A 57,671-nucleotide genomic window follows, 5' to 3' on the forward strand; every position below is an offset into this window, starting at 1 on the left:
CACATCAGGTTCGTCGAGAACAGCGCGATGGCGACCGCGAACGGCGCGTCGGGCACCGTCGGGGTGGGCGCCGCGGCCATCGACGAGAACGAGAAGCCGGGCACGTACGAGCCGGACCCGAAGTGCAGTGACACCGGCATCTGCGCATCCGAGCAGACCCGCCACAGGCCGTCCCAGTGGTCGGAGTGAAACGACGGCAGACCCATCGGGACGGGACTGTCCGGAAACGACACCGTGCGCGCGCCCTTGGCCGCGACGCGTTCGGCCTCGGCGACGGTGGCGTCGATGTCCCACACCGGCAGGATGCCCAGCGGCACATAGCGATCGGGGGCGGTTGCGCACCACTCGTCGATGTAGAAGTCGTTCCACGCCTGCACGCACAGCAGCGCGAGCTCCTTGTCCTTGCCGCGGAAGAACGTGCTACCGCCGAATCCGGGGAACGACGGGAAGCACAGCGCGGCCTGCACCCCGTCGAGGTCCATGTCGGCGATCCGCGCGACGGGGTCGTAGCAGCCGGGGATCATCTCCTCGTAGCGCACCGGGTCGGTGCCCCACTCCTGCGGCGGCTTGCCGGCGACGGCGTTGAGCCCGATGGTCGGGAAGATCTCCCCGTCGTAGCTCCACAGATGGCTGCCGTCGCGTTCGACGATGCGCGGCCCGTTTCCCTTGAACTTCTCCGGCAGGCGGTCCTGCCACACCCGGGGGTGTTCGATGAGATGGTCGTCGACGGAGACGATCTGGTGGTGGTCCTGCAGAGGCATGAGTGACTCCTAACGCTGATGGGTAGCCTGAGCGGTATGACGAACGATGCTTCGCAACAGGATTCGACTGCGGCGCGCACCAGGATGAACGAGGACGACCACGACCTTCTGACGTTCGGCGAGGCCGGTGAGCGGCTGCGGCTGGAGATCGCCGACACCCGCGCGCAGGTCGCCGAGCTCACCGACCCCGCGGCGCTGCAGAAGGCACGTGCCCGGCTCGCCGGACTCGAAGCCGCCGCGCAGCGCTACCGCGAACGGGCGCTCACCGACGCCAACTTCGAGAAGTTCTTCGGCTACTCCCCGACCGGTGACGGGAGCTGACCGCGTGACCGTAGCCGAGATGGTCGATCAGTCCTTCCACCGCAACTGAAGCGAGTCGAGTCCGAACACCTGCCCGGCGTGCTCGACGGGTTCTTCGGTGACCCGGTACTCGGGGATGCGCCGGTGCCACTCTTCGAGCATCACGGCCATCTCCTGCCGCGCCAGATGCGAACCGAGGCAGCGGTGCGGTCCGGCGCCGAACGAGATGTGCCGGGTCACACCGCGATCGAGGTCGACGCGGCGCGCGTCGTCGAACATCTGCTCGTCGCGGCCCGCGGCGGCCAGCGGGAACGACGCCATGTCGCCGGCCTTGACCGGGCAGCCGTGAAAATCCATGTCCTGCGTGGCTTTCCGGGCGGTCTGCACAATCGGATAGGCGCGCAGCAGCTCCTCGACCGCGTGCGGAATGATGTCGGGTTCGGCGACGAGGCGGGCCCGGTCCTGCGGGTGGGTGGCCAGGTGCAGCATCGCGTACGACAGCTGGCTGGCGACGGTGTCGAGGCCGGCCATGAACAGCAGCAGAAGGCAGTTGAGCAGGTCGCCGTCGGAGACCGGTTCGCCGTCGATGGTCCAGCCGATCGCCGCGCTGACGATGTCCTGGGCCTCGGGGTCGCGCTCGGCGCGGCGTTGATCGATCAGCGTCTGGAAGTAGGCCACCACCTGCTGCATGCCCTCGAGCCGGATCGCCATCACCTCGTCACCCACACCGGTCTGGTGCAGCATCTTGTCTTCCCACTCGAGGAACTCGTCGAGGCGTTCGACCGGCATGCCCATGATGTTGAGGAAGATGTGCGACGGGAAAACCCGCGCCACCTGCTTGACGAAATCGCATGACCCCTCGGCAGCGATTCGCTCCACCAGATCGGCTGCGAGCCTGCGGTGTTCGTCGCGCAGCCCCTTGACCCGGCCGGGCGAGAAGTACTCGGCCAGCACCTGCCGCCACTTGGCGTGCTGCGGCGGGTCGACCATCACCGGGATCCACTGGTACGGCGGGTTGGGATCGGTCGGCACGATCACGCTGCTCGACCACCACTCCGGATGCTGCAGGCCCTCGAGGATCGCGGCGTAGTCGGTGAACATCCAGTAGCCGTCGGCTTCGGTGTTGCGGAACACCGGACGCATCTCGTCCTGGAGGGCGTCGATGGCGGCGAACCCGGTCAGCGCCAGCCCCGCCAGACTGGTCAACTCGATGGTGCCCACCGGGCACTGCGTCACCCGCGGATCAGCGGTCACGATTGATGTCCTTTCTCCAACTGCTCGGTCAGTCGTTGCGCGGCCGCCGTCGCCGCCGCGGCCGCGGCCTGTAGTTCCCGCGCCTGGGCGAGCACGTCGCCCCCTACCCCGTGGCGCGCTTCGATCGCGGGCACCACGAACCGGCGGAACCGCCGTTTCACTGCGTCCTCGGACCGGTCCACGGCCTCGGCGGCCAGATAGGTCTGCTCGACCAGGAAGTCGACGATGTCGTCGATCTCGATGTCGTCGCGAATCTCGCCGCGGCGCCGCCCTTCTCGGATGACGTCGCCCATGGCGCCGACCGCGGCCTGGTGCACGCGGGCGTCGTTGGCGCTGGTGGAGTGCTGGGCGATCAGCGCCGCGATCGACGCGTCGGTGGGCAGTTCACGCGCGGTGTAGATCAGCGCGGCCTCGATCTTCGCGAACACCTCCGACTCCGTAGCCATCAACTCCTGCACCGCGGCGATGTGGCGCCGGGCGCGCCGCATCGCGACCTGCACGACGACCTCGGAGATGCTGCCCAGCCGACGGAAGGCGGTGGCCCGCGACACTCCAGCCCGTTTGGCGATCGCCTCCATCTGCACTGTGCCCGCCTCGTTTTCGGCGAACTCGTGTTCGGCGGCGGTGATCAGCCGGCTGCGGACGAAGTCGTCGTCCTCGTCGGCGGTGTCGAAGATGCTGACGGTCATGTGATCGCCCCGGCGAACTTCAGCTCGGTCAGCGTCTCATCGTCGAGTCCCAGTTCGCGCAGCACCTCGTCGGTGTGTTCGGCGAATTTCGGCGCGCGGTGCAGGCTGAGCTCGCCGTCGTCGAATTTCACCGGGTTGGCGACCAACTTCTGGGCCTGTCCGCGACAGTCCCGCACCTCGACGATGCGGCCGTTGGCGACCAGCGCCTCGTCGTTGCCGACCTCCCAGCTGTCCTGCACGACGGCCCACGGCCCGGTGCCGTAGTCGAGGAGCCTGGCGCATTCGGCGAGCGGGCGCGAACCGATCGCGGTCTCCACGATTTCGACTGCGGCATCGATGTTCTCGGTGAGGCCCTCCAGCGTCGTGAACCGCTCGTCGAACGCGTACTCGGCGCAACCCATCAGCCGGCAGAACTCCGGCCAGTGCCGGGTCGGCTGGAGCATCGCCAGTTGGATGTAGCGGCCGTCGGCGGTGCGGTAGCTGCCGGTGAGCGGATTGCAGGGCGCCTGGGTCTTGCATTCGAACTTGGGCAACGGGCCGCCGGCCTGCAGCGCCATGTTGACGCTGTACTGGGTGGCCCAGGCGCCGACCGCCAGCAGCGAGATGTCCAGTACCGACGGCTCACCGGTGGTGCGGCGGCCGTAGAGCGCCGCGGCCACGCCGCCGGCGATCGCCATCCCGCCGATGTTGTCGCCGTACCCGCCGGCCGGCATGTAGGCCGACTGTTCGGCACACGACGGGGTCACCCCGTCGGCGCTGCCGCCGCGGGCCCAGAACGCGGTCGCGTCGTAGGCACCGGATTCGCGGTCGGGGCCGGTGGTGCCGAAGCCGCTTCCGGTGACGTAGATGATGTCGGGGTTGATCCGGCGCACCTCGTCGAGATCGATGTGCAGCTTGGCCCGCGCGGTGGGCAGGTAATTGGTCAGGAACACGTCGCTGCGGCGGATCAGTTCGTCGAGTACCGGGCGGGCCTGGGCGACGCCGAGCTCGAGCCCGATGCTGCGTTTACCACGGTTGGGACCCTCGATGACGGGTGCGAACACCGCGCTGTCGACGCCGGTGCCGTGGCCGAGGACGGTGGCCAGCCCGCGCTGACCGTCGCCGGTGATCGGGTTCTCGATCTTGATGACCTCGGCGCCCCAGTCCGCGAGCACGGCGCCCGCCGAGGGAACGAACGTGAACTGCGCGACCTCAAGTACGCGAACTCCAGCCAGTGGACGGTCCATCGCTCGCGAGCACCTCCCAGTCCCATGTGACGCGGTCCACAGTATGCAACTGCGTGGCTGCCAGCGTATCAAAATGAGACGGCAAGTCGAGACCTGGATCACAAGGTCAGGTCACCGCTGCCCCGATCAGACTGCCGACCAGATAGGTGGCCGCGACCGCCACCACGCCGAACGCGAGTTGGCGTAGCGCCGCGAACCAGATCGGCTTCTTGGTGAACCGGGACCCGACGGCGCCGGCCACCAGCAGGCCCAGCCCGCCGCACAGCAGACCCAGCCACAGCAGTTCGGCGCCCAGCAGGAACGGGATCAGCGGGATCACCGCGCCGATCGCGAACGTGACGAACGAGGAACCGGCCGCGACGTACGGCGACGGTTTCTCCCGCGGGTCGATGCCGATCTCCTGGACGAGGTGGAAGTGCAGCGCCTGGTCCGCGTCGCGGTGGATCTCCTGGGCGGCTTGGCGGGCCGTCTCCGGGCGCATCCCCATCTGGATCATCGCGTCGGTGAGTTCGGCTTCCTCGGCCTGGGGATACCGGCTCAGCGCGCGGCGTTCGACGCGGACCTCGGACTCGATCTGTTCGTTGGCCGTCTGCACCGAGGCGAATTCACCCAATGCCATCGAGAACGCCCCGGCGACCAGCCCGGCGAACCCGCCGATCAGCACCGCCTGCGAATCACCCGCGGCGCCGACCCCGGCCACCAGTGCGGTGTTGGACACCAGCCCGTCCATCGCCCCGAACGTGGCCGCCCGCAGCCAGCCGCCGCTGACGTCGCCGTGCCGGTGGTCGAAGTCGTGCGGGCGCCGCGGGTCCGGTTGCGTTCTCATGGCTGCATTCAACTCCCGCCCGGCGCGGCCCGGTCGATAAGGATCGCCTGGGTTTGTGACATCACAGTTTGCGGAGCACCGCCGAGGGTTACCGTCAAACTCATGACCACCACTGCGGAACATCTGCGCAATGCGCTCGACGGCCGTTGGCGCGACGTGAAGAACCGGATGCGAGAAGAACTCTCCAGCGATATCTTTCGACCGCACTACACCCCCAACACCGTCATCGCCCGCACCAAAGTGGCCGAACAGCTCAAGATCATGGCCGCCATGGGCGCCGCCGAGGACGGCTTCGCGAAAGAGCACGGCGGCAACGGCGACGTCGGCGCGGCCGTCACCCAGATCGAGATGCTGGCGATGAGCGACCTGTCGCTGATGGTTAAAGCCGGTGTGCAGTGGGGGCTGTTCGGCGGGGCCATCGAGAACCTCGGCACCGAACGCCACCACCAGAAGTACGTCAAACCCGTCATCGACTGCGAGCTTCTCGGCTGCTACGCGATGACCGAGACCGGCCACGGCAGCAACGTGCAGGCGCTGGAGACCACCGCCACCTACGACCCGGCGACCGAAGAGTTCGTCATCGACTCCCCGACGCCGACCGCGCGCAAGGACTACATCGGCGGGGCCGCCGAAACCGCCCGCATCGCCGCGGTTTTCGCGCAGCTGATCACCCCCGACGGTGAGGGGCACGGCGTGCACTGCGTGCTGGTGCCGATCCGCGACGAGGAGGGCAACGACCTGCCCGGGGTGACGACGTCGGACTGCCACTACAAGGGCGGGCTGCCCGGCGTCGACAACGGCCGGATCCAGTTCGACAAGGTCCGCGTGCCGCGCGAGAACCTGCTCAACAGGTACGGCGACGTCGCCCCCGACGGGACCTACAGCTCACCGATCGAGAGCCCCGGCCGCCGGTTCTTCACCATGCTCGGCACCCTGGTCCGCGGCCGGGTCACCGTCGGCGGCAGCGCGGCGGCCGCGGCTCGCGTGGCACTCGACATCGCGACGCGATATGGCCTGCAGCGCAGGCAGTTCGAGGCACCGGGCGAGGACCGCGAAGTCGTCATCATGGACTACCTCGTGCACCAGCGCCGGTTGCTGCCGCTGATCGCCGAATCGTATGCGCTGCAGTTCGCGCAGAACGAACTCGTCGCCAAGTGCCACGATCTGCAGAGCGCCGAGGATCCCGACCCCGAGGAGCAGCGCGAACTCGAGGCCCGCGCGGCGGGTCTGAAGGCCGCCAACACCTGGCACGCCACCCGCGCGATCCAGGAGGCGCGCGAGGCGTGCGGCGGCGCGGGCTACATGGCCGAGAACCGGCTGATCGCGCTGAAGGCCGACACCGACGTGTTCACCACGTTCGAGGGCGACAACCACGTGCTGACGCAGTTGGTGGCCAAGCAGTTGCTGACCGCCTACGCCGACGACGTCAAGAGCATGAGCCCGGTGGAGTGGGTGCGGTTCGCGGCCAACTTCGCCGGCGAGCGGGTGCTCAAACGCACTGCGGCCGAGACGATCATCCAGACGATCCTCGACACCCGCCAGGACAACGAGGAGGAGGGCAGCCTCTTCAACCGCGGCACCCAGGTCCAGATGTTCGAGGACCGCGAAGAGTACATGCTTTCCACGGTGGCGCGCCGGTTGCAGGGCAAGTCGAAGGAGATGAGCGAGTTCGACGCGTTCAACGCGGTGCAGGACCACGTGCTGCACTGCGCCGCAGCCCACATCGACCGGGTGATCCTCGAAGCGTTCGTCGCCGGTATCGACGCGTGCCCCGACGAGGAGGCCCGCAAGATCCTCAACATGGTCTGCGACCTGTACGCGCTGTCGGTGATCGAGAAGGACAAGGCGTGGTTCATCGAGCACAGGTTCATCTCGACCGAGCGCGCCAAGGCCGTCACCCGGGGCATCAACGAGCGGTGTCGCACCCTGCGGCCGTACGCCGAGTTGCTGGTCGACGGATTCGGGATCCCCGAGTCGCTGCGCTACGCCGAGATGCTGCACCCCGAGCACATCCCGGACGCCGACGAGCACACCGAGCAGGACGCGATCAGCTCGGGCACCATCGAGCCGAAGTGAGGACGGCCCGCCCGGTGCGGGCGGGCCGACTCCCTACCTCTCGTCAGCCGGCGGCCAGTTCCTTCTTGCCGTACACCTGCTCCATCAGCGCGGTGTCGCCGTGGATCCGGACGGTGGCGGTCTTGCCGTCGCGGATCGTGTAGACATCCGCGTCACGGCTGGTGTGGCCGTCCACCGAGATCTCTGTGAGCGCGACGACGGTGTCGCCCTCGGCGATCATTTCCAGAACCCGAATGGTGGGCGACTTCTGCGCGATCCGGCCCATGTACTCCATCAGCTCGGTCTTGCCGTGGAAGGTGCCGCTGACGACGCTGTCGCCGGGCTGCACCCATTCGACGTCATCGGCGAACAGTCCCATCACGGTTTCGATGTCGCCGGCCGCGAACGCCTCGTAGCCCCGCTGAACGAGCTGCTTGTTCTCCTGCTCGGACATGGTCTTTTCCCTTCGTGCGTATCCGGTAATTCGGCCGCGAGAGCGTGGCCGGTCGTGGGAGTCGCACGGGGTGGTGCGGCTCCCGGATCAGTCGAACCGTTCGCCGCCGCCTCGAATTGTGCGCCGCGCCCCGTCGCCCAGGACCCGTTTGACACAGACACATTGACGTGATTGCCAGCGCAATCGTTTGTCCGAGTTCAGGCCCGGTTGTGAGCCTCGGAACTGCGCAAGATCGGCCCGACCGGGGCATCCCGCCGAGCGAGATCCGGGTGGGCTGGCCGCCAGGGTCATTGAAGCGGTAAGCGACCGTCAGTCTCGGGTCCAGACGCAGTTCCCGCTCAGCTCGACGGTGAACATCCGGGGCGCCACCTCCACACGCACCGGCTGACCGGGCTGGCCTTCGACGGTCGCGGGGGCGCTCAGCTCCCCCGGTCCGACCACGTCACGTAGTTGCGCGCGGCACCGCGCCGAGGGGTCGCGGGGCGTCGCGGTCCAGGTGCCCGCCACCATGTCCGGGTTGCGCATGCCCTGGCCGTGCAGCAGCAGCGGCGCTTGCGAACTCACCCACCGGTCGGCCGGCGGTTGCGGCACGGTCACCGGCTGCCATGCGCCGCCGCGGCACACCGACGGGGCGTCGGCATCAGGTGTGCGCGTCATCGCACCCTCGAGATCGCTTGTGCAGCCGCTGCTTTGGGAGACTGGTTGCGCACATGCCATCGGCGCACCCGCCAGCGCGACGAGCACCGCGAGCACAGCGGCTCTCAACACGTCACACCTTGGTCAGGTCGGTACGCATCAGCATCACGTTGTAGTCCGACCACAGCGACAGGTTCCAGTACAGATCGGTGCCGGTGCCCAGGGTCGACGGCGACCACGGGTGCATCATCGGCGCGTAGATGCCGCCGCTCTGCTGTGCCATCAGCACTTTGGCGCTCGACCACTTGCCCTGCGGGGTGTCCGCCGTGCGCATCACGATGTTGTTGAACTGGTCCCCGTGCAGCACCACGTACTTGCCCAGCGCCTGGTTGTACTGCACCGACATTTCGCTGACCTGGTTGCCGGGGTTGGCGACACCGCAGGCGCCCTTGTCCACCCCGAAGACCGCGGTGGCCGCGGCGGGATTGTTCTTCTTCCAGCCGGCCGGGGTGGCGCCGAAGCCGAAGAAGCCGCGACTGCCCGCGCTCCAGTACTCGTACTTGCTGAGGTCGAGGATCTCCTGCTCCTGCACCCGCGCCAGGTGCGCGGCGCCCTGCCGGCCGTTGGGTGTGCCGTACACGTAGACGTATCCGTCGCCGGGCCGCACGAACGCCATCTGCTGGAAGTTCTGGTTACCGCTCCACGGCTGGTTGTAGCGGACGGTCTGCGGCGCGACATGGAAGGTCTCGCCGTTGTCGTCGGAGTAGGCGATGGCCGAGTAGTTCGTCGTCCACGATCCCGGCGCACCCCATTGCGTCACCGACATGAAGCTCACGTACTGCCGGACGTGGAATTCGGATTCCTCGCGGGGCACCGAGATGCCGGCGGTGGGGATCAGCGTGATACCGGCGGGAAGCCCCTCGGCGAAAATGACCTGACGGGCACGGTTCGGATACCCGTCGGGTCCCAGCGGCGCGCCGCCGAACATGTTGCCGGTGTACCACTGCCCGTCGGGTATCTCCATGCCGTTGAAGAGGTCCCGATCCGAGCTGCGGAAAATCGTGTTGGACCGCCAGTCGATCGACATGTTCCCGTCGGCGAACGTGTCACCGACGGCGATCAGGATCTGGTTCTCGTTGATGTCCGGAGTGCTCGGATCGTCGGGAATCCCGTTGTCCCACATGATTCCGAGGTCGGTGCCGCCGACGGTGTACCGGGTCGAGGTGTCGGCGATCAGGTCCGTGTACCCGGTCTGCGCGTCGTTCGGGTACTTGTAGTTGCCGGTCACCCAGGCGACGAACTGCGTCGACGGGCTGACCTGCGGGTTGGGGAACGGCGAGTACAGCGGTGTGTTTGGGGCCGCCGCGAGCGCGAGCGCCGTCATCGGTTGCTGCGTCGCCGGCGTATTGCTGCGACCGGTCAGCGCCGCGAAGAAGTTCTCGAACTCGCGGCGGGCGAAGGCCAGCAGACCCCAGATCAGCGGAGGCTGCGCGGGGGTCGACGGGGCCATCCCGGCGAACGGGTTGAGGATCCAGTTGATCGTGCTGGACACGACATTGGTGACCGCGGTGAAGAGGTTCGGCAGCGACGGCGTCGCGGCGGCCGGCGCGCTGATCGGCTGGCTGGTGGTCAGCAGCGGCGACGCTTCGGGCGCGGCCAGCGAGCGGGCGTCGGCGAACACCGCGACCCTGGCCGGTTTCTGGACGGTGGCGGCCGGATCGGACAGCGACTGCGCGCGGGTCGTGGACTCGGTGGTGGTGACCTGTTGGGTCTTGGCCAGCGGCTTCGGCTCCGCGTCGGTGGCCTGCTTGCTCGGTTCGCGCTTCGGCGTCGGCTCGTCGGTGGGCTTCGGCTCATCGGTGGGCTTCGGCTCATCGGTGGGCTTCGGCTCGTCGGTCGGCGTCGGCTCTTCAGTGGGCGTCGGCTCCTCGGTCGGTTCCGGCTCCTCGGTCGGTTCCGGCTCCTCGGTCGGCTCGTCGGACGGGGCGCTGGTGTTGGTCTGCGCACGGACGGTCACACCGTTGGTGGTCGTCGTCGTCGTCGACGTTGTCTCGTCGGCGTCGTCGTCATCCACCGGGGCGTCATCGCCGGCGGTGGTGTCGCTCGTGGTGGCGGTGCCGGTGGTGTCGCCGGCGGTCGACGACTGCTCGGCGTTGGTGGACTCGGACTGCGAATCCGTCGTGTCGGCGACGGCGATGCCGTGTCCGGTGGCGATCGCGGTTCCGACGCCGAGCGCGACGGCCAGACCGCCGACGCGACCGACGTAGTGTGCTGCTCCCATGTGTTCCTCCCGCAGGCCGTCCCCAACCAGTCGAATTGCCATTAGACAGCACCTTCAGGAGCAATACAGCAAAAGGGACGACCGTCGCAGGAACCACAGCTGTCGCTACAGTCGCCGACCTCATGGGGAGTTCGACGTCAATATCGTCGGCCGGGCAACGTTCGTTACGGGAGGATGCCTGCGTCGTGCAGCGCCTGGCTGTAGAGGTCCATCGCTTCGCCGAGCCCGTCGTTGACCCAGGCCTCGACCATGCCGACGCGGTCGGCGACAAATTGTACGCGGGTGACCCATTGCTCGAAGTCGGGCGCGCGGCGCAGCGCGTCGATCTGGTCCTGCGAGCCCTGGATCAAGATGAAGCCGCCGAGCTCGGTGCTCTGCGGGCGCAGGATCGCGGTGTCGAAACGTTCGATGCGACCCTCGTCGCGGAGTTCGTCGAGGTAGCCCGTCGTGGTCTCCTTGAGGAGCTCGAGAGCTTGCGGTTCGCGTCCACGCGCGGGTAAGCCCCACGCGATCCAGATTCCTGCGTCGGCCATCGCCCCATCATGCTCTGCGATCGCGCGACAGCTCGGCCATCGAGGCCGGAGTGTTGAATACCTGGCTCCCCCGGCTGGACTCGAACCAGCAACCCTTCGGTTAACAGCCGAATGCTCTGCCAATTGAGCTACAGGGGACTGCTCACCCGCGATCTGGCTTCGTGTGCGGGCCGAGGCATGACTCTAGCGTACGCATCGTCCGGGTTGCCAATACGCCGCCACCGCTCGCGCTCTCGGCCGCGTGAGGCAGGATGGAGACGAACACACCGTCGTCTGGAAGGGACCCTGTGATCGGGTATTTCGTCGTATTGGGTGTCGGCTACGTACTGGGCTCCAAGGCCGGCCGACGCCGATATGAGCAGATCGCGGGGACCTATCGCGCGGTCACCGAGAGCCCGGCCGCCAAGGCGATGATCGACGCGGGCCGGCGCAAGATCGCCGACCGGGTCTCCCCCGATCCGCCGATGGTCACGTTGACCGAGCTGGACCAGGGCACGGCGGTCATCGGCCCGGAGACCCGAAAAACGACTTAACGGGTTGATCACCCGCCTAATAAGCGTGCAATCAACCCGTTAAGGACGGTCGAAGCTAGTTGATCCCGTTGGACCACGTCTGCCCCGGGAACAGCGGGCCGGTGCTCACACCGATGCCGCCGCCGGGCACGTTGCTCGAGTTCGGCCCGTACACGCCGAGGTCGGGGGTTCCGACGTTGACGCCGTTGCCGTTGGAGTACGACAGGCACTTGCCGTCCTCCTTGTTGCCGAACCAGGCCAGGCACGCCGGCCCGGCCTGCACGTCGGAGGCACCGGAGAGCACGGATGCCGCGAACGGCGCCGCGACCGCGGCCACCGCGAATGCGCCGGCGGCGATGATGCGCCGCGCCCGGTTGTTGGCTGATGTCACGTGTTCGCCTTCCTGACCGTTCCCCGACGGTTCTATAGCGGGCCCACCATATCGCGTTACATCCGCTCACGCAGAGATGTCGTCGCCGGCGGCCTGTTCGAGCAGGCTGCGGCGATAGGCCTCCATCGCGACCAGGTCACCGAACAGCGCGTGGTACTCGTCGCCCTGCTCGACCGGCGACATCCGCTGCAGCCGCGACTTCACCTCGGCGATCTGCCGACCGACCCACACTTCCTGCAGTCGGGCCAGCACCCCGCCGATGTAGCGCGGCAGCTTCTCCTCGTCCTCGACGTTGATGCTGTCCACGCCGAGTTCGTTGACCAGCCCCGCCGCGGCCGGGCTCGCCGTCTGCGCGCGCACCGCCTCGATCCACTCGGCACCGGACAGCCCCGCCGACGTCCCTCCTGCCGCGTCGATCGCCGACCGCACGGCCGCGTACCCGGGGTGGGTGAAGCTCTCGACGGTCAGCGAGTCGAACACCGGCCCGGCGATCGCCGGGTACTGCAACGCGGCCTTGAGCGCCTCGCGCTGCGGCCACAGCGTCGGGTCGGCGGGATCCGGGCGCGCCGCCGCTTCCGGCGAGCGGGTCTGGCGCGGCTGTTCGGCCGCGCCGCGGCGACGACGGCCGCGCTCGGGCATGCCCCGTTTCTGCGCCTCCTCGCGGACCCGGCTGAGCACCTGCGCGTCGTCGGCCCAGCCCACCCAGCCGGCGAGTCGGCGCGCGTACTCGTCGCGCAGCATCGGCTCCTTGATGCGGGCCACCATCGGCACGCACCGGCGCAGCGCGGCCACCCGGCCCTCCGCGCTGTCGAGATCGTGCTCGGCCAGCGCGGTGCGAATCGCGAACTCGAACAACGGGGTTCGCCGCGCCACCAGGTCGCGCAGCGCTCCCTCGCCGGATTTGAGCCGCAGATCGCAGGGATCCATACCATCGTCGGCCACCGCGACGAACGACTGCCCGGCCAGGTTCTGCTCACCCTCGAACGCCTTGATCGCCGCCGCCCGGCCGGCCGCGTCACCGTCGAAGACGTAGATCAGCTCGCCGCGAAAGAAGTTGTCGTCCATCATCAGTCGGCGCAGCATCGACAGGTGCTCGTCGCCGAACGCGGTGCCGCACGACGCGACCGCCGTCGTCACCCCGGACAGGTGCATGGCCATCACATCGGTGTAGCCCTCCACCACCACCGCCTGATGACCCTTGGCGATGTCGCGCTTGGCCAGATCCAGACCGAACAGCACCGCCGATTTTTTGTACAGCACGGTCTCGGGGGTGTTGACGTACTTGGCCTCCATCGGGTCGTCGTCGAAGATGCGCCGCGCGCCGAACCCGATCACCTCGCCGCCGCTGGCCCGGATCGGCCACAGCAGCCGCCGGTGGAAGCGGTCCATCGGCCCGCGTTTACCTTCGCGTGACAGCCCCGCGGCTTCGAGTTCCTTGAACTCGAACCCCTTGCGCAGCAGGTGTTTCGTCAGCGTGTCCCAACCCGGGGGGGCGAACCCGCAGCCGAACCGCTTGGCGGCGTCGCCGTTGAAGTTGCGCTCGATCAGGTACTGGCGCGCCGGGGCGGCCTCCTCGGACTCCAGCGCGGCCGCGTAGAACTCCTGGGCGGCGGCGTTGGCCGCGATCAGCCGGCTTCGGCTGCCGCGGTCACGCTGGACGTTGGTGGTCGACGCGCCGGTGTAGGTGATCGTGTAGCCGACGCGGTCGGCGAGCAGTTCGACCGATTCGACGAAGCTGACATGCTCGATCTTCTGCAGGAACGCGTAGACGTCGCCGCCCTCACCGCAGCCGAAGCAGTGGAAGTGGCCGTGGTTGGGTCGCACATGGAACGACGGCGTCTTCTCGTCGTGGAACGGGCACAGCCCCTTCATCGAGTCGGCGCCGGCGCGCCGCAACTGCACGTAGTCGCCGACGACGTCCTCGATGCGCACCTTGTCGCGAATGGCCGCGATGTCTCGATCTGAAATCCGCCCGGCCACGCGCGTCAGTCTATTCGCCTCGGCGAGCGCGCCTCGTGCACTCGTTCGAACCGCCCCTCGGTGTAGGACGCGATCTGGTCGACGACCGCGCGCAGCCGGGCGCCGTCGTCGTCGGCGGCGCTGAACTGGGCGGCGAACTGCGGGTCCAGGCTGCTCGGCGCCTGCGCCCACAACGCGAGTGCCACTTCGTGGATGCGGGCCCGCTGATCGGCCTGCAACTGCAGGTGCAGGTGGTCGGACATGATGAACTGCAGCGCCAGCGTCTTGAGCACGGCCACCTCGCCGCGCACCGTCGTCGGCACCGACAGATCGGCCTGGAAGCGGCGCAGCGGGCCGGCGCCTGCCACCGAGCGGGTCTCGGCGATCGCGGCGGTGACGAAGCGGCCGACCAGCTCGCTGGTCAACCGTTTGAGCGCCACCGACGACGCCAGCGTGCCGTCGAACTTGCCGACCGCCGCGATCGTCGGCAGCGCCGAGAGCCGTTCGGCGGCGGCCAGCAGATCGTCGGGCTCCAGCGCCGCGAAGGACCGGGCGCCCAACCGGGCCAGCGCGTCGGCGGCGTCGGCGTCGGCCAGTACCCGCAGGTCGATGCGCCCGGAGATCACGCCGTCCTCGACGTCGTGCACCGAGTAGGCGACGTCGTCGGCCCAGTCCATCACCTGCCCCTCCAGGCAGGGCCGCTCGGCGGGCGCCCCGTCGCGGACCCAGTCCGCGGCGGCGCCGTCGTCGTCGTAGAAACCGAACTTGGTGCGCTCACCGGTGCGCCGCCACGGGTACTTCGCCACCGCGTCGAGCGACGCGCGGGTCAAGTTCAGTCCGGCGCTAGCACCCTGCGGGTCAAGGACTTTGGGCTCGAGCCGGGTCAGGATTCGGAAGTTCTGCGCGTTACCCTCGAACCCGCCGAACGCCTTGGCGATCTCGTTGAGCGCGCGCTCGCCGTTGTGACCGTACGGCGGATGACCGATGTCGTGGGCGAGCCCGGCCAGGTCGACGAGGTCGGGGTCGCAGCCCAGACCGAAGGCCATCTCGCGGCCGATCTGGGCGACCTCCAGCGAGTGGGTGAGCCGGGTGCGCGGCGTCTCCCCCTCCCGCGGCCCGACGACCTGCGTCTTGTCGGCCAGCCGGCGCAGCGCCGCGCAGTGCAGCACCCGAGCGCGGTCGCGGGCGAAGTCGGTGCGGTGTTCGGTGGCGGTGCCCGGCAACGCGGCACCCTTGACCGGTTCGACCACCAGCCGCTGCCGGTCGAACTCGTCGTAGGAATCGTCGTTCGCTGCCACCGACGCACAGTCTGCCAGCACGGTTGCCCGGTGCGGCGGGGCCGGCGGCCCGTTCGGCACTAGATTGGCGATCATGCGCCTCGCCCGTCTGTTCAGCGTGATGCTCACGGTGCTGGCCGCCGGCCTGCTGCTCGCGCCCACGACCGCCGCCGAACGGCCGCTGCGGCTGGGCGGCTACGTCACCGACGACGCCGGTGTGCTCAGCGCCGCCGACCTCGGGCGGGTCACGTCGGCCATCGACACCCTCTACGCCGACGCCAGGACCCGGCTGTGGGTGGTCTACGTCGACTCATTCGACGGGCAGTCGGCGCAGTCGTGGGCGACCGCGACCCGCCAGCGCAGCGACCTCGGTGACTTCGACGCGCTGCTGGCGGTGGCCACCGTCGACCGCGCGTACGCGTTCCTGGTGCCCGACAGCGCCACCGATCTGAGCGCGAACCGGGTGGACAGCATCCGGCGCAACGACATCGAACCCGCGCTGCGCCAGGACGACTGGGCCGGCGCGGCGGTGGCGGCCGCGACGGGGCTCGGCGAGCGTCCCGGTTCGGGCACGGGCATCAGCGGGTTCGCGGTGCTGGCGATCCTGGCCGTGATCGGGGTCGGGTTGGTGGGGCTGCTGCTGTGGCGTCGACGGCGCAAGCGCAAGCGTCGCGAAGCCGAGTTCGCCGCGGCCCGCCGGGTGGACCCGACCGATCCGCAGGCGTTGGCCGCGGTGTCCCTGGACGCGCTTGACGACCTGTCCAAGGCGATGGTGGTCGAGGTCGACAACGCCGTGCGCACCAGCGAACACGAACTCGAGTTGGCCGTCGAGGAGTTCGGCAAGGAGCGCACCGAACCGTTCACCCGCGCGGTGGCCAACGCCAAAACGACGCTGACTCAGGCGTTCAACGTCCGCCAGATCCTCGACGACGCGATCCCCGAGACACCGGCACAGCGCCGCGACCTGCTGACCCGGGTGGTGGTGGCCGCCGGTAAGGCCGACCGCGAACTCGAATCGCAGAGCGAGGCGTTCGCCAAGCTGCGCGACCTCGTGATCAACGCGCCGAGCCGCCTGGACACGATGACCCAGCAGATCGTCGACATCACCGCCCGACTGGACGCCTCAGGGCAGAAGCTCGACGAATTGCACCGCGAATTCGACGTCGCGGCACTGACTTCGGTGGCCGGCAACGTCGACGCGGCCAAGGAGCTGCTGAGCTTCGCCGACGAGAACATCACCCGCGGCCGCGAGTTGGCCAACCGGCCGGTGGCCGGGCAGCAGACCGAGCTGATCGACTCGGTGCGGGCGGCCGAGTCGGCGCTGCTGCAGGCCCGGTCGCTGCTGGACGCGGTCGACAGCGCCGCCAGCGACATCCGCCGGGCCGCATCGCACCTGCCCGCGGCGATCGAGGACATCCAGAACGGCATCAGGCAGGCCGGGACGCTGCTGGCGCAGGGTTCGACGCCGCAGCGCGCCGAGCTCGAGCGGGCCCGCGACGCCGCGGCCGCCGCGGTGGCCACCGCGCAGCGCACCGGCCAGGTGGACCCACTGGGCGCGTTCACCGAGTTGACCAAGGCCGACGCCGACCTGGACCGGCTGCTCGCCGCGGTCGAGGAGGCCCGCGAGGCCGCCGAGCGGCTCAACCGCGCGCTCGACGAGGCGTTGTTCACCGCCCGGTCGCGGGTGCGGTCGGTCAGCGACTTCATCGACACCCGGCGCGGCGCGGTCGGCCCGGAGGCCCGCACCCGGCTGGCCGAGGCGGTGCGGCAACTCGGCGCCGCGGAGAACAAGCGGGCGACCGATCCGGCCGAGGCGATCGCGCACGCCAACGGCGCGGCGATGCTGGCGTCTCAGGCGCAGACACTGGCCAACAACGACGTGCACAACGCGCAGAACACGTTCATGGGCCCGCACGGCGGGGGCGGCGGCGGCAACATGGGCGCGATCCTCGGCGGCATCCTGATCGGCAACATCCTCAGCGGCGGGATGCGCGGCGGCTTCGGCGGTGGTTTCGGCGGGGGCGGGTTCAATCCCGGTTCGTTCGGCGGTTCCGGGGGTGGCGGGGGCATGTTCGGCGGCGGCGGCCGCTTCTAGACCCCGCCGCCACTGCCGGCGAGCAGACGCGAAGTGCCCCCAAAAGCCGCGAAATTAGGGCACTTTGCGACTGCTCGGCAGGATTTCGGCAGCCCTTCAGCAGCCCTTCAGCCGCGCGGCCAGGTAGTCACTGACCTGATCGAGTGCCACCCGGTCCTGGGTCATCGCGTCGCGCTCGCGGATCGTGACGGCCTGGTCCTCGAGCGTGTCGAAGTCGACGGTCACGCAGAACGGCGTGCCGATCTCGTCCTGGCGGCGATACCGGCGGCCGATGGCGCCGGCGTCGTCGAACTCGACGTTCCAGCACTTGCGCAGTTCGGCGGCCAGGTCGCGGGCCCTGGGTGAGAGCGCCTCGTTGCGCGACAGCGGCAGCACCGCGGCCTTGACCGGTGAGAGCCGCGGGTCCAGGCGCAGCACGGTGCGCTTGTCGACGCCGCCCTTGGCGTTGGGCGCCTCGTCCTCGGCGTAGGCGTCGACCAGGAACGCCATGAACGACCGCGTCAGCCCCGCTGCGGGTTCGATCACGTACGGCACGTAGCGGGTGTCGTTGGCCTGATCGTAGTAGGACAGGTCGGTACCGGAATGCTTTGTGTGCGTTGACAAGTCGAAGTCAGTCCGGTTGGCGACACCTTCGAGTTCACCCCACGGGTTGCCGGCGAACCCGAACTTGTACTCGATGTCGACGGTGCGGTCGGAGTAGTGCGACAGCTTCTCTTTCGGGTGTTCGTAGAGCCGCAGGTTGTCGCGGTCGATGCCGAGGTCGACGTACCACTGCAGCCGCTCGTCGATCCAGTACTGGTGCCACTCGCGGGCGGTCGACGGTTCGACAAAGAACTCCATCTCCATCTGCTCGAACTCGCGGGTGCGGAAGATGAAGTTGCCGGGGGTGATCTCGTTGCGGAAGCTCTTACCGGTCTGCGCGATGCCGAACGGCGGCTTCTTGCGCTGCGTGGTCACCACGTTGGCGAAGTTGACGAAGATGCCCTGCGCGGTCTCCGGCCGCAGGTAGTGCAGCCCCTCCTCGGTCTCGATCGGGCCGAGGTAGGTCTTGAGCATCATGTTGAAGTCGCGCGGTTCGGTCCACTGCCCCTTGGTGCCGCAGTCCGGGCAGTTGATCTCGTCCATCGTCACCGAGTCGGGATCGGAGATCCCCTTCTTCTCGGCGTACGCCTCCTGCATGTGGTCCTGCCGGTGGCGCTTGTGGCAGTTCAGGCACTCGACCAGCGGGTCGTTGAACACGTCGACGTGACCCGAGGCCACCCACACCTCGCGCGGCAGGATGATCGAGCTGTCCAGGCCGACGACGTCGTCGCGGCTGGTGACCACCGAGCGCCACCACTGACGCTTGATGTTCTCCTTGAGTTCCACCCCGAGCGGCCCGTAGTCCCACGCCGACTTGGTGCCGCCGTAGATCTCCCCGGCCTGATAAACCAGACCGCGCCGCTTGGCGAGGTTCGCGACGGTGTCGATGATCGAAGAAGACTGAGCCACGAGTGCACAGCGTAGCGATCCCCCTCCGCGGCGTTGACATGCAGGGACACGCATGTATTGTTGGCGCCATAATGAAAACCGTTTCCACTTTGCCGGTGGGGCACGAGGAACCCGCACACGACCACAGCGGCGCACCGTTTCCCGAGGTGCCGACACGTGACGTGCTCGACACCTCCGGGGATCTGCTGCGGGCGCTGGCGGCGCCGGTGCGGATCGCGATCGTGCTGCAGCTGCGGGTGTCGGCGCGTTGCGTGCACGAACTTGTCGACGCGCTCGCCGTGCCGCAGCCGCTGGTCAGCCAGCACCTGCGGATCCTCAAGGCGGCCGGGGTGGTCGCCGGTGAGCGGTCGGGCCGCGAGGTGATGTACCGCCTCGTCGACGAGCACCTGGCCGACATCGTCGTCGCGGCGGTGACCCACGCGGCCGAAGGCGGGCGATGACCACGGTGCCGTCCTCGACCGGCGTGCGCGCGACCCGGCAGCGCGCGGCGATCTCGGCGCTGCTGGAGAAGGTCGACGAGTTCCGCTCCGCCCAGGAACTGCACGACGAACTGCGCCGCCGCGGTGAGGCCATCGGGTTGACGACGGTCTACCGCACGCTGCAGCAGATGGCCGCGGCCGGCGTCGTCGACACTTTGCGCACCGACACCGGCGAATCGGTGTACCGACGCTGCTCCGACGACCACCACCATCACCTGGTGTGCCGGTTGTGCGGGTCGGCGGTGGAGATTCAGGGCGGCGACGTCGAGGACTGGACCGACCGCGTCGCGCGCGAGCACAACTTCTCCGACGTCAGCCACACCATCGAGATCTTCGGTGTGTGCGGCGACTGCACGGGCAAGTCAGCCGATTAGCGCGCGACGCACTTCCGCGCCGGTGGCCAGCACCATCAGGATCAGCGTGCGCAGCGCTTCGTCGGTCAGCCCGGCGGCGGGAAAGTTGTAGCGCAGCAGCACATCCGCAGCCTTTTTGGAGTTGCGCTTGGCGCCGGCGGCGATCTGCGCGGGGGCGCTCTTGGTGGTCAGCGACACGGTGCCCAGCAGCGTCTTGTGGGCGTGCTCGGCGACCGCGGCGCGCAGCTTGGCGTCCAGCGGCAGGTCCCAGGCCAGGATCTGGGTCAACGACACCAGCTCCAGCCCCTCGGCGACCGGGACCGTGCGCAGCGAGGCGAACGTCTCGTCGTGGTGCACGGTGACCGCGCCGTCGTCCTCGCGGGTCACCGGCAGCACACCGTCGAGGACCTCGCCGAGCCGCTCCTGCAGGCTCATGTCAGGCCCGTCCGAACCGGCGGTTGCGGTTGACGTACTCCTCGCACGCCGCCCACAGGTCGCGGCGGTCGTAGTCCGGCCACAGCTTGTCCTGGAACACGAACTCGGCGTAGGCCGCCTGCCACAGCAGAAAGTTGCTGGCCCGCTGCTCCCCCGATGTCCGGATGAACAGGTCGACGTCGGGGATGTCGGACCGGTGCAGGTGTTTGGCGAAGCTCGCCTCGGTGATGCGGTCGGGCCTGATCTTGCCGTCGACGGCCAGCTGCGCGAGCTCCCGCGTCGCCTCCACGATCTCGGTGCGCCCACCGTAGTTCACGCAGTAGTTGATCGTGATGACGTCGTTGCCGACCGTCATCTGCTCGGCGATGTCGAACTCCTTGATCACGCTGCGCCACATCCGCGGCCGCGAACCGACCCAGCGCATCCGCACACCCATGTCGTTGAGGTTCTCGCGGCGCCGGCGCACCACCTCGCGGTTGAACCCCATCAGGAACCGCACCTCCTCGGTGCTGCGTTTCCAGTTCTCGGTGGAAAACGCGTACACCGTCAGGTGCTTGATCCCGATTTCGATTGCCCCGCAAGTGATGTCGATGAGCACCGCTTCACCCATCTTGTGCCCCTCGGTGCGGTGCAGGCCGCGCTGGGTGGCCCAGCGACCGTTGCCGTCCATCACGACCGCGACGTGGTTGGGCACCTGGTCGGCCGGTATCCGGGGCGCGGACTCCTTCGACGTGTGCTGGGGCGGCCGGGCGAAACGGCCGTTGGTGCCCGCCGGGATCTCCGGGAAAACCACCGGCCACGTCGACTTGTCCGGGAACGTCGGGTAGTCCTCAGGCGCCGGGGGCAGCTGTGGGTAGGTCCCTTTGCCCTTCTTCTTCAGCCCAGCCCGTTCGCTTGCCATGTGGCACATCCTGCCCGACCAGCGACACCCGCTGCTCGCCGACACTCCTATCGACCCGGTACACCCGTTCGACCAGCGGCAGTGTCCGCAGCTGACGCTCCAAGTGCCACTGCAGATGCGCGGCCACCAGCCCGCTGGCCTGGCTGCGGTACGACGGCGTCGACGTCTCGGCGTGCGCCCAGTCACCGTCGTGCAGGGCCGCCATCAGGTCCAGCACCCCCTGCGGCGGCGTGACCGACCCCGACGGCCGGCAGTGCACACACACGCTGCCGCCGGCAGCCACATTGAATGCCCGGTGCGGACCCGGCGCCGCGCAGCGCGCGCACTCGGTCAACGCCGGTGCCCAGCCCGCGATGCCCATCGCCCGCAACAGATAGGCGTCGAGCACCAGCTCACGCGGCCGGCTGCCGTCGGCGACCGCGCGCAACGCGGCCACCGTCAACCGGTGCAGCGACGGCATCGGGGCGCGTTCCTCTCCGGCCAGCCGCTCGGCGGTCTCGAGCACCGCGCACGCGCAGGTGTAGCGGCCGTAGTCGCTGACGATGTCGGAGGCGAACGCGTCGATGGCCTGCACCTGGGTCACGATGTCGAGGTTGCGGCCCGGGTGCAGCTGAACATCGATGTGCGCGAACGGCTCCAGCCTGGCGCCGAACTTGCTGCGGGTGCGCCGCACCCCCTTGGCCACCGCGCGAACCAGCCCGTGGTCGCGGGTGAGCAGGGTGACGATCCGGTCGGCCTCGCCAAGCTTGTGCTGGCGCAGCACCACCGCTCGGTCCCGGTACAGCCGCATGGGTCCAGTCTGGCATTGCGGTCCGTCAGATTCCGGTACGCACCGCCGATATCCTCGTAACCGATGCCCCAGACAAACCGCTTTCCCACCGTGACTCAACAGCTTTTCCAGCTCGCGAGCGGATCCGCCACGTCGGTGGAGCTGGTGCAGCGATCGCTCGACGCCATCGCGGCCAGCCAACCGACGCTCAACGCGTTCCGGGTGGTGTTCACCGAACAGGCGCTGGCCGACGCCGCCCGCGCGGACCGCAAACGCGCCGCGGGTCAAGATCATTCGAAGCATCCGTTGCTGGGCATCCCGATCGCGGTCAAGGACGACGTCGACGTCGCCGGGGTGCCGACCCGGTTCGGCGCCGACGGCGCCGTGCGCCCGGCCACCGAGGACAGTGAAGTGGTGCGACGGCTGCGGGCCGCCGGCGCGGTCATCGTCGGCAAGACGAACACCTGCGAACTGGGCCAGTGGCCGTTCACCAGCGGACCCGCGTTCGGGCACACCCGCAACCCGTGGTCGCGTGAGCACACCCCGGGCGGTTCGTCGGGCGGCAGCGCCGCCGCGGTGGCCGCGGGGCTGGTGGCCGCGGCGATCGGCTCCGACGGTGCCGGCAGCGTGCGCATCCCCGCGGCGTGGACACATCTGGTCGGCATCAAACCGCAGCGCGGACGCATCTCGACCTGGCCGCTGCCCGAGGCGTTCAACGGCATCACCGTCAACGGCGTCCTGGCCCGCACGGTCACCGACGCCGCGCTGGTGCTCGACGCGGCGTCGGGCAACGTCGCCGGTGACCGGCATCAGCCGCCGCAGGTGCAGATCTCCGACTACGTCTCGCAGGCGCCCGGCCCGCTGCGGATCGCGCTGTCGACGAAGTTCCCGTTCACGGTGTTTCGGGCCAAGCTGCATCCCGAGATCCGCGCGGCGATGTCGGTGGTGGCCGACCAGCTCGAACAGCTCGGGCACCACATCGTCGCCGCCGACCCCGACTACAGCCTCGAGATGTCGTGGAACTTCCTGTCGCGGTCGACGTCGGGGCTGCTCGAGTGGGCCGAACGGCTCGGCCCGGGCGCGCAGCTGGACCCGCGCACCAAAGCCAACCTGCGCACCGGCCGCCTGCTGTCGGAGCACGTGCTGCGCAAGGCCCGCGCCCGCGAGGCCCGCGCGCACCGCCGGATCGGCTACATCTTCAACATCGCCGACGTGGTGCTGGCCCCGACCACCGCGCAGCCGGCGCCGCCGGTGCACGACTTCGACCACCGCGGCGGGTTGTCGACCGACCGCACGATGATCAAGGCGTGCCCGGTGACCTGGCCGTGGAACCTGCTGGGCTGGCCGTCGATCAACGTGCCCGCGGGATTCACCTCCGAGGGCCTGCCGATCGGCGTGCAGCTGATGGGCCCGGCAAACAGCGAACCGCTGCTGGTGTCGCTGGCCGCCGAGCTGGAGGCGATCAACGGCTGGGCCATGCGCCAGCCCGATCCGTGGTGGCTGCCGCCGGCCGGCCCCGAGACCGCGAAATCATCGGACCGGCCGGTAACCCGCAACGTCTCGCACGAGGTCGCGTAAAGTCTTGCGCCATGAGGTCGCGACGTGGCGTATTGGCGATGACGGTGCTGGCTCTGACCTGCGGCGCGGTGGTCGGCGCCCCGGCCGCCGGGGCGGACAACAAGCGCCTCAACGACGGCGTGGTGGCCAACGTGTACACCGTGAAGTCGCAGGCCGGGTGCGACACCGACATCGAGATCAACCCGAAGCTGCGGCTGGCCGCCGAGTGGCACACCAACGACGTGCTCAACAACCGCGCACTCAACGGTGACATCGGCTCGGACGGCACCACCGTGGCCGACCGCGCCCGCAACGCCGGCTATGTCGGCGAGGTCGCCGAGACGGTCGCCATCAACCCGGCGCTGGCGATCAGCGGCATCGAGCTGATCAACCAGTGGTACCACCGGCCCGACTACTACGGGATCATGTCCGACTGCTCCAACGTCGACATCGGCGTGTGGTCGGCCAACGCGCTCGACCGCACCGTCGTGGTGGCGGTCTACGGCAAGGGCGACGCCGCCCCACCCGTCCCCGGGCCCGGTAGGCCGTTCGGCCAGCCCGGCTCCGGCGCCCAGAGCTGATCGCTAGAACCCCAGGCGTCCCAGCTGTTTGGGGTCGCGCTGCCAGTTCTTGGCCACCTTGACCCGCAGATCGAGAAACACCTTGGTACCGAGGAGCTTCTCGATCTGCGTGCGCGCGGCGGTGCCGACCTCGCGTAGCCTGGCGCCGCCCTTGCCGATCACGATGCCCTTCTGGCTGTCGCGTTCGACGTAGAGGATCGCGTGCACGTCGATGAGGTCCTCACGGCCCTCACGCGGGGTGACTTCTTCGATCACGACGGCCAGCGAGTGCGGCAGTTCGTCGCGCACCCCCTCGAGCGCGGCCTCGCGGATCAGCTCGGCCATCAAGGTTTCCTCGGGTTCGTCGGTGAGCTCACCGTCGGGGTAGAACGCCGGCCCCGGCGGCAGTTGGGCGGCGAGCACACCGGTCAGAACGTCCAGGTTGTCGTCGGCGGTCGCCGACACCGGGACGATCTCGACGTCGGGGCCGACCAGTTCGCTGACCGCGACCAGTTGCGCGGCGACGCGGTCCCTGGCCACCTTGTCGATCTTGGTGACGATCGCGACCAGCGTGGTTCTCGGTGCGACAGCGCGGATCTGGTCGTGAATCCAGCGGTCGCCCGGGCCGATCTTCTCGTCGGCGGGGATGCACCACCCGATCACGTCGACTTCGGAGTAGGTGTCCTTGACCAGATCGTTGAGCCGCTGCCCGAGCAGCGTGCGCGGCCGGTGCAGGCCGGGGGTGTCGACGAGGATGATCTGGAAGTCCTCGCGGTGCACGATTCCGCGGATGGTGTGCCGGGTGGTCTGCGGCCGGTTCGACGTGATCGCCACCTTCGCCCCGACCAGCGCGTTGGTCAACGTGGACTTGCCGGTGTTCGGTCGCCCGACGAAACAGACGAAACCGGAGCGGAATTCGTCGCTCACGTCGGGCGCCCGGAGCGGTCGGTGACGATCACCGCGGCGTCGGCCGACAGCTCACGGACCGCGGCCACACCCGCGTCGGAGTCCGACCCGCCGACCAGCACCGCGGCCTCCAGACCGGTCGCGCCGCTGGATACCGCGGCCGCGACGGCAGCCTGAAGCGCGGTGAGCCGCAACGACTCCAGCGTCACCGGGGCACCGGCGTAGGTGCGGCCGTCGGCGTCGCGCACCGCCGCCCCGCTGCCCGCCTCGGCGCGACCCATCGCGCCGCGGGCCAGCGTCACCAGCTTGGCGTCTTCGGCGTGCAGCTCACTCATCGCGCCTGATCCTCCTCGCGGTCTTCGGCCTCGTCTTCGACGGGTTCGGTGGGGCTGACGAGCACCGTGCCGATCCGCACCCGGCCGCGGTGATCCGGTCCGCCCTCGGCCTGCAGCCGCAACCCGTCCCAGATCACCTCGGCGCCCGGCAGCGGAACCCTGCCGAGTTCGAAGGCGACCAGACCACCGACAGTGTCGACGTCGAGGTCGTCGTCGAACTCGATGTCGTACAACTCGCCGAGGTCCTCGATCGGCAGCCGCGCCGACACGCGATAGCGCTTCTCGCCCAGATCCTCCACCGGCACGACCTCACCGGCGTCGTACTCGTCGACGATCTCGCCGACGATCTCCTCGAGCACATCCTCGATCGTCACCAGCCCGGCGATCGCCCCGTACTCGTCGACCAGCAGCACCATGTGCACGCGGTCGCGCTGCATCTCGCGCAGCAGTTCGTCGAGCGGTTTGGAGTCCGGCACGAACACCGCCCGCCGCATGACCTGTGCGACGGTGGTGCCGCGGCCCCCGTCGGTCGAATAGTAGGTGCGCTGCACGAGGTCTTTGAGGTAGACGACACCGACGATGTCGTCGACGTTCTCCCCGATCACCGGGATGCGGGAGTGCCCGCTGCGCACCGCCAACGACGTGGCCTGCCCGGCGGTCTTGTCGCTCTCGATCCACACCATCTCGGTGCGCGGCACCATCACCTCGCGCGCGGCGGTGTCGCCGAGTTCGAACACCGACTGGATCATCCGGCGTTCGTCGTCGGCCACCACACCGCGCTGCTGCGCGAGGTCGACCACCTCGCGCAGTTCGATCTCGGACGCGAACGGGCCGTTGCGGAACCCGCGGCCCGGGGTCAGCGCATTGCCGATCAGCACCAGTAGACGGCTGATCGGGGTGAGCAGCACCGAAACCGCCTGCAGCGGAAGCGCGCTGAGCAACGCGATGGTGTAGGCGTGCTGGCGCCCGACCGTGCGGGGTCCGACGCCGATCGCGACGAAGCTGACCACCACCATGATCGCGGCGGCCACGAAAAGGCCCCAGCTGACGCCGAGGTGCCCGTCGAGATAGGCGGCCAGCAGCACGGTCGCCCCGACCTCGCAGGCGATGCGCAGCAGCACGATGAGGTTGATGTAGCGCGGTCGCTCGACCATCACCTTGGCCAGCCGCACCGCACCGGGCCGCTCGTCGCGCACCAGTTCCTCGACGCGGGCCATCGACACGGTGCTCAGCGCGGCGTCGATGGCCGCGAACAACCCGCCGAAGACGACGAGGACGATCGCGACGATCAGCTGTCCCAGGCCGCTCACAGTTCGTCGAAGAATCGCGAGTTGTCGAGCAGCCGGCGTTCCTTGGCCGTCTGCCGATCCTGGTGGTAGGCCTCGACCTGGTCGGCGACCCACTCTTCGAGCAGTTCACGCTGCAACGTGAACATCTCCTTCTCCTCGTCGGGCTCGGCGTGGTCGTAGCCCAACAGGTGAAGGACGCCGTGCACGGTCAGCAGGGCCAGTTCCTGGCCCAGCGAATGGCCCGCCGCCGCGGCCTGGTCGGCGGCGAACTGCGGGCACAGCGCGATGTCACCGAGCATCGCCGGGCCCGGTTCAGGGGCATCCGGCCGGCCGCCGGGCTCGAGTTCGTCCATCGGGAAGCTCATCACATCGGTGGGCCCGGGCAGGTCCATCCACCGCATGTGCAGGTCGGCCATCGCGGCGGTGTCGAGCAGCACCATCGACAATTCGGCGGACGGGTTGACGTTCATCTTGCGGATGACGAAGCGGGCGACGCTGATCAGTTCCTCTTCGGACACGTCGATGCCCGACTCGTTGGACACCTCGATACTCATGTCTACCGCCGCGGCCGACCGCCGCCGGAGGCCCGCCGCTGCGCCCGGTTCAACTGTGCCGGCTCATCGTGTCTGGCGTATGCGTCGACGATCTCGGACACCAGCCGGTGTCGCACGACGTCGGCGCTGGTGAGCTCGGAGAAGTGGATGTCGTCGATGCCGTCGAGGATCCGCATCGCCGCGTGCAGGCCCGATGCCGCCCCGCCGGGCAGGTCGACCTGCGTGATATCGCCGGTGACAACGATTTTCGAGTTGAACCCGAGCCGGGTCAGGAACATCTTCATCTGCTCGGCGGTGGTGTTCTGGGCCTCGTCGAGGATGATGAACGCGTCCGAGATCGTTCTGCCCCGCATGTACGCCAGCGGCGCGACCTCGATCACCCCGGCGCTCATCAGCTTTGGGATCAGCTCGGGATCCATCATGTCGTGCAGCGCGTCGTAGAGCGGACGCAGATACGGGTCGATCTTCTCGCTGAGCGTGCCCGGCAGGAACCCGAGCCGCTCCCCCGCCTCCACCGCGGGCCGAGTCAAGATGATGCGCGAAACCTGTTTGGACTGTAAGGCGTTGACCGCCTTGGCCATTGCCAGGTAGGTCTTACCGGTGCCCGCGGGGCCGATGCCGAACACGATGGTGTGCGCGTCGATCGCGTCGACGTAGCGCTTCTGGTTGAGCGTCTTGGGTCGGATGGTCTTGCCGCGACGCGACAGGATGTCGAGCGTGAGCACCTCGGCGGGTGACTCGTTGCCGGTGCCGGTGAGCATCGCGACGCTGTGCCGCACCACGTCGGGGGTCAACGTCTGGCCGCTGGACAGGATCGCGATCAGTTCGGAGATCACCCGTTCGGCCAGTGCGACGTCGGCGGGCTCACCCGTGAGCGTCAGCGCGTTGCCGCGGGCGTGAATGTCGGCCGACAGGGCGCGCTCGATGGCGCGCAGGTTCTCGTCGGCGGAACCCAGAAGTCCCATGACGAGGTCGGGCGGAACATTTATGCTGCTGCGTACCGACTCAGGAGACTGAGCAGCCTGCGACGAGTCAGCGGTCGTCTCGCGGGGCGTCAAGAGGGTTCAGTGCCTGCTTTCTGGGTTCTGCCTGATTGCTCTGTGCTCACAGTTTACCGCCGGGTACAGACGCATCCCAGTGGTTAACCATCAGGCCCACCGCCCGGTCAGCACACCGAGCGCACCGAGCGCGACGGCCGCGGCCGTCGACGTGCGCAGCACGCTGGGTCCCAGCCGCACGGCCGTCGCTCCCGCGGCGGTCAGCGCCGCCACCTCGTCGTCGGTGATACCGCCCTCCGGGCCGACCACCAGGACCACCGCCTCCGCGTCCGCCAGCGCGACCTCGGTGATCGGCTCAGAAGCCGCTTCGTGCAGCACCAGCACAGCGGCGCGACCGGACAGCCCGGCCACCAGCTCGGCCGTCGACACCACGCCGCCGACCTCGGGGATGCGGGGCCGCCGCGACTGCCGGGCCGCCGAGCGGGCGACCGCGGTCCACCGGCGCAGCCCCTTGTCGACCTTGGCCTGGTTCTCCCACCGCGCCACACACCGGGCGGCCTGCCAGGCGAGGAACGCGTCGGCGCCGGCCTCGGTGGCCAGTTCGATCGCCAGCTCGGAACGCTCGGACTTCGGCAGCGCCTGCACGACGGTCACCGCTGGCGACGGCGCCGCCACCGTGGACGTCTGCAGCACGCGCGCTGCCAGCCTGCCCTTGCCGACCTCCTCCACGACGCATCGCGCCAGCTCACCGCGCCCGTCGCTGAGGTCGAGGTGCTCGCCGACGCGGATGCGCCGCACCGTGGCGGCGTGGTGGCCCTCGTCGCCGTCGACGACGGCAAGACCGCCGGCCGGCGGCAGCGCCTCGACGTAGAACAGTGCGGCGCTCATCGTCGTGACCTCAGACGTGACCACGCCGATTTCTGCGTCAGGGTCGTCATCGCGGCCGGATCACAGCCCTGTCGCAGACATCGCGCACGTGGAGTCCCGGCATTCCGACGTTCAGCGGCCGCTGAACGTCTCGCGCAGCCGGCTGAACAGCCCGCCGCCGCCCGAGTGGTTCGACGTCGTCGAGCGCACCTCGGAGGTGTCGCGGCTGCGCTTGTCCTTGAGCTTGGTGAGCAGTTCGATGTCCTCGTGGTCCAGTCGAGTCGGCACCACGACATCGATGTGGGCGTGCAGATCGCCGCGCACACCGGAGCGCAGGTGCGGCATCCCGTGGCCGCGCAGCGAGATCACCGCACCGGGCTGGGTGCCCGACGGGATCGCGATCTCGGTCGGCCCGTCGAGGATCGCGTCGACGCTGACCGAGGTGCCCAGCGCCGCGTCGACCATCGGCACCGAAATCGTGCAGTGCAGGTCGTCGCCGTCGCGCACGAACGTGTCGTGCGGTTGTTCGTGCACCTCGACGTACAGGTCACCGGCGGGTCCGCCGCCCGGGCCGACCTCGCCCTGCGCGGCCAACCGCACACGCATCCCGTCGCCGACACCGGCGGGGATCTTCACGCTGATCTCCCGGCGCGCGCGCACCCGGCCGTCGCCGCCGCAGCGGTGACACGGATCGGGGATCACCTCGCCGACACCGCCGCACACCGGGCACGGCCGCGACGTCATCACCTGCCCGAGCAGCGAGCGCTGCACGGTCTGGATCTCGCCGCGGCCACCACAGGTGTCGCAGGTGGCCGGGCTGGAGTTGCCGTGGGTGCCCTTGCCGTGGCACAGGTCGCAGAGCACCGCGGTGTCGACGGTGACCTGTTTGGTCACCCCGGTCGCGCATTCCTCGAGGTTCAGCCGCATCCGCAGCAGCGAGTCCGAACCGGGGCGGACCCGGCCGATCGGTCCGCGGGTGGCGCCGCCGCCGCCGAAGAAGGCCTCGAACACGTCGCCGAGCCCGCCGAACCCCGAGAACCCGTTGCCGGCCGCCGAGGCCGCCGACTCCAGCGGGTCCCCGCCGAGGTCGACGATGCGGCGCTTCTCCGGATCGTTGAGCACCTCGTAGGCGACGCTGATCTCCTTGAAGCGGGCCTGCGCCTCCTCGTCGGGATTGACATCGGGGTGCAGTTCGCGCGCCAACTTGCGATAGGCGCGTTTGATCTCCGATTCGGAGGCGCCCTTGCTCACTCCGAGCAGCCCGTAATAGTCGCGTGCCACGCTGACTTGCCTGCCTTTTCCTGGTTGAGGGTGCCGGTGCTACCGGCTGCCTAAGACTTCCCCGATATAAAGAGCAACCGCAGCGACATTAGCGATAGTTCCCGGATAGTCCATTCGGGTGGGACCCAGCACACCCATGCCGCCGTACACCTTGCCCGAACTGCCGTAGGCGGTGGTGACCACCGAGGTGCCGGCCATCTCCTCGGCCTCGGTCTCGTGGCCGATGCGCACGGTCACCTTGCCGGCCTCCTGCTGGGCGGCCAGCAGACGCAACACCACCACCTGCTCCTCGAGCGCCTCGAGGACCGAGCGCAGCGATCCGCCGAAGTCGGCGGTGTTGCGGGTCAGGTTGGCGGTGCCGCCCAGCACCAGGCGTTCGTCGCTGTGCTCGACGAGCGTCTCGACCAGCACGGTCGCCGACCGGCCGACGGCGTCGGCGAGCCCGCCGTTGCCGTTGAGGTGCGACGCCAGATCCGACACCGCGACCGACGCGGCGGCCAGCGGCTTGTTCTCCAGCGCCTGCCCGAGCAGGTCGCGCAGCTTGACGACGTCGTGTTCGTCGAGGGCGTCGCCGAGCTCGACGATGCGCTGGTCGACGCGGCCGGTGTCGGTGATCACCACCAGCAGCAGCTTGGCGGGGGTCAGCGCGACGACCTCGAGGTGGCGCACCGTCGAAGTGGTCAGCGTGGGGTACTGCACGATCGCGACCTGCCGGGTCAGCTGCGCCAGCAGCCGCACCGCGCGGCGCAGCACGTCGTCGAGGTCGACACCGGTCTCCAGGAACCGCAGGATCGCGCTGCGCTCGGCCGACGACAGAGGTTTGACGTTGTCGAGCCGGTCGACGAACTCCCGGTAGCCCTTCTCGGTCGGCACCCGCCCGGAACTGGTGTGCGGTTGGGTGATGTACCCCTCGGCTTCCAGCACGGCCATGTCGTTGCGGACCGTTGCGCTGGAGACGCCGAGGTTGTGCCGCTCGACGAGCGTCTTCGACCCGATGGGCTCCTTGGTGGCCACGAAGTCGGCGACGATCGCGCGCAGCACCTCGAACCGACGGTCGTCGGCGCTACCCATATCTGTTCACCTACCCCTCGCATTGTGTTGCCGCCTATTTTACGGCGGCCCACTCCGTTGGTTGTTCGCGCGCGCCGCTGTCCACCGCAACCGCCCTTGTTGAACTAGCCTTGCTAAGCGCCGATGGCGTGTGGTCACGGCCCGGGGGCACGACGCGAAGGACGTTTGCTCGATGATCTTCAAGGGTGTGCGGGACGGCAAGCCGTACCCGGATCACGGGTTGTCGCACCGCCAGTGGGCCCAGATCCCGCCGCGCCAGATCCGCCTCGACGAGCTGGTCACCACCACCACGGTGCTCGCGCTGGACCGGCTGCTGTCAGAGGATTCGACGTTCTACGGCGACCTGTTCCCGCACGCGGTGCGGTGGAAGGGCATCGTCTATCTCGAGGACGGGCTGCATCGCGCGGTGCGCGCCGCGCTGCGTAACCGCACGGTGCTGCACGCGCGGGTGTTCGACATGGATGTGCCGCTCAGCCAGCAGATCTGAGCGCGCGCCCCCGCACCAGCAGCACGACGCCGGTCAGCAGCTGCCACAGCATCACCGTGTACACGCAGCCGCGCTCGACGGCACCGATCGGCGCGTACCGCACGGCCCAGTAGTCGTAGTTCTGCAGCAGCGCGAAGATCACCAGACCGGCGGCGGCGATCAGCAGGCCGGCCACCCGGTAGGTGCGGCCGCCGACCGCGCGGCCCGCGACCGCCGTCCCCGCGATGATCGCCAGGTTGCCGCCGAAGATCGCCAGCACCGCGCCCAGCGCGTGCAGCGACTGGTGCCCGTCGTTCCACAGCGGCGAGCCGCCGTAGACGAACGCGACCAGAAAGTCCCCGGCCGCGGCGACGACGGCCAGCACCACGAACACCGCGCCGCTCCACCGCGCCCGCACCGCGCGCGACACCAGCACCGCCCCGGCGACGAACAGCACCCCCTGCAGGTACAGCGCCCCGTTGAGCAGGTAGGCGCGCGGCGACCAGGCCGGCACGCCGAGCGTGCTGATGTAGTGCTCGGTGTAGCTGTAGCCCGGCACCGCCACCGCGGCGAGCAGTTCCAGGACCACGAAGCCGAGCGACGCGACGATCCAGCATCCGGCGCCGGCCACCAGCACGCGGCGGTGGACCGGCGTCGACATAGCAACAACCTAGGGCACAGCCGCCGGGCCGGGGCGTCGGCGCGCTCGAGGCGGCTAGCCCTCGGCCATCGCCTCGCGCAGGCTGCGCGGCCGCAGGTCGGTCCAGTTCTCCTCGACGTAGGCCAGGCAGTCGGCGCGGGTGCTCTCCCCGTACACGATGCGCCAACCGGCGGGCACGTCGGCGAACGTCGGCCACAGGCTGTGCTGTTCCTCGTCGTTGACCAGCACGTAGAACGTGCCGTTCTCGTCATCGAATGGGTTGGTGCTCATGGCCTCTCCTGGACGTGGACGAATGGGGTGCGCCGCTCAGGTCGGCGCCGAGGATCCGGTCGGACAGCAGGCCCAGACACGACAGGTTGGGGAAACCGGGGCCCTGGGTCAACCCGGCCAGGCCGGGCAGGAACAGCTTCGGCGACACGTCGGTCAGCGCCAGGTCGTCGCCGATCGCCTCCTGCAGCGACTCGCCGGTCAGCGGCCCGCCGAGGCCGAGTTCGAGGACATCGAGCGCGTCCTGGGCCAGCAGCGGCACGAACCACAGCGCGTCGGCGCCCGAACCGTCGATCACCAGGTCGAAGCCGTGCACGGTCTCCAGCGACTCGCCGCCCTTGATCGTGCTGAGCGTCAACCGGATTCGCCCGTCCCGGGCCACCGCGTGTGCGACACGGCCGCGCAGGTGGCGGATCCGGTCGTCGGCCAGCAGCGCGTCCTGCACGCGCGCGGAGAACACCCCCCGGTCGGTGCGCATCAGCGCGTCGCGGCGTTCGGCCATCGTCAGGCTGGTCCAGCCGGTGGGGTCGGAGAACAGGGCGTTCTCGAAGTACCCCTCGCCGCGGGTGAACAGCGTGACCTGCGGCGAGATCACGGTGATCGTCGAAACCCGGTGCCGGAAAAGCTCGTTGAGCATCGACGCCGCGGTCTCACCGCCGCCGATGACCGCGACGCGTTCGGCGGAGATCAGCTCGTGCTGCGCGGCGCGGTGCCAGAACTGCGCGATCGACAGCACCCGCGGGTTGCCCGGGAGGATCGACCGTTCGGGCTGACCTGGCCCGGTGATCATCAGGCCGTCGGCTTCGACGGTCTGATCGGCGGTGTGCAGCTGCCAGCGGTGCCCGTCGGCGCCGGTGTCGACCGAAATGGACTGCACCTCACCGGTGACCACGCTCATGTCGATGTTGCCCGCCACCCAGCGCAGGTACTGGCTCCACCGGCGGTGGGTGGGTGCGGGCCTGCCGCGGTCGACCCATTCGGCGAACTGCCCGGTCGAGATCAGGTACTGCTGCCAGCTGTGCCGGGTCATCCGCTCGTCGAGCTCGGCGTTGCGGCGCGGCACCAGATTCGAGCGGTAGGGGAAGCCGACGTCTTTCTCCGGGCTGGTGCCCAGCCGGTGCTGACCATCGGTCCAGCCGCCGTCGGCCTGCCAGTTGGCCGCCACGCCCGTCTTCTCGACCGCGACGACGTCGGGCGCCTCGACGCCCATGTCGCGCAGTTCGGCTGCCTTGGCGGCGACGGCGACGGCCTTGGTCCCCGCGCCCACCACGGCAAGTGTTCGGCTCATCAGATGACCTCTCGTAGGGATTCTTGCCAGATGCCCTGCAACGTCTCGACGTCCTCGGCGCTCAGGATGTCCGGCAGCGTGCGCCACTGCGTGACGAGCACCGGCGCGTCGGCTTCGCCGAGCACGGCCGCCAGGATCGTCAGCTCGTGCCGCACCGCCAGATTCGGCTCCGGCAGTTGTGACACCCCGGACAGCAGCGCCCGGTCCGGCCGCAGCGCGCCGCCGTCGATGCCGACGTGCACCCGGCCCAGGAAGTTCAGCAGCAGTTGCGGTTCCGGCAGCGCGCCGAGGCGTTCGGCGGTGTCGGGGCGCACGTACCGCAGCAGCCCGTAGTCGATCGGGTCGCCGGGCAGACCGGCCACGTCATCGGCGGTGCGCACCCGCAGCGGGTAGATCGCGGTGAGCAGGCCGACGGTGTCGGAGGTGTCGGCGCCGTCGACCACGGTGTCCGCGCGGCCGTGGGTTTCCAACGCCAGCAGCGGGGCCGGGCGCGGGTCCTGACCGCGGCGCTCGCGCCACCGGGCGACGGTGCGGGCGGCGGCCGCGGCCAGCAGGTTCGGCGCGGGTTGCGATCCGTTGAGCACGCGCAGCGTGGTTTCGCGGTCGGTGGCCGACATCGTCACGACGACGTCGCCGACCCGGTCGGTCTCCGGCCGCAGCCGGCGGGCGCCCAGCGGCGGGTCGTCACCGGCGAGTTGGGCGGCCCAGAAGTCGCAGGTGTCCAGCGCGGCGGCGCGCTCGCTCATCAGCCGCGACCACCGCCGGTAGCTGGTGTGTTCGGGCGTCGGGGCGGGCCGCGCGCCCGACTGCACGGCGTGCCAGCCCGCGTCGAGTTCGGCCAGCACGATCCGCCACGATGCGGGGTCCATCGCGAGCACGTGCGCGGTCAGCAGCAACACGCTCTCACCCTCGGGTGGGCGCAGCCACGTCGCGGCGATCATCGAGCCTGCTTGCGGGTCAAGGCGTTGCACCGATTCGCCGGTGTGCCGGGCGACGGCCTCGGTGAGGTCACCGTCGACGGGCACCTCGGTCAGCAGGTCGCCGCTCTGGTGTTCGACGAACGTCATGGTCTGGCGGTCGAGGCGGCTGCGCAGCACCTCGTGGCCGTCGACGACGGCGCGCAGCACCGCCTCGAGTTGCGCGCGGGTGACACCGGCGGGCAGCCGGATCGCCTCGGTCTGCGCCAACCGGCGCGGGTCCCCGTGCTCGTAGAGCCAGTGCACGTTGGGCAGCACCGGGATCGGGCCGCCGGGTTCGCTGTCGCGTTCGGCGCCCGCCATCGATTCGCCGTCGATCGCGGCGGCCAGGTCGCGGACCGTCGCGCATTCGAGCATCAGCCGCGCGCGCAACGGGATTCCGCGGCGCCGCGCGGCCTGCACCACCGACAGCGCGACGATGCTGTCGAGGCCGAGCGCGAGGAAGTCGGCGGTGACGTCGATGCGGTCGTGACCGCCGAGCAGTTCGGCGAGCACCTCGACCAGCGCGGTCTCGGTCGGGGTCTGCGGCGTCGCGGACGGGCTGTCGGTGACCGTGAGCGCGGCCAGCGCCGCCTCGTCGACCTTGCCGTGCGCGGTCAGCGGCATCCGGTCGACGACGACGATGGTGTGCGGGAGCATGTAGCGCGGTAACCGTTTCGCCACCATCGCGCGAAGTTCGGCGACTTGGGGCGCCGGGTCGGCCGCCACGTAGGCCACCAGCTGTGGGCCCCAACGTTGTTCGCGCACCGCGACGTGCGCGTGCCGCACCGCCGGGTGCGCGTGCAGCACGGCGGCGATCTCGCCGGGTTCGACGCGGAAACCGCGGATCTTGACCTGCGCGTCGGAGCGACCGAGATACTCGAGCCCGCCGTCGGGTTGGCGGCGCACCACGTCGCCGGTGCGGTACATCCGCTCGCCGGGGCATAACGGGTCGGCGACGAACCGGCCCGCCGTCTCGGCCGGCCGGCCCAGGTAGCCGCGGGTCAGTTGGCCGCCGGACAGGTACAGCTCGCCGGCCACCCCGTCGGGCACCGGCCGCAGCCACGAGTCCAGCACGTAGGCCCGGCTGGGCGCGGTGGGCCGACCGATGCTCGGCTGGGTGTGTTCGGCTATCGCGGCGACCACCGCTTCGACGGTGGTTTCGGTGGGGCCGTAACAGTTGTAGGCCGTCATCCCGGTGCGGGCACATTCGTCGCGGATCATGTTCCAGGCGGGGATGCCGACCGCTTCCCCGCCGAGCGCCAGCACCCCCAGCGGCACCGTCGTCAACAGCCCGACCGCGTGCAGCTGGGCGAACATCGACGGGGTGGTGTCGATCAGGTCGATCGCGTAGCGCCCGATGGTCTCGACCAGCGCCTCGGCGTCGCGTTGGGTGTCGTCGTCGACGATGTGCACGGCGTGCCCGTCGAGCAGCGCGGCCAGCGGCTGCCAGGCGGCGTCGAACGTGAACGACCAGGCGTGCGCGACCCGCAGCGGGTGACGCAGCCGGGAAGCCGCCGGCCGCAGCACGTTTCGGGCGTGGTCCTCGGCATAGGCCAGCAGCGCCTGGTGGGTGCCGACGACGCCCTTGGGCCGGCCGGTGGTGCCGGAGGTGAACACGATGTAGGCGGCCTGACCGGGCTTGGCGGGCACCGGACGGAAGTCGTCGGCGCGTGCCCCCGGTGCGGCGAGCAGGTCGTCGTCGACGACTACCGTCGCCCCGCACTGGGCGAGGATGTCGGCGATGCGGTCGGCGGGCATCGACGGGTCCAGCGGCACGATCACCCCGCCCGCCTTGAGCACCGCGAACATCGCGATCACATACTGTGGTCCGCGCGAAAGCCGGATCGCCACCGGGGTTTCGGCGGTGACGCCGCGTTCGACCAGCGTCGCGGCCAGCCGCTCGGCGGCCTCGTCGAGTTCGCGGTAGGTCAGTTGGCCGCCGGACCAGCTCAGCGCGGGCGACGCCAGCCGGGTGCCGGCGGCCGCGGTGAACGCGGTGTGCACGCCGAGATGCTCGGGCTGCGGCGCCGGCGGGTGCGCCTGGACCGCCGCCTCACCGTCGAGCAGCACGCTGACATCGCGGAAAGCGCTGTCCCAGTGGGTGATCAGCCGTTCGGCGACGGTGAGCACCCGTCGGCCCAGCGATTCGGGGGTCATCTGGCCGAGTGCGCCGTCGACCACCTCGACCAGCACGGTGAGCTCGTCGTCGGCCATGTGCGCGGCGATGGTGACCGGGAAGTGCGACACGCTCTCCAGCGCGGCCGGCGAGAACGTCGCGCCGTTGGCTTCGAAGTCGCCGCCGCCGACCAGGCCGCCCGGCGGGAAGTTCTCGTAGACCAGCAGGGTGTCGAAGATCTCGCCGATCCCGCCGAGCGCGCGCAGTTCGTTGTGCGGCAGGTAGCTGTGGTCGCGCAGCTTGGCCGCCTCGCGTTGCAGCGCCAGGCACTGCGCACCGACCCGCGCCGTGGGGTCCAGCCGCACCCGCAGCGGCACGGTGTTGATGAACAGCCCGACCATCGCTTCGACGCCGGCGAGTTCACCCGGCCGCCCGGACACGGTGACGCCGAACGCCACGTCGCGGCGGTCGGTGAAAGCCGACAGGATTGCCGCCCAGGCCATCTGCACCAGGGTGTTGACGGTGACCCCGCGGGTGCGGGCGGCCTCGGCCAGCCGGGCGGTGGCCTCGCGGTCGAGGTTGAGTTCGGTGCGCTGCGGTGCGCCGCGCGGCGCCTCGCCGGAGGTCAGCGCCGGTGTCACCAGCGTCGGGCCGCCGAGGTCCGCGAGGTGTTCGCGCCACAGGCCGCGGCTGGTCTCCTGGTCGCGGTTGGCCAGCCAGCCGATGTAGTCGCGGTACGGGCGCGGCGGCGGTGGCAGCACCCCGGTGTCTCCGCCCGAGCGGTACAGCGCGATCAGTTCGCCGACGAACAGCGGCAGCGACCAGCCGTCGATGATGATGTGGTGCGCCACCACGACGAACCGCCAACGCGGACCGGGTGTTTCGATCAGCACGAACCGGATCGCCGGTCCGCGTTCCAGGTTGAACGGTCTGCGCCGCTCGTCGGCTTCCAGCGCCGCCACCTCGTCGGCGGCCGCGGTGATGTGCCGCCACGGCACCTCGGCGCGGGTCGGCACGACCTGCACGGGTTTGTTGCCTGCGCGCACGAAGCTGGCCCGCAGGTTCGGGTGCCGGTCCAGCAGCGCGGCGGCGCAGTCGCGCAGCAGGCCGGCGTCGAGCGCCCCGGTGATGTCGGCGGCCATCGCGATGACGTACGGGTCCTCGCCGCCGTCCTCGGCGGTGCTCAGCGCCGACAGCGAGTACAGCCCCTGCTGCAGCGGGCTGAGCGCCATCACGTCCTCGATGGCGACCTTCTCGTCGGTTGAAGTCACGGGGCCCCGTCTTGCGAGGTCGAGAACATCGACGTCACCGCCGCCAGTTCCTCCGGGGTGAGACCGGACGCGGCCATCGGCGCGTGGTGCGTGTCGGCGCTGCCCCCGTCGCTGCTGCCCGCCTCTTCGACGACGGCGGCCAGCTCGTGAATCGTGGGGTGCTCGAACACCATTCGCGCGGTGACGGCCAGACCGGCGTCGCGGGCCCGCGCCGCCAGCTGCACCGCCAGGATCGAGTCGCCGCCGAGTTCGAAGAAGTCGTCGGTGCGGTTGACCTCCGGCACGTTGACGACGTCGGCGAGCAGCGCGGCCAACGCGCGTTCGGTCTCGGTGCGGGCCGGTTCGGCAGGCCCCGACGGCGCCGAGGACCGACGCTCGACGACGGTCTCGACGAAGGCCAGTTCACCGTCGGCGGTCCAGCGGGCGCGGCGCCCGGTGGGGCGCAGGTGCGTGCCGGTCTCGTCGGTGACATGGTCGTAGACGTCGCCGACCACACCGATCGCGACCGGGTCGCGCCACCCGTCGAGCACGCTGGTCTGCGCGGCCGCGCTGAACTGCTCGACCATCCGGCGTTCGTCGCGGTCGGCGATCTGCACATCGCGCACCCGCTGGCCGGGGTCGTCGGCGAACGCGCTCAACACCCGGCTCAGCCAGCCGACGAACCGCTGCGCGGTGGCGCGCCGGTACAGGTCGGTGCGGTAGATGACGTGGCCGCGGTATCCGTCGTTGGTGCCGAAGAAGTTCACCGACAGGTCGGCGTGCGCGACGTCGAACGGCGGCTCGATCGGGCTGAACACCGTGTCACCGTCCGGGCGCGACTCGATGACCTGCCCGGCGGGCAACGCGTCGCGCACGTGCACGACGACACCGAACAGCGGGTTGCGCGACAGCGACCGGGTCGGCCGCACCGCGTCGACCACCTGGTCGAACGGCAGGTCCTGGTGCGCGTAGGCGGCCAGCGCGGTGTCGCGGGCGCGGCGCAGCACCTCGCGCAGCGACGGGTTGTCGGTCAGGTCGTTGCGCAGCACCACGATGTTGATGAAAAAGCCGACCAGCTGGTCGAGTTCGGCCTCGGTGCGGCCCGCGACCGGTGTGCCCAGCGGAATGTCGGGCTGCTCACCGGCTTTGTGCAGCGCGATCGCGACCGCCGACTGCAGCAGCATGAACTCGGTGACGCCCAGTTCTCGGCTCAGCTCGGCCAGCTTCTCGCGGGTGCTGGCGTCGATGCCGAACTCGACGGCGTCGCCCTCGCCGCTGAGCACCGGTGGCCGCGGGAAGTCCGGCGTCAGGCCCGGGTCCTCGCGCAGCCCGGCCAGTTGCTCGCGCCAGTAGTCGCGCTGCGCGGTGATCGGGCCGTCGGGTTCGGACAGCAGCGCGGCCTGCCACGCCGCGTAGTCGGCGTACTGGACGCCCAGCGGCGCGAACGCCGGCGCATCACCCGCGCGCCGGGCGCGGTAGGCGGTCAGCAGGTCGGAGAACAGCACCACCGCCGACCAGTGATCGGCGGCGATGTGGTGCACCACCAGCGAGACCACGTGCGCGTCCGGGGTGGCCAGCACCGCGGCGCGTACCGGCGGTTGGCGCTCGAGGTCGAAGACGTGGCGGCGCTCGCTGTCGAGTTCGCGCTGCAGCCAGGCGTCGTCGTCGCCGCGAGCGCGCCGGACCGTGACCTCGGCGTCGTCGTTGACGATCTGGTATGGGGCACCGTCGATTTCGCGGTAGGTGGTGCGCAGGACCTCGTGACGGTTCACCACGTCGCGCACGGCCTGCACGAACGCCTCGGTGTCGCACGGACCGCTGATCCGCGCGGCGAACGGCACGTTGTTGACCGGGCTGGGGCCGTCGATGCGGTACTGGAACCACATCCGCAGCTGCGAGGCCGACATCTGCAGCGGCCCGTCGTGCGGGACCGGGGGGAGCCTGGGCCGGTCCGACCTGCCGGCGGACGCCGATTCGATGCGGTCGGCCAGCGCGGCGACGGTGCCGAGTTCGAACACCTCGCGCACGCCGAGGTCGACGTTGAACGCCGCGCGGATCCCGGCGACGAGTTTGGTGGCCAGCAGCGAGTGCCCGCCGAGGTCGAAGAACGAGTCGTCGGCGCCGACCCGGTCGCGTTCGAGCAGTTCGGCGAACAGGCCGGCCAACCGCCGCTCGGTGTCCCCGGCCGGTTCGCGATACTCCGCACCCGAGGCGATGTCGGGTTCGGGCAGCGCGGTGCGGTCGATCTTGCCGTGTGCGGTGATCGGGATCTCGTCGACCACCACATACGCCGCGGGGGTCATGTACTCCGGCAACGCCGCCGCGACCCGGCTGCGGATCCGTTCCACCTCAACGGTTTCCGGCCCGCCGGCAAGAGGGGTGAGGTAGCCGACGAGGCTCTTACCGACGCCGGGCAGGTCGCTGACCAGGACGACGGCCTGGCCGACGCTGGGGTCGACCGAGATCGCCGCCGCGACCTCGCCGAGTTCGATGCGGAAGCCGCGGATCTTGACCTGTTCGTCCGCGCGGCCGACGAACTCGATGTCGCCGTCGGCGTTGCGCCGGGCCAGGTCGCCGGACCGGTACAGCCGCCCGCCCGGGTTGAACGGATCGGCGACGAACCGCTCGGCGGTCAGCGCCGGCCTGCGGTGGTAGCCGTGCGCGACATGGGTTCCGCCGATGTAGATCTCACCGATGACACCGACCGGGACCGGCTGCAGCGCGTCGTCGAGAAGGTGGATCTGCGTGTTGATCTTCGGTTTCCCGATCGGGACGATGCGGGTGCCCTGTTTGCCCTCGACCTTGTAGCGGCTGGCGTTGATCACGGTCTCGGTCGGGCCGTAGAAGTTGTGCAGCAGCGCGTCGAACGTGGCGTGGAACTTGTCGGCCAGCTCGCCGGGCAGCGCTTCACCACCGATCGGTACGCGTTGCAGTGTGCGCCACTGGTTCACCCCGGGTAGCGACAGGAACAGCCCGAGCAGCGACGGCACGAAGTGCATCGAGGTGATGCCTTCGTTGTGCAGCAGTTCGGTGAGATAGCCGACGTCGCGCAGCCCGTCCGGGCGCGGGATCACCAGCCGCCCACCGCAGGCCAGCATCCCGAAGATCTCGGCGATCGAGACGTCGAAGCTCGGTGAGGCGACCTGGAGCAGCCGCTCGTCGGCGGTGATGTTGTAGTCGCCCTTGAACCAGACGAAGTACTCGGCGACCGGCCGGTGCGGCACCGGCACGCCCTTGGGCAGGCCGGTGGATCCGGACGTGTAGATCAGGTAGGCGGTGCTGTCGGGGAACAGCGGCCGGACCCGGTCGGAGTCGGTGGGATTGCGGTCCGGGTAGCTGTCGGTTCCGCTGATCGGCTCGCGGACAACCAGTTTCGGGTCGGAGTCCGACAGGATGAACGTCAGCCGGTCCTCGGGGTAGGTGGGGTCGACCGGCAGGTACACCGCGCCGGCCTTGATCACGCCGAGCGCGGTGATCACCAGTTCCGGTGAGCGGTCCAGCATCACCGCCACCCGGTCCTCGCTGCCGATGCCCTGTTCGATCAGCCAGTGCGCCACCCGGTTGGCCGACTCGTTGAGCTCGCGGTAGCTGTAGTGCCTGCCTTCGTAGACGACGGCGGTCGCGTCGGGGGTGCGCGCCACCTGCGCCTCGACCAGCGCGGTCATCGTCGACGGCGCGGTGACGAATTCCTCACCGGCAGACACCGCGCGCATCCAGTCCGCGTCCTGGGGACCCATCACCTGGAGTTCGGCGATCGGGCGGTCCGGATGCTGCAGCGCGTCGTCGAGCAGCACCACGTAGTGCTCGAGCAGTTGACGCACCATCTCCGCGTCGAGGATCTCGACGAGGTACTCGGCCTCGATCTCGACACCGCTGTCGCCGAACTCCACCATGAAGCCGAACGGCAGCTGCGTGAATTGCCCACGCAGCTCGGCGCGTCGGCAGGTGATGCCCGGCGGGTGGAAGCCCGCGCCGTCGGCGCCGCGGGCACCGAACGTCACCCGGGTCATCCGCTCGACGCCGTGCCTGCGGTCCGGGTTGATCTCGCGCACCACCCGGTCGAGGTTGATCCGCTGGTGGGCGAACGCGCCGACCGCGACGTCACGGGCCTGCGCGGCCACCTCGGTGAAGGTCTGGCGGGCCTGCGGGCGCAGCCGCATCGCCACGGTGTTGCCGTAGTAGCCGATCACCTCGGACAGTTCGGCGGTGCGGTTGAGGACCGGGGCGGCCACCAGGAAGTCCTCGGCGTGCGTGTAGCGCCGCATCAGAACCCCGAAACCGGCCAGCAGCACCATGTACGGGGTGGCTGAAAGCTCCCTGGCCATCGCCGACACCCGCTCGACGGTGGCGTCGGGCAACCGCAGCGACATCCGTTGCGAGCGGAAGTTCGTCGGCACCGCGGACCCGTTGGGGCCGGGCAGTTCCAGCGGCTCCGGCGGCGCGGCCAGCACCGCACGCCAGTAGTCGAGGTCCTCGTCGACCGCGCCGAGCGCCTGCGCAGGCGGTGTGGCGGCGGCGGGCAGCTCGTCACCGCAGTAGGCGCGGGTGAGGTCGGCGAAGAACACCTCCCAGCAGCCGTCGTCCCAGGCGATGTGGTGGGCGACCAGCAGCATGACGTGCTCGTCGCGCGCGGTGCGCACCACGGTGATCCGCAACGGCGAGTCGGTGCTCAGATCGAAGGACGCGCCGAACTCGCGCTGCGCCAACACTTCCAGGCGCAGCCGCCGCGCATGGTCGGACAGGTCGGTCAGGTCGTGCACCGCCCAGCCGGGCGCCAGTTCGTCGTGCACGGTCATCTGCGGTTCGCCGGCGTCGTCGGCGTGATAGGTGGTGCGCAGCACCGGATGCCGGGCGGCGACGGCGTCGACGGCGTCGTGCAGGCGCGCGACGTCGAGCTGGCCGGTGATGCGGTAGGACAGGCAGATGTTGAGGATCGCACCGGTGGGGTCGGCGGCCTGGACGAACCACATGCGGCGCTGACCGTCGGACAGCCCGGCTTCGACCCCGGTGTCGGCACCGCCCTCGGTGCGCAGTCCGCGTTCGGCGAGCTTGCGGCGCAGCAGCTCCAGCCGGCGGTCCTCGACCTGTTCGCCGATATCGACCGTGTCAGTCACGCGTGTCCACCTTCTCTGATCGTTTCGTGTCGAGGTCGGCGATGAGTTGGTCGCCGGTGATGCCGCCGAGCAGGGTCGCCAGCGCCACCTTGTGGCCGGTCACCCGCTGCAGCCGTTTGCGCAGATCCAGGGCCAGCAGCGAGTCGACGCCGAGATCGAGCAGCGAGGTCTGCAGATCGAGGTTCTCGGCGTCCAGGTTCAGCGCGGCGGCCAGTTCGGCGACCACCCGCACCGCGATGTCGGCGTCGGGTGCGGTGCCGGTGTCGGTGTCGGTCTCGGTTTCGCCGCCGACGAGGATCGACAGCCGGTCCCGGTCGGCCGCCATGACCAGCGGCTCGCCGGGGTGGTCGCGCAGGCTGGCCTCGATCGCGGCTTCGGGGTCCATCGCGCTCAGACCCGACCGTTCGATGCGGGCGACCTCGTCGGGGTCGACGATGCCGGTCCCCCACAGCCCGAATCGCACTGCGGTGCACTGTATCCCGTTGCCGCGGAGTTGACCGGCCAGTACGTCGAGCATGCGGTTGGCCGCCGAGTACGCGGCGTGTCCGAGTCCGCCCCAGAGTCCGGACACCGACGAGCACACCAGCACCCGGGCGTCCGGGCGCAGCGGCCAGGACTCGGTGATCCTGGCGAGCCCGCCGAGCTTGGCCGCGGCGGTGTCGGCGAACGCGGCCGGGGTGAGTTCGTCGTGCCTGCAGAAGGTGGCCGCGCCCGCGGCGTGCACCAGCAGCGACGCGCCCGATCCGGCGTGGGCCTGCGCGGCGGCGCGGACCTGCTCTGCGGAGGTCACGTCGCACCGAGCCGAAAGGACGTCGGCGCCCAGGGCGCGTAACTCGTCGAGCACCGCGGTGTCGACGCCACTGCGGCTCAACAGCACGATTCGGCGCGCCCCGTTGGCGGCCAGGTGGCGGGCGTAGTGCAGGCCGACGGCGCCGCTGCCGCCGGTGATCACCACATCGGCGAGCCGCTCGCCGTCCAGCGGCCACGCCGGCGGCGGCTCCGCGACGTCGACCAGACCTCGGAAGAATTGCGTTGTCTGCGATCCACTCTCGCGCAGCGCCACGTCGGCGCCCGCGCCGAGCACGGTGTCGACGATGCGGGTGGCGGCGGCCGGGTCGGGCTCCCAGGTGGCCAGGTCGAGATGGCGGAACGTCTGGTCGGGATGCTCGAAGCCGACGCAGCGGTGCGCGGCGGCCAGCGCGGCCTGCGCGGGCAGCGCGGCCGGTTCGTCGGGCCGGACGTGTTCGCCGCCGACGGTGATCAGCCACACGTCGCGGCAGTGCGGCCCGATGTGGCCTGCGTAGTCGAACAGCCCGGCGCCGGTGAGCCGGGCGAGGTCGGCCGCGGCCTGTTCGACGTCCGGGTGGTCGAGCACCGGCGCCACGGCGACCAGCAGGTCGGCGTCGGCGGGTTCGACGAGATCTGTGGCGTGGTGTTCGCGCACGGCGTCGCGCAACCGGTCTGCCAGCGGGCCGGCGGGTCCGGCCAGTTCGACCAGCGCGATCCGGCGACCCGTCGGCGTCGCGGGGAGTTCGGTTGCAGGCGTCCAGGTTTCGGCAGCGATCGTCACCGACGGTACCGGGGCCAACGGTTCGGGGACCGCCCACAGGTGCACGGCGCGCATCGGGGCGTTGGGGAAACCGCGCAGGGGCCGCGACGTGACGTCCACCAGGTCGCTCCACCGGTAGCCCGGGTCGGCGACCGCCGCCGCGGCGATGTTGGCCGACAGCGCGTCGATCAGCGGTTCGTCGCGGTGCCCCGATCCGACCATCAGCGTCTGCTCGCCGTCGTCGACCAGGGAGCCGAGCGCGAACAGCAGCGCGGGATGCGCGGACAGTTCGACGAACGCCCGGGCGCCGTGGTTCGTCGCGGTGGCCGCCGCCTTGTCGAACCGCACGGCGTTGCGCAGGTTGGTGTACCAGTACTCGGCGAACCCGGTGCCGGCGGCCACCACGTCGCCGGTGGCCGACCCGATGAACGGCACTGCGCTGTCGGCGAACCGGCCGCCGGGCAGCCTGGCGATCAGATCCGCGCGCAGCGGCTCGAGCGCGCTGGTGTGCGCCGGGAAGTCCACCGAGATCAGGCGCGCGAAGCCGCCGCGCTCGGTGACACCGGCGACGACCGCCTCCACGGCGCCGCGGTCACCGGAGACCACCACCGACGATTCGGCGTTGACGACCGAGACTTCCAGCCAGCCCGCCGCGCCCGCGCACAGCTGTTCGGCCTCGGCCAGGGCGACTCCGAGCACGCCCATGCCGTACTCCCCGGGCAGGGCAGCGACGGTGGTGGCGCGGGCGACGACGATCGCCGCCGCATCGGGCAGGGTGACGGTGCCTGCCAGGTACGCGGCGGCCACCTCACCGAGGCTGTGCCCGACCGTGAGGTCGGGGGTGATCCCGCACGACCGCCACACCGCGGCCAGCCCGACGGCGTGCGTGAATTGCGCTGCCTGCGTCTGGATCTGAGACCACTTGTCGTCGGTCTGCTCGCCGAGCAGATACGCCAGCGGCGACTCGGCGCCGGCGGCGACGAACTGTTCGGCGCACCGGTCGACCTCGGCGCGGTACGCCGGGATGCGGTAGGCCTCCACGCCCATCGACGGCCACTGGTTGCCCTGACCCGGGAACACGAACGCGGTGCGGGACGGGTTCGCCTGCACCGAGCGGGAGACCAACGGGTGCTCACCGTCGACGGCCAGCGCCCGCAGTCCGTCGCGCAGTTCGGCGGTGTCGGCCGCCCGCACCACGGCGCGGTGGCGGCGCGTCCGGCGGATCCGCAGAAGCGTTGCCGCCACCTGGGATACCGACGTGTCCGGGGCGCGGTCGAGGTAGTCGAGGATGGCCCGGGCGTCCGCGGCGATCAACTCCTCGGCGTGCGCGGACAGCAGCACCGGCACCCGGCCGTCGGGGAACCCGGCCATCATGCCGCCTCACCGTCGGGCACCGCCACGATCACGTGGGCGTTGGTGCCACTCATCCCGAACGCCGACACCGCGGCCACCCGCCTTCCGTCGGTCGCCGACCACGGCTGCGGCGCGGTCGCCGGCCGCAGTCCCTGGCTGTCCCAGTCGATTTCGCGGCTGACCTGCTCGATGTGCAGGCTGGCCGGGATCGTCGCGTGCTCGGCGGCGACCAGCACCTTGGCCAGACCCAGCGCACCGGCGGCGGCCTGCGAGTGCCCGACGTTCGATTTCACCGATCCGAGGAACGCGCCGCGTCCCGGTTCGGTGGCGCCGTAGGTCTCGGTGAGTGAGCGCAATTCGGTGCGGTCACCGAGACGGGTTCCGGTGCCGTGGCCTTCGATCAGGTCGACGTCCTCGGGTCGGACACCGGCGGTCCGGATCGCGCGGCCGAACAGCTTGGCCTGCGCCGCGCCGCTCGGGGCGGTGAGCCCGGTGGTCCGGCCGTCCTGGTTCACGCAGCTCGCGGCGATCTCGGCGAGAATGTGGTGGCCCGCCCGCAGCGCGGCCGACCGGCGTTGCAGCACGAACATCGCGGCACCCTCGGCCCACACGGTGCCGCTGCACTGCGCGCTGTAGGGCCGGCAGTGCCCGTCGTCGGAAAGCGCGTGCTGCTTGGCGAATTCGACGAAGAAGCCGGGTGATCCCATCACGCAGACCCCGCCCGCGAGCGCCATGTCGCAGTCGCCTGCGCGCACGGACTGCACCGCGACGTGGAAGGCCGCCAGCGCGGACGCGCACGACGCGTCGATGGTCAGCGCGGGTCCGGCCAGTCCGAGCGTGTAGGCGATCCGGCCGGAGATCACGCCGAGTGCGGTGCCGGTGATCAGATGTCCGCTGTGCGCGGAGTATTCGGCCATGTCGGGCCCGTACCCAGTGACCGACGCGCCGATGTAGCAGCCGACGTCGTGACCCTCGAGGTCGTCGGGGTTGACGCCGGTGTTCTCCAGCGCGCGCCACGCCACCCGCAGCGCCACCCGCTGCTGCGGGTCCATCGCGATCGCCTCGCGCGGTGAGATGCCGAAGAACGCCGGATCGAATGCGGCTGCGCCGGTGAGGAATCCACCCATGTCGTGGATGCGTTTGAACCCGTCGCGGCGGGAGCCGGCGAGCAGGTCGCGCACCGACCAGCCACGGTCGGTCGGGAACGGGCCCAGTGCCTCACGCTGCTCGGACAGCAGCGACCAGTACGCCTGTGGGGTGTCGACGCCGCCCGGCGCCTCCACCGCCATACCGACGATGACGACCGGATCGGCGTCCCCGCTCGGACTATCGCTCATTGACAAGTCTCGCCACCGCCGGGATGTGGTCGTTGAGGTAGAAGTGTCCGCCGTCGAACAGCGTCGAGGTGAACGCACCGCCGGTGTGGGTCTTCCAGCGCAGCAGCATGTTCTCGTTGATGCGGTGGTCCGAGCGGCCGCCGAGGGTGTGGATGTCGGCGCGGATACGCACGTCGGGATCACACGAATACCGGTTGAACGCTTGATAATCCGCGCGCACGGCGCGCACCAGCAGCTCGACGAAGTCCTCGTCGGCCAGCAGCCGCGGGTCGGTGCCGCCGAGGTCGACCATGTCGGCGACCACGTCGACCGCCGCGGTCGGCAGCCGCGGCGACTCGGCGACCGCGCCCGGGGCGTGGCTGGCCGACACCCACAGGCTGTCGACGGCGGCACCCTCGCGTTCGGCGACGCGGGCGAACTCGAAGGCGATCACCGCGCCCATGCAGTGCCCGAACAGCCGCAGCGGGCCGACCGCGGCCCAGTCGCCCGCCGCGAACAGCTCCGCGGCCAACTGCTCGACGGTCTCGGGGGCGGGATGGGCGAGCCGGTCGGCGCGCTGCGGGTACTGCACGACGTAGGCGTCGGGACCGGTGCGGGCCAGTTCCGCGGCGAGCGTGCGGTAGGCGGTGGCCGCGCCGCCGGCGTGCGGGAAGACCACCGTCGCGGTGTGCGGCGACTGACCCGGTGTGCGCTTGATCCAGGGGGCGAAAGTCAATTGGTTCTGTTCGATCATCGTGTCGGCGTCACAGTCGATTCCGGGGATCTGCGGATCTGGTTCGCAGCACAAACACCCATGAGATCCCTCCGTGCAATTAGCGCAGGCTGCCCTAAGTCGGAAGTGAGGTTACCCTATCCTTTCCGCACGGGACACGCCTACGGCAGCCATTTCGGCGCGCTACCACTCGCTGGTCGACTGGTAGGGCACCCAAGCCGCGCTAGGGCTTGGCCATCACCCAACCGCTCGCGGCGACACGCTGGTTCCAGAACTGGGCGTACTGGCCGCCGCGCTGCATCAGATCGGCGTGCGTGCCCCGGTCCTCGACCGTGCCGTGGTCGGAGAGCACGACGATGTTGTCGGCGGCCGTCACCGTCGACAGTTTGTGCGCGATCACGATCACCGTGCTGCCCTGCGCGAGCGTGCGGATCGACTCCGCCACGTGGTGCTCGTTCTCGGGGTCCAGCGCGCTGGTGGCCTCGTCGAACAGCACGATCGGCGCGTTCTTGACCAGGGCGCGGGCGATCGACACCCGCTGGCGTTCGCCGCCGGACAGCGCCGAACCGCCCTCCCCGACGCGGGTCTGCCATCCGTCGGGCAGGCGTTCGACCACCGACAGCAGCCCCGCCGTGCGCGCCGCCTCGACGATCTCGTCGTCGGTGGCGTCGGCGCGGCCGATGCGGATGTTCTCCCACAGTGTGTCGTCGAACAGGTAGACGTCCTGGAACACCAGCGACAGCTGGGCCATCAGGTCGGCGGTCTGCTGATCGCGGACGTCGACCCCGCCGACCCGCACCACACCGGCGTCGACGTCGTAGAAGCGGGCGATCAGCTTGGTGATCGTCGACTTACCGGACCCGGACGGGCCGACCAGCGCGGTCATCGTGCCGGGTTCGGCGACGAACGTGACGTCAGCGAGCACCCGGCGGTCGCCGTAGCCGAACGCGACGCCGTCGAATTCGACCCGGCCCGGCTGCCCGGCCCGCGCCGGGGTGACGGGCTCCGGCAGCGCCGGGGTCTCCAGGATCGAGGTGATGCGCTGCAGTTCGGTCGTCGCGAGCCGCATCGCCGACCCGAGTTCGGCCAGCTGCGAGAGCGGGGACGCGAACCGCGCGGCCAGCCCGAGGATCGCGACCAGCGTGATCGGGTTGACCTCGCCGCTCACCGCGATCCAGGCGCCCACCGCGATCAGCACCGAGAAAACCGCTTGCACCGCAACGCCGTTGAGCATCAGCCCGGCGACCGACTGCCACAGCGCCGAGCGCCCGGCCCGGTGGTGGGTCTCCAGCGCGTCGCCGAGCGGCTTGTAGTCCGCACCGGTGCGGCCGAACGCGCGCAGCACCGGCTGGTAGCGCGCGAACTCGATCACCCGGTTGTTGACCTCGGTCGCGGCGTCGTGGGTCCGCACCTCCGCGGCGGCGATCAGCCCCGAGGTGAACCGGCCGCAGACGACCAGCAGCGCGCCGCCGACGACGGCCACCACCCCGATGCGCCAGTCGAAGAAGAACAGGCCGACCGCGACGGTGGCCGCGCTGACCGAGTTGACCACCAGCGGGGTCAGCAGGTTGCCGCCGCTGGTGCCGACGAACACGGTGCCCTTGACCGCGATCTGCGAGACGTTGCCGACGGTTTCGCGGGTGAACCAGCCCAGCGGCAGGGTGACCATGTGATCGCCCATCCGGTGGTGCAGCAGCCGCATCGTGGTCAGCGCCATCCGGATCGCGAGCTTGGCCTGCGCGTAGTTGGCGAAGGCGCCGACGACCACGGCCAGCGCCATCAGCAGCAGCCACCGCCCGGTGGCCGCGTAGTCACCGTCGAACAGCGAGACGGTGACCGGCACCAGCAACAGCATCACCAGGCCGTGCAGCACGCCGTAGACGCTCACGACGGCCAGGAAAGTGAACATCTTGCCCCGCTCGGGGCCGAGGATCTGCAGGAATCCGCGGATCATCGGGCCACCTCCTGCTTCTCCTGTGCGTTACCCGCCGTGTACGTCTGCCACATGCGCGCATACTGGCCACCCGCGGCCAGCAGCTCGTCGTGGCGGCCCTGTTCGACGACCCGCCCGCCGTCGAGCACGACGATATTGTCGGCGGACACGATAGAGCCGAGCCGGTGCGCGATGACCAGCACGGTGCGCCCGACGATCAGCTGCGACAGCGCCTGCTGGATCTGGGCCTCCGAATCCGGGTCGGCGAACGCGGTGGCCTCGTCGAGCACCAGGATCGGGGTGTCGGCGAGGATGGCGCGCGCGATGCTGACACGCTGGGCCTCGCCGCCGGAGAAGTGCGCGTCCTCGTCGACGATCGAGTCATAACCCTTGGGCAGCGCCATGATCCGGTCGTGGATGCGGGCGGCCGTGGCGGCGGCGACCACCTCGTCGTCGGTGGCGTCGGCGCGGCCGAGGCGGATGTTGTCGGCGACGCTGATGCCGAGCAGCTGCACGTCCTGCAGGACGAACCCGACGTGCCGGTACAGCTCGGCGGGCGCGACGTCGCGGACGTCGACCCCGCCGATGCGCACCGCGCCGTCGGCGACGTCGTGGAACCGCGGGACCAGGGTCGCCAGCGTGGACTTGCCGCTGCCGGACGGCCCGACCAGCGCGGTGATGGTGCCGGCGGGCAGAGTCAGCGACACCCCGTGCAACACGGTGTGTTCGCCGTCGTAGCTGAACCGCACGTCGTCGAACTCGATCGAGTTGTCGCGCGGCACCTGCGGTTCGCGCGCCACCGCCAGCGCCGGCGTGTCCAGCAGACGCTGCAACCGGCCCGCCGCGGCGGCCGCCTGACGTTTGATGTGCGCGGAGTAGCCGACGGTCAGCACCGCGGCCGGGATGGTGACCGCGACCAGCGTCGCGCCCAGCACCTCGATCGGGCTGACCCAGCCGCTGCGGACGAACCAGTAGCCGCCTGCCAGGTTGGCCAGCAGCAGGACCGGGGTGTCGATGAAGATCGACGAAATCGCCTTGACACGCACCAACGGTCCGATCCACTCGGCGAAGCCGTCGTTGAACTCGTCGGCCGCGTCGGCGAAACGCTTGTGCGCCTTGCCGGTCTCGCCGAACGTCTTGACCACCGAGACCCCGGCGATGAACTCGACGATCGTGGCGCTGATGCGCTCGACGCCGCGGTCGAGGCGCTCCATCTGGGTGCGGGTGTCGCGGCCCAGCGCGACGTAGACGCCGATGTAGAACGGCACCGTCACCATCGCCAGCAGCCCGAGCCGCCAGTCCAGGTAGAAGCAGTAGATGAGACCGAACAGCGGGGTGGCCAGCGCGCCGGTGTTCTCGACCGCCGAATGCGCGACCAGGAAGTGCAGCTCCCCGACGTCGTGCTGGACGGCTTTGCGCACCTCGCCCGAGGACCGGGTGCCGAACCAGCCGAGCGGAAGCCGGCCGAGCTTGTCGACGATGCGCAGCCGCAGCGACCGCTGCAGGTCGACGTCGGCGGCGTGGGTGATGGCCAGCGCCGCGCCGCCGGCGACGGCGCGCACCAGCAGCGCCACGATCACCACCGCGACGACGGTCCAGATGCGCGTGGTGTCCGGCGGCCCGTCGGCCAGCAGGGCGCGGCCGATCTCGACGATGCCGATGAACGGCACGATGGTGGCCAGCGACGCGAGCAGCTGATAGCGCTGCGCGCGGGCCGAGCGGGCGCGGGTCGGGGCCAGCAACTGCTGGAGCGCGAGCTTGTCGTACGTCGCCGCCCGTTTCGCGGCGTCGCCTGCGGATTCGGGCGACGCGGCGTCGACGTCGGTCTGCGCGGTCTGCACAGCGGTCATGCACCCTCCGAAGCTAGGGGTAAGGGTCGCCTAACCCTACCGGTCGTCTGACGGCCGCCGTCCGGTACGTAACGTGGGAACGGATTCTCGAGCGAAAGGACGGCCATGGATCTGGCAGGCGTCGGTGTGTGGAGTTCGCAGTTGCGCTACGGCGACCCGGGTGAGGCCGCCGAAGCCGCCGCCGAACTCGAGGAGCTGAAGTTCACCGCGCTGTGGATCCCCGATGTCGGCGGGCCGGTGCTGGACTCGGTGGACCACTTGCTGTCGTCGACCAAGCAGGTGACGGTGGCGACTGGGATCCTCAACCTGTGGATGCACGAACCGGCTGACGTGGCCGCCAGGTACGCGTCGCTGACCGAACAGCACGGCGAGCGGTTCCTGCTGGGCATCGGCGTGAGCCACGCCCCGCTCATCGACTCGCGCGAGCCCGGCCTGTACCGCAAGCCGCTGGCCGCGACCCGCAAGTACCTCGACGACATCGACAAGACCGCGCAGCCGGTTCCGGTGGCCAACCGGGTGCTGGCGGCGCTGGGACCCAAGATGCTCGAGCTGTCGGCCACTCGGGCCCGCGGTGCGCACCCCTACCTGGTGACCCCCGACCACACGCGCTACGCCCGCGAACACCTCGGTGACGAGCCGCTGCTGCTGCCCGAGCAGACGGTGCTGCTGACCACCGACGCCGACGAGGCCCGTCGGCTTGGAACAGATTGGCTGCGTTCGTATCTCGCGCTTCCGAACTACGCGAACAATCTGCTGCGATCCGGCTTTACCGAAGAGGACGTCTCATCGGTCAGCGACCGGTTGTTCGACGCGATCATCGCCTGGGGTGACGAGGACACCGTGCTGCGGCGGGTGCGCGAGCACCACGACGCGGGCGCCGACCACGTGTGCGTGCAGGTGCTGACCGCCGATCCGCGGGAGTTCCCGCGCGATCAGTGGCGTCGCCTGGCGGCCGCTCTAGGCTGACGATTCGAGCTCGGACAGCACGGCGGCGCTGTCCATCTCGGCCACCTCGAGGTACACCTCGGCGACGGCGTTGAGCCGCTCGCCGTCGGGTTCGCGGGCGATGAGCCGGTCGGCCAGCCCGGCCACGGTGCGCGCGGCGAACATGTCGGTCACCATCACCGTCGGGATGTCCAGCCAGTCCCGGACCCTGGCGATCACCTGGGTGGCCAGCACGGAGTCCCCGCCGAGCGAGAAGAAGTCGTCGTCCATGCCGACGCGGACGTCGTCACCGACCCCGAGTACGTCGGCGACGATCGCCGCCAGCGCGGACTCCAGCGGCGTTACTGGAGCCCGATAAGCCTGCGCGGCAGGCGGTTCCGCGTCGACCAGCAGCCGCGCGACGGCGGGCCGATCGATCTTGCCGTTGACGGTGAACGGGATCCGGTCGGTGACCACGACGACCTTCGGGATCATGTGCGCCGGAACGAGATCGGTGAGCGCGGTGGTGACGGCGCGCGCGTCGACGGCCGGGTCGTCGGTGCGCACCAGCGCGGCCAGCACGTCGCGCTCGCCGGACAGCACCGCCGCCACCGCGGCGTCGACGCCGGCGACCCGCTTGAGCGCGGCCTCGACCTCGCCGAGTTCGATCCGGTAGCCGCTGATCTTGACCCGGTGATCGACGCGGCCGACGAACTCCAGCGACCCGTCGGGCAGGTAGCGCACGAGATCGCCGGTGCGGTACCAGGTCCGGCCGTCGTGTTCGACGAACTTCTCGGCGGTCAGATCGGGCCGGCCCCGGTAGCCGCGGGCGATACCGCGTCCGGCGAACCACAGTTCGCCGGGCACCCAGTCCGGGCAGTCGGAACCGTCGGAGGCCACGACCCGGCAGGCGTTGTTCGGGAACGGCACGCCGTAGGGCACCGACGTCCAGTGCGCAGGGAGTTCGTCGACCTCGCAGACGGTGCCGTGCACCGCGGTCTCGGTCGCACCGCCCAGGCCGGCCGCCCGCACTCCAGGGGCCGAGTTGCGCAGCGCCCGAACGAGTTCCGGGCGCACCCAGTCACCTCCGAGCAGCACCACCCGCAGACTGGTCAGGCGGTCGCCGCCGACCTCGAGCAGCATGTCGAGCCAGCCGGGCATCCAGTTCAGGAACGTCACGCCGTGCTGCTGGATCAGCTGGGCCCAGGTGTCGGGGTCGCGGCGCTGCGCTTCGTCGACGACGACGACGGTCCCGCCGGCGCGCAGCAGCGCGAAGATCTCCAGCACCGACATGTCGGCCTCCAGCGAGGCCAGCGCCAGCGACCGGTCCGACGCGTCGAGACCGAAGTGGTCGGTGACGAACTCGATGGTGTTCATCACCGCGTCGTGGGTGAGCTCGACGCCCTTGGGCTCACCGGTCGAACCGGAGGTGAACAGCACGTAGGCCAGCGCGTCGGGGTCGACGATGACAGGCCCGGCGGCGGGATGACCCGCGACCGCGTCGGCCACCGACAACGTCGGCACGTCGGCCTCGACGGTGGCGCCGCCGCACAGCAGCACCGCTGCGACGCCGCTCGTGCCCAAGATGCGTGCGGTGCGTTCGGCGGGCTGGTCGGCGCCGATCGGCAGGTACGCCGCGCCGGCCGCCAAGATGCCCAGCACCGCCGGAAGCTGCTCGGCGCACTTGGGGCCGATCAGCGCGACCAGATCACCGGGGTGAACCCCGTTGTCCTGCAACGCTTTGGTGACCGCGAGCGCGCGTTGGCGCAACTGCCCGTAGGTCAGCTCGCCGTCGTCACCGACGACGGCGACCGCGTCGGGCCGTTGCGTCGCGGTGCGGAAGAAGCCGTCGTGGATGGCCTCGCCGCTGGGCGCCGCGGTGGTGCTGTTGACCGCGCGCCGGACCGCCGCGGAGGCCTCGGGTACCGCGGGCGGGTCGGGCCGGTCCCAGGCGGCGTCGTCGGTGGCCAGCCGCGTCAGCTCGGCGAGGTGGTAGGCGAACATCGCGTCGGCGACGCCGGGCCGGAACGCGTCCACGCGCACGTCCCAGTTGATCATCAGCCCCTCGACCAGCGGGGTGGCCTGCGCGTCGATGAGTACCTGCGGGCCTTGGGAAATCGTCCACACCGGGGCGCCGAACTGGTCGGTGACCTCGCCGGCGAACAGATCGCCGAGGCCGAGCGCGCTGGTGTACACGATCGGGGCCAGCACCTGGTTGCCGCGGTGCCTGCCGAGGTCACGCAGGACCGACAGCCCGGAGTAGCGCGAGTGGCGGGCGGTGGTGTGCAACGTCTCCTGTACCGCCCGCGCGCGTTGGGTCGGGGTGCGGGTTTCGGTCAGGTCGATGTCGAGCATCAGCGACGACGTGAAGCACCCGACCAGTTTCTCGACGTCGGGGTGGAACGGTTCGCGGCCGAACATCGGCAGGTTCAGCAGGAACCGCGGATTGCTCGACCACCGGGCCAGCGCGTTGGCGTAGGACGCCGCGACCGCCATCGCCGGGGTGATGCCGCGGCGGTGCGCGGCGGCGAACAGCGCGTCGCGGGTGGGTACGTCGAAGATGTGCCACAGCCGCACGCTGCGCCGCGGGTCCTGTTGTTCGGCGGGCGGAACCAGCGGCAGCACAGGCGCTTCCGGCAGCTCCGGGATCCGCTCGGCCCACCACCGCCGGTCCTCCTCGGACGGGCCCGGATCGGTGGCGGTCAACGCCGCGCGGTACTCGCGGTAGGTGTACCCGAGTTCGGGCAGGTCGCCGCCGCGGTAGAACACCGCCAGATCGGCCATGAACTTGCGGTAGCTCACCGCGTCGGCGGCGTTCATGTCCATGTCGACGTGCAGGCGGGTGCGACCGTCGGGGCGCAGCGACAGGCTCAGTTCCAGCACGTCGCCGTCGAGGATCTGGTGCGACTTCTGGTGCCGGATCTCCTCCAGCCGCTCGTCGGCGGCGGCGTCGTCGAGGTCACGCAGGTCGTAGACGGTGACCGGCAGGCCGCGGTCACCGATGCGCTGGGTGCCGTCGGGCAGGATCTCCACGCGCAGCATCGGATGGCGCGCAACGAGTTTGGTGGCCGCGTAGCGCAACCGCTCCGGGTCCACGCCCGCCCCGTCGAATTCGACGTAGAGGTGCGCGGCGACGCCGCCGAGCTGCTGATCGTCGTTGCGGCCCAACCACATCGCGTGCTGCATCGGGGCCAGCGGGAACGGCCCGTCGTCCTCGTTGGGGCCGGCCGGGTCGGCGGGTTCTGCGGTCTCGGCGCCGGCGTCGTGCCCGGTTCCCGACCGCTGCGCCACCAGCGCCGACCACGCTGCGACAGTCGGGTTTTCGGCCAGCGCGGCGAAGTTGATGTCGATGCCCTGTTTACGCCAGCGCCCGGACAGCGACATCATGCGGATCGAGTCCAGCCCCGAGGCGATCAGGTCGGCGTCGGGGTCGACCTCGTCGGGGCTGACGCCGAGCAGTTCGGCCACCTCGTCGCGGACGGTGCGGGCACCACTCACACTGACCTCCAGAATTAGTACAGGCTGCCCTAACTAACCCGGCGAACGCTACCTTATATTCGATCCACGACCACACCTACCCCGAGGGGCGTATCCGCCATGAGCACCGGTACCGAGCAGCGCCGATCCGGAGAACAGCAGCCCGACGTCGGCGACCTGCTGACCGGTTTCGTCCCGTTCCCCGCCGACCGCGCCGCGGAGTACCGACGCGCGGGGTACTGGACCGACGAACCGCTGGACTCGATCCTGCGCGATGCCGCGGCAAAATGGCCCGACCGCACCGCGGTCATCGACCCCGACGTCAGCTACACCTTCGCCGAACTCGACGCGCGCGCCGACCGGATCGGCGCCGCGCTCAGCGACCGCGGTCTGGCGCCCGGGGACCGCGTGCTGCTGCAGCTGCCGAACATCTGCGAGTTCGCGGTGGCGTTGTTCGGTGTGCTGCGCGCGCGGCTGGTCCCGGTGATGTGCCTGCCCGGCCACCGGTCGGCCGAGCTCAACCACTTCGCGGCGGTCAGCGGCGCCGTCGCCGTGATCGTGCCCGATGTGGTGGCCGGCTTCGACTACCGGGACCTGGCCGACGACCTGGTGCGCAACAACCCCGCGCTGCAACACGCTTTCGTGCACGGTGAGCCGGGCCACCACCAATCCTGGCGTGCCCTGGCCGATTTCGACGGGCCGCTGCCGCAGCGGCCGCCGGTCGACGCCGACGTGCCCGCGCTGCTGCTGGTTTCGGGCGGGACGACCGGGCTGCCCAAGCTGATCGCCCGCACCCACAACGACTACGTCTACACCGCTCGGACCCATGCGCAGGAATGCCACATGACCGGCGACGACGTCTACCTCGTCGTGCTGCCCGCCGGGCACAACTTCCCGCTGGGCTGCCCGGGCCTGCTGGGCTCGATGACCGTCGGCGCGACGTCGGTGTTCACCACCGACGCCAGCCCCGAGGCCGCGTTCGCGCTGATCGACCGGCACCGGGTCACCGTCACCGGGCTGGTCAACGCGCTGGCCAAGGTGTGGACCCAGGCCTGCGAGTGGGAGCCCGTGCTGCCGACGTCGCTGCGGGTGGTGCAGGTCGGCGGTTCCCGGATGACCCCGCAGGAGGCCGAGTACATCCTCAACGGCCTGGCCCCCGGGTTGCAGCAGATCTTCGGGATGGCCGAGGGCATGCTGAACTTCACGCGGCCCGGCGACCCGGTCGACGTGGTGGTCAACACGCAGGGCCGGCCGATGTCGCCGCACGACGAGATGCGGGTGGTCGACGAGTCCGGCGCCGAGGTGCCCCCCGGCGAGGAG

At 70.1% G+C, this 57,671-nt stretch carries 46 protein-coding genes and 1 tRNA gene (2 of these 47 only partly in view); 11 read left to right on the forward strand and 36 right to left on the reverse strand.

Features of this window, described 5'->3' with window-relative positions:
- Positions 1–761: the 5' portion of an amidohydrolase family protein gene (locus tag BHQ18_RS07065; RefSeq protein ID WP_069412881.1), read on the reverse strand. 421 nt of this gene lie to the left of the window's left edge; the window shows 761 of its 1,182 coding nt (coding positions 1–761); it begins with the start codon at positions 759–761; its stop codon lies beyond the left edge, outside the window.
- Positions 762–797: 36 nt separating this feature from the next.
- Here BHQ18_RS07065 and BHQ18_RS07070 point away from each other — a divergent pair, with 36 nt between their 5' ends.
- Positions 798–1,082: a hypothetical protein gene (locus BHQ18_RS07070; RefSeq protein ID WP_069412882.1), complete on the forward strand. Its 285-nt coding sequence runs from the start codon at positions 798–800 to the stop codon at positions 1,080–1,082.
- Between the two features lie 27 nt (positions 1,083–1,109).
- On the opposite strand, the gene BHQ18_RS07075 is transcribed toward BHQ18_RS07070, so the two are convergent.
- From BHQ18_RS07075 to BHQ18_RS07090, 4 genes are all read right to left on the reverse strand, one after another.
- Positions 1,110–2,282, reverse strand: a complete 1,173-nt coding sequence (locus tag BHQ18_RS07075) for a cytochrome P450 (RefSeq protein WP_234794110.1) — start codon at positions 2,280–2,282, stop codon at positions 1,110–1,112.
- A gap of 29 nt (positions 2,283–2,311) precedes the next feature.
- Positions 2,312–3,004 (reverse strand): TetR/AcrR family transcriptional regulator, encoded by a 693-nt coding sequence (locus tag BHQ18_RS07080; RefSeq protein WP_069412884.1) that lies wholly within the window; start codon positions 3,002–3,004, stop codon positions 2,312–2,314.
- Positions 3,001–4,230, reverse strand: coding sequence for a CaiB/BaiF CoA transferase family protein (locus BHQ18_RS07085; protein WP_069412885.1), 1,230 nt, complete (start codon positions 4,228–4,230; stop codon positions 3,001–3,003). The genes BHQ18_RS07080 and BHQ18_RS07085 overlap by 4 nt, the downstream gene beginning before the upstream one ends.
- Before the next feature lie 106 nt (positions 4,231–4,336).
- Positions 4,337–5,056 (reverse strand): VIT1/CCC1 transporter family protein, encoded by a 720-nt coding sequence (locus tag BHQ18_RS07090; RefSeq protein WP_069412886.1) that lies wholly within the window; start codon positions 5,054–5,056, stop codon positions 4,337–4,339.
- A gap of 102 nt (positions 5,057–5,158) precedes the next feature.
- Here BHQ18_RS07090 and BHQ18_RS07095 point away from each other — a divergent pair, with 102 nt between their 5' ends.
- Complete coding sequence (locus BHQ18_RS07095; RefSeq protein ID WP_069412887.1) at positions 5,159–7,132, forward strand: acyl-CoA dehydrogenase family protein; 1,974 nt, start codon at positions 5,159–5,161, stop codon at positions 7,130–7,132.
- Positions 7,133–7,175: 43 nt separating this feature from the next.
- Here the strand turns inward: BHQ18_RS07095 and BHQ18_RS07100 are convergent, their stop codons facing one another.
- From BHQ18_RS07100 to BHQ18_RS07120, 5 genes are all read right to left on the reverse strand, one after another.
- Complete coding sequence (locus BHQ18_RS07100; RefSeq protein WP_069412888.1) at positions 7,176–7,565, reverse strand: nuclear transport factor 2 family protein; 390 nt, start codon at positions 7,563–7,565, stop codon at positions 7,176–7,178.
- A 309-nt stretch (positions 7,566–7,874) separates the two neighbouring features.
- Positions 7,875–8,333 carry a hypothetical protein gene (locus BHQ18_RS07105; RefSeq protein ID WP_069412889.1) on the reverse strand — a complete coding sequence of 153 codons (459 nt, stop codon included), beginning with the start codon at positions 8,331–8,333 and terminating at the stop codon, positions 7,875–7,877.
- 1 nt (position 8,334) lies between these two features.
- Positions 8,335–10,482 (reverse strand): glycoside hydrolase family 183 protein, encoded by a 2,148-nt coding sequence (locus tag BHQ18_RS07110; protein WP_069412890.1) that lies wholly within the window; start codon positions 10,480–10,482, stop codon positions 8,335–8,337.
- Positions 10,483–10,646: 164 nt separating this feature from the next.
- Complete coding sequence (locus BHQ18_RS07115) at positions 10,647–11,015, reverse strand: hypothetical protein (RefSeq protein WP_069412891.1); 369 nt, start codon at positions 11,013–11,015, stop codon at positions 10,647–10,649.
- Between the two features lie 62 nt (positions 11,016–11,077).
- Positions 11,078–11,153, reverse strand: a tRNA-Asn gene (locus tag BHQ18_RS07120).
- Positions 11,154–11,302: 149 nt separating this feature from the next.
- Between BHQ18_RS07120 and BHQ18_RS07125 the strand changes: the two genes are divergently transcribed.
- Positions 11,303–11,548, forward strand: coding sequence for a hypothetical protein (locus BHQ18_RS07125; RefSeq protein ID WP_069412892.1), 246 nt, complete (start codon positions 11,303–11,305; stop codon positions 11,546–11,548).
- 55 nt (positions 11,549–11,603) lie between these two features.
- On the opposite strand, the gene BHQ18_RS07130 is transcribed toward BHQ18_RS07125, so the two are convergent.
- From BHQ18_RS07130 to BHQ18_RS07140, 3 genes are all read right to left on the reverse strand, one after another.
- A complete protein-coding gene (locus BHQ18_RS07130; RefSeq protein ID WP_069412893.1) occupies positions 11,604–11,918 on the reverse strand; it encodes a DUF7155 family protein in 315 nt (104 codons plus the stop codon).
- 66 nt (positions 11,919–11,984) lie between these two features.
- Positions 11,985–13,898: a DNA primase gene (gene dnaG / locus BHQ18_RS07135; protein ID WP_069412894.1), complete on the reverse strand. Its 1,914-nt coding sequence runs from the start codon at positions 13,896–13,898 to the stop codon at positions 11,985–11,987.
- A gap of 5 nt (positions 13,899–13,903) precedes the next feature.
- Positions 13,904–15,175, reverse strand: coding sequence for a deoxyguanosinetriphosphate triphosphohydrolase (locus tag BHQ18_RS07140; RefSeq protein WP_069413033.1), 1,272 nt, complete (start codon positions 15,173–15,175; stop codon positions 13,904–13,906).
- A gap of 73 nt (positions 15,176–15,248) precedes the next feature.
- On the opposite strand from BHQ18_RS07140, the gene BHQ18_RS07145 reads away from it, so the two are divergent.
- On the forward strand, positions 15,249–17,249 hold the full coding sequence (locus BHQ18_RS07145; protein WP_069412895.1) for a TPM domain-containing protein: 2,001 nt from the start codon (positions 15,249–15,251) through the stop codon (positions 17,247–17,249).
- Between the two features lie 96 nt (positions 17,250–17,345).
- On the opposite strand, the gene BHQ18_RS07150 is transcribed toward BHQ18_RS07145, so the two are convergent.
- Positions 17,346–18,740 (reverse strand): glycine--tRNA ligase, encoded by a 1,395-nt coding sequence (locus BHQ18_RS07150; protein ID WP_069412896.1) that lies wholly within the window; start codon positions 18,738–18,740, stop codon positions 17,346–17,348.
- Between the two features lie 71 nt (positions 18,741–18,811).
- Here BHQ18_RS07150 and BHQ18_RS07155 point away from each other — a divergent pair, with 71 nt between their 5' ends.
- Together BHQ18_RS07155 and BHQ18_RS07160 are read left to right on the forward strand one after the other, a co-directional pair.
- Positions 18,812–19,180: an ArsR/SmtB family transcription factor gene (locus BHQ18_RS07155; protein ID WP_069412897.1), complete on the forward strand. Its 369-nt coding sequence runs from the start codon at positions 18,812–18,814 to the stop codon at positions 19,178–19,180.
- Positions 19,177–19,593, forward strand: coding sequence for a Fur family transcriptional regulator (locus tag BHQ18_RS07160; protein ID WP_069412898.1), 417 nt, complete (start codon positions 19,177–19,179; stop codon positions 19,591–19,593). Before BHQ18_RS07155 ends, BHQ18_RS07160 begins: the two co-directional genes overlap by 4 nt.
- On the opposite strand, the gene BHQ18_RS07165 is transcribed toward BHQ18_RS07160, so the two are convergent.
- Genes BHQ18_RS07165 through recO form a run of 3 tightly spaced genes read right to left on the reverse strand, consistent with a single transcriptional unit; the run spans position 19,582 to position 21,698 of the window.
- Positions 19,582–20,007, reverse strand: coding sequence for a hypothetical protein (locus BHQ18_RS07165; protein ID WP_069412899.1), 426 nt, complete (start codon positions 20,005–20,007; stop codon positions 19,582–19,584). The genes BHQ18_RS07160 and BHQ18_RS07165 overlap by 12 nt on opposite strands.
- Before the next feature lies 1 nt (position 20,008).
- Positions 20,009–20,908 (reverse strand): decaprenyl diphosphate synthase, encoded by a 900-nt coding sequence (locus BHQ18_RS07170; RefSeq protein ID WP_069412900.1) that lies wholly within the window; start codon positions 20,906–20,908, stop codon positions 20,009–20,011.
- A complete protein-coding gene (gene recO / locus BHQ18_RS07175; RefSeq protein WP_069412901.1) occupies positions 20,838–21,698 on the reverse strand; it encodes a DNA repair protein RecO in 861 nt (286 codons plus the stop codon). Before recO ends, BHQ18_RS07170 begins: the two co-directional genes overlap by 71 nt.
- A 63-nt stretch (positions 21,699–21,761) precedes the next feature.
- Between recO and BHQ18_RS07180 the strand changes: the two genes are divergently transcribed.
- Both BHQ18_RS07180 and BHQ18_RS07185 read left to right on the forward strand, forming a co-directional pair.
- Positions 21,762–23,255 carry an amidase gene (locus BHQ18_RS07180; RefSeq protein ID WP_069412902.1) on the forward strand — a complete coding sequence of 498 codons (1,494 nt, stop codon included), beginning with the start codon at positions 21,762–21,764 and terminating at the stop codon, positions 23,253–23,255.
- Between the two features lie 11 nt (positions 23,256–23,266).
- The gene (locus BHQ18_RS07185; RefSeq protein WP_069412903.1) at positions 23,267–23,815 is read left to right on the forward strand and encodes a CAP domain-containing protein; all 549 of its coding nucleotides are present in this window, start codon (positions 23,267–23,269) and stop codon (positions 23,813–23,815) included.
- Between the two features lie 3 nt (positions 23,816–23,818).
- On the opposite strand, the gene era is transcribed toward BHQ18_RS07185, so the two are convergent.
- The 8 genes from era to hrcA all read right to left on the reverse strand — a co-directional run bounded on the left by era (position 23,819) and on the right by hrcA (position 31,095).
- Positions 23,819–24,721: a GTPase Era gene (gene era / locus BHQ18_RS07190; RefSeq protein ID WP_069412904.1), complete on the reverse strand. Its 903-nt coding sequence runs from the start codon at positions 24,719–24,721 to the stop codon at positions 23,819–23,821.
- Positions 24,718–25,035: a cytidine deaminase-like protein gene (locus BHQ18_RS07195; protein WP_069412905.1), complete on the reverse strand. Its 318-nt coding sequence runs from the start codon at positions 25,033–25,035 to the stop codon at positions 24,718–24,720. Before BHQ18_RS07195 ends, era begins: the two co-directional genes overlap by 4 nt.
- Complete coding sequence (locus BHQ18_RS07200) at positions 25,032–26,345, reverse strand: hemolysin family protein (RefSeq protein WP_069412906.1); 1,314 nt, start codon at positions 26,343–26,345, stop codon at positions 25,032–25,034. The genes BHQ18_RS07195 and BHQ18_RS07200 overlap by 4 nt, the downstream gene beginning before the upstream one ends.
- Positions 26,342–26,878 (reverse strand): rRNA maturation RNase YbeY, encoded by a 537-nt coding sequence (gene ybeY, locus BHQ18_RS07205; RefSeq protein ID WP_069412907.1) that lies wholly within the window; start codon positions 26,876–26,878, stop codon positions 26,342–26,344. The genes BHQ18_RS07200 and ybeY overlap by 4 nt, the downstream gene beginning before the upstream one ends.
- A gap of 2 nt (positions 26,879–26,880) precedes the next feature.
- Positions 26,881–27,936, reverse strand: coding sequence for a PhoH family protein (locus BHQ18_RS07210; protein ID WP_069412908.1), 1,056 nt, complete (start codon positions 27,934–27,936; stop codon positions 26,881–26,883).
- Between the two features lie 90 nt (positions 27,937–28,026).
- Positions 28,027–28,764, reverse strand: coding sequence for a 16S rRNA (uracil(1498)-N(3))-methyltransferase (locus BHQ18_RS07215; RefSeq protein WP_069413034.1), 738 nt, complete (start codon positions 28,762–28,764; stop codon positions 28,027–28,029).
- Positions 28,765–28,875: 111 nt separating this feature from the next.
- Positions 28,876–30,024 carry a molecular chaperone DnaJ gene (dnaJ, locus tag BHQ18_RS07220; RefSeq protein WP_069412909.1) on the reverse strand — a complete coding sequence of 383 codons (1,149 nt, stop codon included), beginning with the start codon at positions 30,022–30,024 and terminating at the stop codon, positions 28,876–28,878.
- A gap of 39 nt (positions 30,025–30,063) precedes the next feature.
- Entirely contained in the window at positions 30,064–31,095 is a 1,032-nt protein-coding gene (gene hrcA, locus BHQ18_RS07225) for a heat-inducible transcriptional repressor HrcA (protein WP_069412910.1), read from the reverse strand.
- 172 nt (positions 31,096–31,267) lie between these two features.
- Here hrcA and BHQ18_RS07230 point away from each other — a divergent pair, with 172 nt between their 5' ends.
- On the forward strand, positions 31,268–31,582 hold the full coding sequence (locus BHQ18_RS07230) for a type II toxin-antitoxin system VapB family antitoxin (protein ID WP_069413035.1): 315 nt from the start codon (positions 31,268–31,270) through the stop codon (positions 31,580–31,582).
- On the opposite strand, the gene BHQ18_RS07235 is transcribed toward BHQ18_RS07230, so the two are convergent.
- From BHQ18_RS07235 to BHQ18_RS07280, 10 genes are all read right to left on the reverse strand, one after another.
- Positions 31,566–32,222, reverse strand: coding sequence for a DUF998 domain-containing protein (locus tag BHQ18_RS07235; protein WP_069412911.1), 657 nt, complete (start codon positions 32,220–32,222; stop codon positions 31,566–31,568). The two genes, BHQ18_RS07230 and BHQ18_RS07235, sit on opposite strands and share 17 nt — an antisense overlap.
- A gap of 54 nt (positions 32,223–32,276) precedes the next feature.
- Positions 32,277–32,492 (reverse strand): MbtH family protein, encoded by a 216-nt coding sequence (locus tag BHQ18_RS07240; protein WP_069412912.1) that lies wholly within the window; start codon positions 32,490–32,492, stop codon positions 32,277–32,279.
- The gene (mbtG, locus tag BHQ18_RS07245; protein ID WP_069412913.1) at positions 32,470–33,777 is read right to left on the reverse strand and encodes an NADPH-dependent L-lysine N(6)-monooxygenase MbtG; all 1,308 of its coding nucleotides are present in this window, start codon (positions 33,775–33,777) and stop codon (positions 32,470–32,472) included. The genes BHQ18_RS07240 and mbtG overlap by 23 nt, the downstream gene beginning before the upstream one ends.
- Positions 33,777–38,123 (reverse strand): non-ribosomal peptide synthetase, encoded by a 4,347-nt coding sequence (locus BHQ18_RS07250; protein ID WP_069412914.1) that lies wholly within the window; start codon positions 38,121–38,123, stop codon positions 33,777–33,779. The genes mbtG and BHQ18_RS07250 overlap by 1 nt, the downstream gene beginning before the upstream one ends.
- Positions 38,120–43,216, reverse strand: a complete 5,097-nt coding sequence (locus BHQ18_RS07255) for a non-ribosomal peptide synthetase (RefSeq protein ID WP_069412915.1) — start codon at positions 43,214–43,216, stop codon at positions 38,120–38,122. The genes BHQ18_RS07250 and BHQ18_RS07255 overlap by 4 nt, the downstream gene beginning before the upstream one ends.
- On the reverse strand, positions 43,209–46,136 hold the full coding sequence (gene mbtD / locus BHQ18_RS07260) for a mycobactin polyketide synthase MbtD (protein WP_069412916.1): 2,928 nt from the start codon (positions 46,134–46,136) through the stop codon (positions 43,209–43,211). Before mbtD ends, BHQ18_RS07255 begins: the two co-directional genes overlap by 8 nt.
- A complete protein-coding gene (locus BHQ18_RS07265; protein WP_069412917.1) occupies positions 46,136–47,455 on the reverse strand; it encodes a beta-ketoacyl [acyl carrier protein] synthase domain-containing protein in 1,320 nt (439 codons plus the stop codon). Before BHQ18_RS07265 ends, mbtD begins: the two co-directional genes overlap by 1 nt.
- Positions 47,445–48,188: a thioesterase II family protein gene (locus BHQ18_RS07270; protein ID WP_069412918.1), complete on the reverse strand. Its 744-nt coding sequence runs from the start codon at positions 48,186–48,188 to the stop codon at positions 47,445–47,447. The genes BHQ18_RS07265 and BHQ18_RS07270 overlap by 11 nt, the downstream gene beginning before the upstream one ends.
- A gap of 202 nt (positions 48,189–48,390) precedes the next feature.
- Positions 48,391–50,121 carry an ABC transporter ATP-binding protein gene (locus BHQ18_RS07275; RefSeq protein WP_069412919.1) on the reverse strand — a complete coding sequence of 577 codons (1,731 nt, stop codon included), beginning with the start codon at positions 50,119–50,121 and terminating at the stop codon, positions 48,391–48,393.
- Positions 50,118–51,950 (reverse strand): ABC transporter ATP-binding protein, encoded by a 1,833-nt coding sequence (locus BHQ18_RS07280; RefSeq protein ID WP_069412920.1) that lies wholly within the window; start codon positions 51,948–51,950, stop codon positions 50,118–50,120. Before BHQ18_RS07280 ends, BHQ18_RS07275 begins: the two co-directional genes overlap by 4 nt.
- 105 nt (positions 51,951–52,055) lie before the next feature.
- Between BHQ18_RS07280 and BHQ18_RS07285 the strand changes: the two genes are divergently transcribed.
- Positions 52,056–52,916 carry an LLM class F420-dependent oxidoreductase gene (locus BHQ18_RS07285; RefSeq protein WP_069412921.1) on the forward strand — a complete coding sequence of 287 codons (861 nt, stop codon included), beginning with the start codon at positions 52,056–52,058 and terminating at the stop codon, positions 52,914–52,916.
- Here BHQ18_RS07285 and BHQ18_RS07290 read toward each other — a convergent pair.
- Positions 52,908–56,384: a non-ribosomal peptide synthetase gene (locus BHQ18_RS07290; RefSeq protein ID WP_069412922.1), complete on the reverse strand. Its 3,477-nt coding sequence runs from the start codon at positions 56,382–56,384 to the stop codon at positions 52,908–52,910. The genes BHQ18_RS07285 and BHQ18_RS07290 overlap by 9 nt on opposite strands.
- 87 nt (positions 56,385–56,471) lie before the next feature.
- Here BHQ18_RS07290 and BHQ18_RS07295 point away from each other — a divergent pair, with 87 nt between their 5' ends.
- Positions 56,472–57,671, forward strand: the 5' portion of a protein-coding gene (locus BHQ18_RS07295; protein WP_069412923.1) for a (2,3-dihydroxybenzoyl)adenylate synthase. It continues 474 nt past the right edge of the window; the window shows 1,200 of its 1,674 coding nt (coding positions 1–1,200); it begins with the start codon at positions 56,472–56,474; the stop codon falls past the right edge of the window.

Origin of the sequence: Mycolicibacterium flavescens, assembly GCF_001722335.1 — a bacterium.
GTDB classification, from domain to species: Bacteria; Actinomycetota; Actinomycetes; order Mycobacteriales; family Mycobacteriaceae; genus Mycobacterium; species Mycobacterium flavescens.

What these genes read in the sequence shown, in the direction of transcription:
- BHQ18_RS07240 (WP_069412912.1), bottom strand. Translation starts at nt 32,492, where the DNA reads ATGAGCACCAACCCATTCGATGACGAGAACGGCACGTTCTACGTGCTG.
- BHQ18_RS07100 (WP_069412888.1), bottom strand. Translation starts at nt 7,565, where the DNA reads ATGTCCGAGCAGGAGAACAAGCAGCTCGTTCAGCGGGGCTACGAGGCG.
- BHQ18_RS07080 (WP_069412884.1), bottom strand. Translation starts at nt 3,004, where the DNA reads ATGACCGTCAGCATCTTCGACACCGCCGACGAGGACGACGACTTCGTC.
- BHQ18_RS07160 (WP_069412898.1), top strand. Translation starts at nt 19,177, where the DNA reads ATGACCACGGTGCCGTCCTCGACCGGCGTGCGCGCGACCCGGCAGCGC.
- BHQ18_RS07115 (WP_069412891.1), bottom strand. Translation starts at nt 11,015, where the DNA reads ATGGCCGACGCAGGAATCTGGATCGCGTGGGGCTTACCCGCGCGTGGA.
- BHQ18_RS07090 (WP_069412886.1), bottom strand. Translation starts at nt 5,056, where the DNA reads ATGAGAACGCAACCGGACCCGCGGCGCCCGCACGACTTCGACCACCGG.
- BHQ18_RS07285 (WP_069412921.1), top strand. Translation starts at nt 52,056, where the DNA reads ATGGATCTGGCAGGCGTCGGTGTGTGGAGTTCGCAGTTGCGCTACGGC.
- mbtG (WP_069412913.1), bottom strand. Translation starts at nt 33,777, where the DNA reads ATGAGCCGAACACTTGCCGTGGTGGGCGCGGGGACCAAGGCCGTCGCC.
- BHQ18_RS07275 (WP_069412919.1), bottom strand. Translation starts at nt 50,121, where the DNA reads ATGATCCGCGGATTCCTGCAGATCCTCGGCCCCGAGCGGGGCAAGATG.
- BHQ18_RS07195 (WP_069412905.1), bottom strand. Translation starts at nt 25,035, where the DNA reads ATGAGTGAGCTGCACGCCGAAGACGCCAAGCTGGTGACGCTGGCCCGC.
- mbtD (WP_069412916.1), bottom strand. Translation starts at nt 46,136, where the DNA reads ATGGCCGGGTTCCCCGACGGCCGGGTGCCGGTGCTGCTGTCCGCGCAC.
- BHQ18_RS07185 (WP_069412903.1), top strand. Translation starts at nt 23,267, where the DNA reads ATGAGGTCGCGACGTGGCGTATTGGCGATGACGGTGCTGGCTCTGACC.
- BHQ18_RS07155 (WP_069412897.1), top strand. Translation starts at nt 18,812, where the DNA reads ATGAAAACCGTTTCCACTTTGCCGGTGGGGCACGAGGAACCCGCACAC.
- BHQ18_RS07070 (WP_069412882.1), top strand. Translation starts at nt 798, where the DNA reads ATGACGAACGATGCTTCGCAACAGGATTCGACTGCGGCGCGCACCAGG.
- ybeY (WP_069412907.1), bottom strand. Translation starts at nt 26,878, where the DNA reads ATGAGTATCGAGGTGTCCAACGAGTCGGGCATCGACGTGTCCGAAGAG.
- BHQ18_RS07095 (WP_069412887.1), top strand. Translation starts at nt 5,159, where the DNA reads ATGACCACCACTGCGGAACATCTGCGCAATGCGCTCGACGGCCGTTGG.
- recO (WP_069412901.1), bottom strand. Translation starts at nt 21,698, where the DNA reads ATGCGGCTGTACCGGGACCGAGCGGTGGTGCTGCGCCAGCACAAGCTT.
- BHQ18_RS07170 (WP_069412900.1), bottom strand. Translation starts at nt 20,908, where the DNA reads ATGGCAAGCGAACGGGCTGGGCTGAAGAAGAAGGGCAAAGGGACCTAC.
- BHQ18_RS07280 (WP_069412920.1), bottom strand. Translation starts at nt 51,950, where the DNA reads ATGACCGCTGTGCAGACCGCGCAGACCGACGTCGACGCCGCGTCGCCC.
- BHQ18_RS07215 (WP_069413034.1), bottom strand. Translation starts at nt 28,764, where the DNA reads ATGAGCGCCGCACTGTTCTACGTCGAGGCGCTGCCGCCGGCCGGCGGT.
- BHQ18_RS07235 (WP_069412911.1), bottom strand. Translation starts at nt 32,222, where the DNA reads ATGTCGACGCCGGTCCACCGCCGCGTGCTGGTGGCCGGCGCCGGATGC.
- BHQ18_RS07270 (WP_069412918.1), bottom strand. Translation starts at nt 48,188, where the DNA reads ATGATCGAACAGAACCAATTGACTTTCGCCCCCTGGATCAAGCGCACA.
- BHQ18_RS07165 (WP_069412899.1), bottom strand. Translation starts at nt 20,007, where the DNA reads ATGAGCCTGCAGGAGCGGCTCGGCGAGGTCCTCGACGGTGTGCTGCCG.
- hrcA (WP_069412910.1), bottom strand. Translation starts at nt 31,095, where the DNA reads ATGGGTAGCGCCGACGACCGTCGGTTCGAGGTGCTGCGCGCGATCGTC.
- BHQ18_RS07230 (WP_069413035.1), top strand. Translation starts at nt 31,268, where the DNA reads ATGATCTTCAAGGGTGTGCGGGACGGCAAGCCGTACCCGGATCACGGG.
- BHQ18_RS07085 (WP_069412885.1), bottom strand. Translation starts at nt 4,230, where the DNA reads ATGGACCGTCCACTGGCTGGAGTTCGCGTACTTGAGGTCGCGCAGTTC.
- BHQ18_RS07265 (WP_069412917.1), bottom strand. Translation starts at nt 47,455, where the DNA reads ATGAGCGATAGTCCGAGCGGGGACGCCGATCCGGTCGTCATCGTCGGT.
- BHQ18_RS07110 (WP_069412890.1), bottom strand. Translation starts at nt 10,482, where the DNA reads ATGGGAGCAGCACACTACGTCGGTCGCGTCGGCGGTCTGGCCGTCGCG.
- BHQ18_RS07145 (WP_069412895.1), top strand. Translation starts at nt 15,249, where the DNA reads ATGCGCCTCGCCCGTCTGTTCAGCGTGATGCTCACGGTGCTGGCCGCC.
- BHQ18_RS07180 (WP_069412902.1), top strand. Translation starts at nt 21,762, where the DNA reads ATGCCCCAGACAAACCGCTTTCCCACCGTGACTCAACAGCTTTTCCAG.